Raw genomic sequence first — 54,940 nt, forward strand, 5'->3', positions numbered from 1 at the left:
GGGTTGAGGATTCCCCGGCGGGCGCGGTGCTCGGGCGCGTCGGTGAGGACGATGCCGCCCGCGAGGTGGGGCACCAGGCGAGGAAAGGTTCCCGCGCTGCGAAAGCTCGCCAGGTCGGTCAGCACCCGGCGGTTCCACTCCGGGCTGAAGCCCACGACGGCGGGCAGACCTAACCGCAACCGAAAGAGGCTGCCGCCGCCCTCGCGTGCCCGCCGCGCCCCCTCCTCCAGCAGCGGCAGCGGCGCCCGCGCCCAGTCTTGCAAGTGCCCGGAGCCGGGGCGGGGTGGGGGTTCGGGGAGGGCCGCGAGGGACTTCAAGGCACCCATGTCGCCCACGTCTCGTCATCCCCCGGCACGTCCCGGTCCCCCAGGTCGTCGTAGCCCAAGCCCAGCAACTGCCCGGCTCCGTTCCAGCCACTCAGGAGCGAGAGGGGCACCCCCCCGCCGGGGTGCACCGTGCCTCCCACCTGCACGAGGTTGCGGGCACCCGGCAGCCGCCAGCCGGGGCGCAAGCTGCCGCGCAGCCCGTGCGGGGCCTGGCCGTACAGCGCCCCCCCCACCCCGGTGCGGGCGTAGTCGGCGGGCGAGAGGGGCTGCCACTCGGACACCTCCAGCGGAAAGCGGGCTTGAAGCTGGCGCAGCAGGAACCCGCCGTACTCGCGGGGGTTCCCGGCAATCTCCGGGCGGGCCGGCGCGTTCACGAGCAGGAAGGCCCGGTCGCCGTCGAGGTGCAGGTAAAGGGTGGGGTCCCCCGGCAGCCGCCCGGCGCGGAGGTCGCGCCACTCGCGGGCATAGTCGGCAGGCCAGAAGATGTGGTGGGCGTGGCCCCGGTCTGCAGCGAGGCGCAGTTGCAGGGCGAACCCGCTCAGGCCGCGGGGGGCGCGGTCGGGGGGCAGCCCCAGCCAGCCGCGCGTGAGGGCGCGGTCGGCGGCGCTGACCCAGGCGTCGGCGGCAAAGGCCCCCCGGCTGGTGTGCGCCCCCAACACCCGCCCGCCGTGGGCGCTCAGGAGCTGCACCCGCGTGCCGAACTCGAAGCGCACCCCCAGCGCTGCGGCCCGCGCGTGCAGCCGCCCGGCGAGCGCCCCCAGCCCGCCCTCCAGGTGCCAGACCCCGTCGCCCAGCTCCACCCAGGAGATGTTGTGCAAGACGGCGGGGGCGCGGTAGGGGTCGGCCCCCAGATAGGTGGCGAAGCGCAGCCAGAAGGGGGTTAGGAAGGGGCCGCTGCGTACGAAACGGGCGAGGCTCTGCCAGGGGGCCGCCCGGTAGCCCCGCGTGAGGGCGTAGCGGGCGAGCTGGAGGCGACTCGGCGGCGGCCCGAAGAGAAAGGTGGGGGCAGCGTCCCGGTACATCCGCCGGGCGGCCCGCAGCAGCCGGGTATAGTCGCGGGCCTCCTGGCGGGAGAGTTGCGCGAGCGTTGGCTCCAGGCTTCCGGCGACGTGCAGCGCTTCGGGGGCGAAGGTGCGGCCCCCCGGCGCGTGGTAGGTGGTGGTGGGACGGGCGGCCTCCAGCGGGGGCAGCTCCAACCCCAGCCGGGCGTGCAGGCCGCGGAACACCTGCGGCATGGTGACCACGGTGGGGCCGCTGGAAAAGTCTTCGTAGCCCAGCGCCGCCTTGCCGCCGGGCCGCTCCAGGGCGTCGAGCACGGTGACCCTCGCTCCGGCCTGCGCCAGCCGCAGCGCCGCCGCGAGGCCCGCGAAGCCCGCCCCGATGACGGCGACATGGCGGGTGCGGGGACTCATCTGGGGCCCCTCACTGCTGGTACTCCCGGCCCTTCCAGGCCACCTTGCGCCGCATGGCCCGACGATACACGGGGAGCGCGAGCAGGGGCGTGACCGGCGCGAGCAGCCCCTCGGCGAGGTCGGCGGGGCGGCGGCGTCCGGTGAGGAGGTTGACCGCTGGGCGCTCGGCCAGCCCCGCGAAGCGCAGCAGCCACACCCCCGGCGTGCGCCCCGGCAGCAGCCAGGGCAGCGTGTACGCCGCGAGGTGCCATCCCAGCGAGGCGGCGAGCAGCGCCCGCGAGCGCCCGTGAAAGGACCCCATATTCTTGCCGAAGCCCGCCACCGAGTCCGGGTACCCCCGGTACATCCGCACCGAGAGCGCCCCGCGCCCCAGCGCCAGCCCCAGGCGCCCCCCCCGCGCCTTGACCCGGCGGGCAAAGGCCACATCTTCGAGCAGTTCCGAGCGCACCAGCGCGTGCCCCCCCACCCGGCGGTAGGTCTCGCGCCGCAGCACGATGAGTTGCCCATTGGCAGCGGCGGCGCTGGGGTGCGGCCAGCGCAGCAGCGGGTGCGGGAGCAGGGTCAGCAAGACCGCGTCCACCAGCGGGGTGAGCAGCCGCTCGCCGAGGGTCACGGGGCGCTGCTGCGGGTAGACGCTCAGGAGGTCGGCTCCAGAGCGGGCGAACTCGTGCAAGACGGCCCCCAGCGCACCGGGGTGCCATTCCACGTCCGCGTCGGTAAAGACGAGCAGCTCGCCCGTCGCTGCTTCCCCCAGTTGCTGACAGGCCCAGGGCTTGCCGTGCCAGCCGGGGGGGAGGGGCGCGCCCGTGAGGACCCGCCCCCCCAGCGCCCGCGCCACCTCGGCGGTGCCGTCCGTGCTGCCGTCGTCGAGCACGAGCACCTCGTCAGCGCCCTGCGCGAGCAGCCCCGGCAGGGTGCGCGGGAGGTTATGGGCCTCGTTGCGGGCGGGTATGAGCAGCGACACGCGGGGCCGCCCCGGAGGGAGGGGCCGGGGCGAGAGCCGGGGGTAGGTCAGCACATTGACGAGGAGGGTCAGCGCCTTATATCCGAAAAAGCCCGCCGCCGTGACCCGGTAGGTGCGGGCGAGGCCAGGCCTCCCCCTCACTGCCCCTCCGTCAGCCGGGCGAGCAGGCGGCTGGCGAGGCCGGGCCGCGCCGGGTCGGGCAGCGGCGCCCCGCAGACCTGCAGGTAACCCGCCAGGGGCCGCTCCGGGTCGCCCAAGGCCAGGTCGGCGTCCAACGCGGCGAGTTCGCGGGCGAGCGCCCCGGCCAAGGCCCCGGCGGGCGTGGGGGCCCCGAAGCGCAGGTAGGCTTCCGGGCGGGGGCGTCCGCGCAGGTTCACCCGCAGGGCGACGGGCACGAGGGGGACCCCCGCTTGCCGCGCCAGCCAGCCCGCGCCGGGCCGCAGCTCGCGGGGGGGGCCAGCGGGTTGCAAGGCCCCTTCGGGAAACACCACCACCCACGCCCCCGCCCGCGCCGCCCGCATCGCCGCCCGCAGCTCGCCCGCACCCAGCGCCCCCACCCGCCGCAAGAAGGGGTAGTGAGCGAGTTGCCGGGGGGCCATCAGCACGCGGGCCTCGGTCCCGGTCTGCCACGCCAGCTCGCGCAGCACGTATCCGTCCCACCAGGAGTGGTGGTTGGGGGCGAGGACCGCTCCGCCCGTCGGCCACCCCCCGCGCACCCACACGCCCCCCAGCCCGCGGCGGAGGCTGCGGCGGATGGAGGCCTGCACCAGGGCTTCCACCGGGTCCGGCGTCACACGCCCCCCCGCTCAGACCGGCCCCGCACCGCCCGCGCCAGGAGGAGGGCGGCCAGCATTGCCCCCAGCGTGACCCCGGCTTCCAGAAAGCGCCCGACAAGGACGAGGCCCCCCGGCAGGAAGAAGAGTTCAATCGGGTAGGCGGTGGTAAAGGAGAGGCGCGAGAGGTCGGGGCGGGGGGAGGGCGTCCCCGCCGGACGCCGGAACAACCCCGGCGCAATGCGCGTAAAGGCCCAGCTCAGCCCGGTCCCGACCCCCCACCAGCCCACGAAGTTCTGGAGGGGCGCGCCCGCCCACAGCGGCGCGGGGTCCTGCCACAGCCAGTAGCGCTCGGCGGTCATCAGCGGCTCTAGGCCCACGTCCCACGCGACCATCAGCAGCCCCGCGAGCCACGCTCGCCCCCCGGCGAGGAGGCTGGCCGCCAGCGTCAGGGCGAACCAGCCCAGCGGCACGAGGAGGGGCACCGTCAGGAGGGTGGGCGGCGGCGCTGTCCCGTAGGAATAGACCCCGAAGGGAACCCCGGTGCGGCTGCCCAGCAGCTCCACCCCCCAGCCGACCGCGAACGACAGCGCGGCCATCGCCCACGCCCGCCGCGCTCCCACCCGCTCGGCGGCGTAGAGCCACCCCGCCACACACAGCGCCGCCGTACTGAGCAGCCCCAGCAGTGGGAACCCCTGGGGCCAGAGGGGGACCGGAATCTTGAGCGCCACGTAGGCCACCATCCACCACATCCAGGGCCGCATCTGCGCCGCAAGCGCCCCCCAGCGCGTCCGCAGCGTGCTCGCAAAGCCGCCCCCCAGCGCGTCTCCGGCCAGCGCCAGCCCCAGCGAGGCGGGAAAGGCCACGGCGATGAGGCCCCACCCCACCGCCGCGCCCCGCAGCACGAGGAGCGCCCCCAGGAAGGCCACGCCGAGGGCGGCGAAGGCGAGGCCGAAGCGCAGGAGGGTGGGGGAGGGGGTCATGCGGGGCACCTGCGAGGGGGGAGCAAGGGCGGGGCAAGCGGCGTCCGGGGGGGATGCCCTACACCCCGCCCCGCCCCCCAGGTCACTTCCACCCCCGCCGGGTCAGGTCCCGCAGCAGTACCCGCGCCGCATTCCGCCCCGACGCCCCCATGATGCCGCCGCCGGGGTGGGTGCTCGCGCCCGTCAGGTACAGGCCCCCCACGCCCGGCCAGCGGTACCCGCTCGCGGCCATCCAGGGCCGGAAGGCGAACATCTGGTCAAAGCTCATCTCCAGGTGCATCACGTTGCCCCGGTGCAGGCCGAGGTTCGTCTCCAACCACTGCGGCGTCTGCACGAGTTCTCCCACGATGGTATCCCGCGTGCCCGGTGCGTAGTGCTCGAACGAGCGCAGGATGTTCTCCCGCGCTTCCGCCGTGCGCGTCTCCCAACTGCCGGAGGCCAGCTCGTAGGGGTAGTACTGCGCCCACAGCCACAGCACCTCGCCGCCGGGGGGCGCAAGGCTGTCGTCGACCGCCGAAAAGCTCATGGCGATGAGGGGCGGGTCACGGGTCGGCTCACCCGCGAGGTACTCGCCGTACGCCTGCGCGAGTTGCCGCTCGTCCTTGATGAGGAGGCCCAGCCCCACCCTCGACTCCGGCTCGTGGTGCTGGCGGTAGCGCACCTTCTCGCTCAGGGCCAGCCGCAGAATCATGCCGAAGCCGTTGCCCACCCGCACCCGCCGCGCCGCCTCCGGGACGTGCTCGTCGGGCAGCGCCCCCGCCGTCGTCAGGATGTGGGCACCGGAGACGACCGCGCGGGCGGTGTAGCGCTCGCCCCCCTCCAGCTCGACGCCCTGCGCCCTGCCCCCTCGCACCAGAATCCGCCGCACCGGGGCATTGACGTGGACCTCGCCGCCGTAATCCTCGATCGCCCGCCGCAGCGCCCGCGTCAGGCCGCCGCTGCCGCCCTTGGGCCGCGCCACCCCGCCCTCGTGGTAGAGGGGGTGCCACAGCAAAAAAGGCGCACTCAGGGGGTCCGACGGCGGCGGGCCGCTTTGCGCCGCCATCCAGGTCAGCGGTGCCCGCACCCGCTCTTCCGAGAAGTATTCCCGCGCCACGTCCCCGTAAGGCCGCAGGATGCGCGAGAGCTGGGTCTGCCACTCGCGGCCCCGGCCACTGCCCAGCACCATCTTGCCCATCTCCAGCGGCCCCGGTGCCGAGTTAAAGAGGTCGGCCACCGAGCGGGCAAAGGGGGTCCAGTCGTTCAAGAAGCGCTGGTACGCCTCCCCCTGACCGGGAAAGAGGGCCTCCAGCTCGCGGGCGGTGCGCTCAGCGTCACGCCAGACAAACCATGGCGTCTCGCCGTCCGAGGCGTGGAACATGGGGTCCACTTCGAGGTAATGCAGGCCGTGGCGGGTCAGCTCCAGCTCGCGCACCACCGGGGTCATCCGAATCAGGATGTGGGCGCTGCCCCCGTAGTCGAAGCGGTAGCCGGGCACCAGTTCTTCGGTGCTCACCGCCCCCCCGACGATATGGCGGCGCTCGAAGACCCCCACCTTCAGCCCGGCCCTGGCCGCGTAGGCCGCCGTCACCAGGGCGTTGTGGCCCGCTCCCATCACGAGTACGTCGTAGTCTGGCATCCGTGCCTCCGAGTCTGGCATGCCGGGCCACTGGGGACGGTCAGGAATCCGCCAGAGGCCGCCCGCTACCCTGTCCCCATGTTCGGTCGCCGCGTGCCCCCCCACATCGTCTTCGCCCTCAGCGTGCTGCTGGCTGTGCTGTGCGGGGTACCCGCCGTGCGCTATGGCCTCGCCGAGAACTGGCTCCCCGCCCTGATTTGGGGCGCGGTGGCCGTGTGGTTCGCGGTGGATGCCGTGCGGTCCTACGGGTGGAAGCAGCAGAAGAAGTCGTAGGCGCTGCGTGGGAGGTCAGTCCAGCCGCTTGACCCAAAAGCGCATGGGCTTGGGTGTTTCCTGCGTCTCGCCCACGTCGGGCCAGCTCAGCGTGGTTTCGAGGTCGGGGCGCTCGACGTACCCCCGCCCTTCCCAAAAGGCGTTCAGCGGGCGGTAATCGGCGGGGCGGGCAGGATGGTTCGCCGGGCGCTGCACCGCGCAAAAGGCGGTGACGGAAAGCCCCAGCCGCCGGGCGTGGGCCTCCCGCTCGTCGAAAAAGCGGTGGCCCAGGCCCCGGCCCCGGTAGGCAGCACGCAGGACGCTTTCGCCCAGATACAGCACCTCGCCGGGGTCAAGCTCGGACCCCCGGAAGGGACGCTGAAGCGCCTCGGTTTCGGCGGCGAGGGGGAGGGCCGTGCTCGCCCCCACCACCTCGGACCCGTCACGCACCAGGACCACGAGGGCACCGGGTGCCTCCAGATAGGTCTGGAGATACCGCTCCTCGTAGGCGGGCGTGCCGCTATACAGGTAGGGAAACTCGCGAAAGACCTCGGTCCGCAGCCGGGCGAGGTCGGGCAGGGCCGAGCGCAGCGCCTCGCCGCTGACGGGCGTGACCGTGAGGCTCAAGCGTGCTCCGCCCCCACGCTGACCTGCCGGGTCCACTCGGCGAGGTTGTAATAGTTCGTCACGCGGGCAATCTTGTCGCCGCGCAGCTCGAAAAAAGCGCCGACGGGAAGAACGTAGGTCTGGCCCCGCGCGTCGGGGAGGCCGGGGTCGGTCTGAAGGTACTCGCCGTGAATCACGAACTCGGCGGCGGCGCGGGTGCCGTCCGGCGTCGCCATGACGACCAGGTCGCTGGCCCGCTCGCGGTAGTGGGCGTCCATCTTCGCCAGAAAAGCGCGAAAAGGCTCCAGGCCGCGCTGGGTTTCGCCCTCGTTGACGTCGTGCTGCACGTCGTCGGTGAGCAAGCCGAGCATCCCGGCGGCATCTCCCGCGTTAAAGGCCGCGTAGTACCGGGTCACGAGGTCGAGGGCCTGCGCCTGCGGGGTCCGGGCCGGGTCACTGCTGGTCATGCTGCGAGTGTAGCGGCTTCCCCCAGTGGGGGAGGAGAGATAAAACATTTCACATCGCTCAAGATTTTCGCGTTCTGGTCGCAGAGTTCACTCTTGTGGGTGGGGCCGCCTCTGCTATGGTTGGGGAGAAGCAGTGTCCACGATTCACAGTTCAGGCCGTTCAGTTTGTGTCCTGTGCGTGTCCGGCGGTGCCCGGACCGCTGTCAAGGGAAGGAACCTACGGAAGGAGTCCCCCGCATGAAGCAGATGCGTTACATCCTGACCCGCCCCTGCCTCCAAGAAGGCACCCTGCGGCTTCAGAAGTATTTGGAAACCGCCTTTCCGGAGAGTGGTCCGGCGGTCTTCGTGGACGACCGGGGCCGCGAGCACCGGGTCGAGGTCGACCGTGCAGCGGGCGTCGTGCGCGGCTTGCAGCCCCTCTACCACGACGCCAACCTCGGCGTGAACGACGTACTGATGCTCACCCCGCTGGAGCCGGGCCGCTACAGCGTCGAAGCCATCGTCAAACCCCACGCGCCCATCACCATTCCACGCCCAGAGCACCAGCGGCCCCTCGAACCGCGCCGGGTGGTCGTGACCGCCACCCCGCACGTGCGCGAGGTGCGGACCCAGTACCCGCAGCCCCAGCCCCAGGCCGCGCCCGCCCAGCCGGGGCCGCCCAGCGCCAGAGCGGAGCGCCCGGCCAGCCCGCCGCCCCCCCTCCCGGACGCCCCCGCCCGCGAGCCGCTCGTGCCCGTGACGGAGCAGGCCGGGCCGACCCGCCCCGCCCCCCGCGGGGCTACCCCCGGCCCGCTGCCCGAAACGCCCGAAGCGCAACTCGCCGAACTCGCCTCGCTCACGGGCTACCGCTTGAGCTACGCCGCGCCGGGGGTGGCGCGCCTGGCCGCCGAGCTGGGCGAGTTTGGGTACGTGGTGCATGTCGCCCTGAGCGAGGCGGCGTGCCGCCCCGGTTGGGACCGCGGGGCCGACTGCCGCGCCGTGCTGACGGCTGAGGGCCAACAGGTGGGAACCCCGCAGCTGACCCGCGAGGCCCTGAGTGCCCTGCTGGAGCACGCCCGGCTCGCGCCCCTCTCGCCCCTTGACCTGCGGCCCTACTGGGAGGCGGGCAACCTCGACCTCAAGGCGGCGGCGGGCGTCTCCGAGCTGGTGGGGGCACACCTCGCCCAGCGCGGGGCCTTTTCCTTCGTGCTGCTGACCCTGGCGGCGCAGCCCGCGCACAGCATCATTGGGCTGCCCCGACTCGCCGAGCGCCTGGGCAGCGGCGTGAACCCCGCCGAGCTGCGCAGCATCCTCGATACCCTCAGCCGCGCTCCCTTCCTGGCGCTGGCCCCGCTGCCGGACGGCCAGTACCTGCTGCGCTCAGGCATCTCCGAGATGCTGCGTGACCTGGCCGAGTACGCCGACGGGGTGCGCCGCCGCATCCGCCCGGCGACCCCTGCCCAGGCCGAGCCGGACCGCACGCCCGTCCTGGTCTAAGCGGCCCATGCCCCCTGGATCAGCCCAACCGCAGTTGCCACTCGGTGAAGCTGGCCCAGGGCCGAAACCCCAGTGCCACGTTGATCCTCAGCATCGCCGCGTTTTCCTCGGCGTTGTTCGTCCGCACCCAGCGGGCACCGGGGCACTCGGCAAGCACGTGCCGCAGCATCTGCGCCTTGAGCCATTGGCCCAGGCCCTGTCCCCGCGCCCCCGGACGCACGGCGGTGGCGCCTTGGTAGACCAGCGCGGCCCGTGTGGGGTGCCAGAAGGTCTCGGTGTAGCCGACCAGCTCGCCCGTGCGGGTGTCCTCGGCGGCGAGCAGCCAGCGCACCTCGCCGGCCTCCTGGGTCATCTCTTCCCAGGCGCGGACCATCTCCGGGGTGATGCGCCAGTCGTCCACCTCCAGGTCCCCCTTGGGCGCGGTGTTCATGACCTCCATCAGGTTCACCATGCGGGGCAAGAACCCGTCGGGAATGCGCCGCCACCGGTGCAGACGATAGGGGTCCCCCGCCGGGCGGGTGCTCCAGCGGGCCAGCAAACCGTCTTCCAGCCCGGCGAGGTCGAGCTGGCTTTGGCGCATGGGCAGCGCGGGTTCGGCCCCCAGAAAGCGGGCAAAAGCTTCCCCGGCGGGCACCCGGCTGGTGGTGCTAAAGGTGACGAGGCGGCGGCCCTCCTCGCGGGCGGCGCCCCGCAAGGCCTCCGCGACGGCGCGGCCCAGCCCCCGCCGCCGGGCGTCGGGGTGCACGACGAGGCGGGCGTGCGCCGCGTGCAGGTTCTGGGTGTGGCTGTAGTCCAAGCGGCCCCAGGCCAGCGCCCGTTCGCCGCTCCAGACGGCCACCTGCCGGGACGCCTCGCCGGGCGTGACGTGGCGCAGCGCGAGGGCTTCCAGCTCCGGCTCTAGGGGTGGGTCAGTCGGCAGCGCGGAGGCATGGCTCTCGGCGAGAAGCTGCCCCACCGCCCGCCGCTGGGCTGGGGACGCCTCCTGCGGGTCAAAAGGAAATGCGGTCAGGGCTGAGGGGGTCATGGCACCAGTGTGCTCCCCGCCCGTCAGCCAGGCATGGGCCAAACGGCGCAGGTCGGGCTAGGCCAGAAGTTGGGGGCGAGGGGGCTGGCCCTCAGCTTTCTTTCGCCAGCCGCTCCCGCAAGAAGGCCATCAGGTCCTGGAGGTGCGCCCGGTCAAAGCGGAACTCAACCCCGGCGGCGCGGTACAGCTCCGGCACGGGTACGGTGCTGCCCAGGCGCAAGCTGGCCTTGTAGCGCTCCAGCGCCCCCGCCGGGTCTTGCCGCGCCTGCCGCCAGACCCCAACCGCCGCGAGGGAACACATCGCGTACTCGATGTAGTAAAAGGGTGCTCGGAAGATGTGAAAGTACTGCCAGCCCTTCGCGCGCAGGCCCTCGTCTAGCCCCTCCCAGTTCACGAACGGGTGGAAGGTCTTATCCAGCTCCAGCCACTTGGCGTCGAGGTCGGCGACCGTCACGCCGTCCCCCGCCTCGGCATAAAGCCAGTGTTGAAAGGCGTCCATCTGCGCCGCCCAGGGCAGAAAGGCCACGACGCCCTGAAGCTGCTTTTCGCGGTAGCGGGCGAGTTCGTCCGGCGAGAAGACGTGCCCCAGGTGCTCCAGCGTCAGGAACTCCATCGCCATGGAGGGAATCTCCACGAACTCGATGGGACTCCAGCGGTTCCACACCAGCGGCTGCGCGGCCCCGCTGAGAAAGCCGTGAAAGGCGTGCCCGACCTCGTGGAAGAGGACCCGCACGTCCTCGGCGGTGCCCACCACGTTCATCAGGACGAAGGGGCGGTTGTCCACCGGAAAGTACTGGCAGTAGGCGTGCGGCATCTTGCCGGGGCGCGATTCGAGGTCAAGGAGACCCCCTGCCCGCATCTCGGCAAACCGCTCCGCGAGTTCGGGGTCAAGGCCGTCAAAGGCCCGCCCCGCGAGCGCTTCTAGCTCGGCCCCCGTTGTAAAGGGCTTCAGCGCTTCGCGGCCTTCCGGGTCGAGGAGATTGTTGCGGTTGTAGTCCCAGGGCCGCACCGCCTCCAGCCCCAGCCGGGCCGCGATGTCCCCCATCAGCTCGGCGGCGAGGGGCACGACCTCCTCGCGCACCGCCTCATGAAAGGCGCGGCAATCGTCCGGCGTATAGTCCACCCGGTCGAGCTTGCGCCACATGTAGTCGCGGAAAGACGGCAGGTCCGCATTCGCCGCGAGCTGACGGCGGGTCACGAGCAGCTCGGCCATCAGCGCGTCGAGCGCCGGGGCCACCTCCGCCCCGCTCGCGGCGAGCGCCCGCCACGCGGCCTCGCGCACCGCGCGGTCGGGGTGGTCGAGGCGCTGGCGCGCCTGTGGCACCGTCAGGGATTCGCCCTCCAAGAAAACCCGTTGGTTGCCCGTCAGCACCCCGTGGCGGTTCATCTGCGCCTCGTGCGTCACGGCGAGGTCCACGTTCGCCTCGCGGAAGAGGGCTGCCGCGTCCCGCATTCGGCGGTAGGTCAGGGCGAAGTCGGGGGCGGGGTGGTAGCCGGGCAGGGCGAGCAGCTTCTGGGTGAGGGCCTGCTCGGTGCGCTGCGCCTGGGGGGAGACGTCCTCCAGAAAGCGGGCGTAGCGGGCCTGGGCCGCCTCGTCGTCCGTATGCAGATCGGCAAAGGTGGCGAGCTTGCTGCCCGCTTCTGCCAGCTCGGCCTCCAGGGCGCTCCACTCGGCCAGCCAGCCGGGGACCGCCGCGGCGGTGAGGTCAGCGGCGAGCAGCGCCTCAAAGCGCCCCGCATAGGTCTCCCAGCGGGCCGCCTCTTCGGGAACGGCGAGCACGCGCTCGGCTGGATTCAGGGTTGTGGTCATGAGCGGAGTGTAGAGCAGGAGCACAACGGGCGCAGGAGCTTTTGCTTTTGCTGGGGGGGGGTGCCCGCCAGCCCTCTAGACTGAGCGGGTGACCGTGCCCGCCCCGTTTGCCTCGGCACTGCCCCCCGCTTCTGGCCCCCGCGTGCTTGTCATCGTGGGGGGCAGCGTCGCTGCCATCAAAGCGCCCGCCGTGCTGCGGCGACTGCGCGAGGGTGGGGCGCAGGTGCGGGTGATTGCGACCTCAGCGGCCCTCGCCTTTGTCACTGAACTCAGCCTCGCCACGGCCGCCGCGGGCGAGGTCGCCACCGACCGGACCTGGTTCGCCCCGCGCCCCGACGCCCAGCACCTCACGCTCGCGCGGGTCGACGCTGCCGTCGTGGTGGGGGCCTCTGCCGACCTGCTCGCGCGGGCCGCGGGGGGCCACGCGTCTGACCTCGCCTCGGCCACCTTGCTCAGCGTCCGCGCGCCCGTGCTGTGGGTGCCCGCCATGAACGAGCAGATGTGGACCCATCCGGCGGTGCAGGCCAATGCCGAGCGGCTGCGCGGCTGGGGCCACCGCTTTCTGGGACCGGTGGTGGGGGCCTTTGGCACGGCGGGAGAGGGGGCGGGCCTGGGCCGCATGGCCGAGCCAGAGGAGATTGCGGGGGCGGTGCTCGCGCTGCTGGACCCCCCGACCTCCCCGCAAGACCTCGCGGGCCTGCACGTCGTCGTGTCTGCCGGACCCACCCGCGAGTACCTTGACCCGGTGCGCTTTATCAGCAACCCCAGCAGCGGCAAGATGGGCTTTGCGGTGGCCGAGGAAGCGCGGGACCGGGGTGCTCGCGTCACCCTGGTGACGGGGCCAGTGAGCCTCCCCGACCCGCCCGGCCTGACGGTCCGGCGCATCGAGACGGCGCTGGAGCTGCGGGACGCGGTGAAAGAAGCCGCGAGGGACGCCGACATCGTCGTCATGACGGCGGCGGTGGCCGACTACCGGGCCGCCGCAGCGCAGACCGAGAAACAGGCCAAGGTCGCGGGCGACGTGACCCTGCGCCTTACCCCCAACCCCGACATTCTGGCGGAGCTGGGCCAGGAGAAGGGGAAGCGCGTGCTGGTGGGCTTTGCGATGGAGACGCACGCGGGCATCGAGCGGGCCGCCGCCAAAGCGCGGCGCAAGAACGCCGACTTCATCCTCCTGAACTACCCCACGCGGGAGGGCACGGCGTTTGGCAGCGACGACAACGAGGTCACCCTGGTGCGACCCGACGGCTCGCACGAGGCCTGGCCGCGCCTGAGCAAGCGTGAGGTGGCCCGGCGCTTGCTCGACGGGGCGCGGCGGCTGCGCCGAGGGCAGGAGGCCGCGGGCTAAAGGCTGACGGCTCGCCGCTTGATTGCCTTATTCACGCCCGCTGCATAGCATGGGCGGGATGCTCAGCAAGGACCAGCGCCAGAAGCTCATTCAGGACATCGTCGCCCGCGAGAGCGTTTCCACCCAGGCCGAACTTGTTGAGCGTTTGCGCTCGGAAGGCGTGCAGGTGACCCAGGCCACCGTCAGCCGCGACATCAACGAGCTGCGGCTGGTGCGGGTGCCCGTCGGCAAGGGCCGCCACCGCTACGCCCTCGCGCAGATGGCGGGCCATCAGGGGGTCGAGGAAGAACTTGGTCGCCTCTTTCAGAACTTCGTCAAGGACGTCGACCGCGGCGAGAATATCCTGGTGATTCGCACCGCCGACGGCCACGCCACCGGAGTGGCCCTCTTGCTCGACCAGTTGCGCCGCGACGACATCGTCGGCACCATCGCGGGCGAGGACACCATCTTCCTGGTCGCTCGCACGACCGCCGAGGGCGAGGCGCTGATGGAGGAGCTGCACGCGCTGATGCTGGGGTAGGTGACCACTCCCCGCACTGAAGGGTGGGGCTTCTCAGACCACGGCATGCGATACCCCGCTACCGTTAAGGGCTGAAGGGACGGCCCGTCCCAGGATGTTCTTTGCCGCATTGTGGTCGGCATTCGCCGTATGGCCGCATTGCACGCACCGGAAGGTCGCTTGGTTCACGCGGTTTTCCTTCCCCGTATGCCCGCAGGCATGGCAGCGCTGCGACGTGTCGCGGGGGTCTACGGCGATGACTCTCCGGCCAGCACTTTCAGCCTTGCTGGAGAGTTGAAACAGGAACCCGGCCCGCTTTGCGCCCTTCTTGACCTGGCTGAAAAACGCCTTGTACGCCTTGTCCAGCCGGTCGAACACGTCCTGCAAGACGTGAGAATAGACCCCGCTGAACTCCGGGCAGGCTTCCTTCAGCGCGGTGAGTTCCTTTTGCTGGTCGTAGGCGCTGAGGGTCTTGCCGTGCTTGCGGTACGCTTCCCGGCGCTGTTCCAGTCCCGCGTTGTACAGCGTGCGGGTGAGGCGCAATGTCTCAAACATGGCGGCCTCTTGGGGCTTGGTGGGGTACAGGCGGTATCGAAATACGCGCACGATGGTAGTCTCTGACATGCGAAGCGGTCTCCAGCCGCTTTGCCACGCTCCCAGCCGTTAGCGCGGCGTGGGGGCATTGCCCTTTTAGCCTGCCACAGAACCGGGGGCCTTCGGCTTCGCCGCCCTACCGGGCGGGTGCCGCTAGACCCCGGTTTGCAAACCGGGGCATGCGCGTCACTTTCTGTCAGCGGTCAGCGGGAAGGGGGCGGCGGGGGCCTCCCTCGGCCCGCCCGCTGGACCCTCACGGCACGTCGCCTTCCTCCAGCCCCGGCCCGTCCCCCACCGGAAGCTGCACGTGGGCGACCGTCCCCCGCCCGACCTCGCTCTCCAGCCAGATGCGCCCGCCGTGGGCGTCCACGATGCCTTTGGCGATGCTCAGGCCCAGGCCAGCCCCGCCCGCGTCGCGGCTGCGGCTGTCTTCCACCCGGTAGAAGCGGTCAAAGAGGCGAGAAAGATGCTCCGGCGGGATGCCGGGGCCATCGTCGGCCACGCTCAGGCGCACCTCGCGGCCCCCGTCTTGCGCGGTGCTCGTCAGGGTGACGGTGCTGGCCCCGGCCTTGAGCGCGTTGCCCACCAGGTTGATCAGGACTTGCTTGAGGCGGTCGGGGTCGCCCTCAAAGGGGACTTCCTCGCCCGTGACGCGCAGCTCGGTGCCCTGGGCCTGGGCGAGGGGCGCGAGTTCGCGGGCCACCTCGCCCAGAAAGAGGGTCGAGAGGATGGGTTGGCGGGTGAGGGTGAGTGCTCCGCTGTCCGAGCGGGCGAGTTCCAGCAAGCTCGCAATCAGGTTGGTGAGGCGCTCGGACTCGGACCGAATGATGTTGAGGCTCTCGCGCTGCTGCCCGGTGGGGTTGGTGCGCCGCAGCAGGTAGCCCGCGTGCCCGCTGATCGCCGTGACGGGGGTGCGCAGCTCGTGGCTGGCGTCCGAGGTAAAGCGGCGCTGCGCCTCGAAGCTGGCTTGCAGCCGCGCCAGCATGGCATTGAGGGCCTGCGCGAGGGCTTCGACCTCGTCGCCGGTGGGCGGCACGGGTACCCGCTCATCCAGGTTCTGCCCGCCGATGCCCTCTGCCGCTTGGCGCACCTCCCGCAGGGGACGCAGCGCTCGGCCCGCCAGCACGTAAGCGCCCAGCGCCGCCGCGAGCAGCCCCAGCAGGCTGAGGGCCAACACCCCCCGCTGCAACTGCGCCAGGGTCCGCAGGGCCGGGTCGAGCCGCCGCCCGATGTAGGCAATGGCGAGATTGGGCGGCGCACCGGGGTCGAGTTGCAGCGGTCCCAACACCACCAAAAAGCGGTGGGGGCGGCTCACCTCGGTGTAGGGGTCACGCACCTCCCGGTCGACCAGGAGGCGCCCGTTCGGGGACCCGATGAGGCGGGCAAGTTCCTCGTCGGAAAGCCGCACGGCGTTGTCTTCGCTCATGCGGATGAACTGACGGCGGCTGCTCGCCTGGCTGCGGACGAAGTTCAGGAGTTGCCGCCGCGCCTGAGGGCTTTGCGCTTGGGCAAACGCCTCTTGCAGCGAGGTCAGGTCGTAGGTGGGGAGTTCCTCGACCTGAATGGCGTCGTCCGGAAAGAGGTAGACCGCCCGTGGCAAAATCCCCGCCGCGTCCCGTTCCTCGGAGGTCGAGGGGTCTTTGAGGTTGAGGCCCGGCACCACGTCCCGCAGCAGCAGGTACGAGTTGTTGAGTTCCCGCGCCAGGTTGCCCAGCAGGCTGCCCCGGATGGTGAGAAACCCCGCGACCGACACCGCCGCGAGCACCAGGGCCACCAGGGCGGTATAGAACACGGTCAGCCGCCAACGCAGGCTCATGACTGCACCTCCAGGGGGCAGAACGGAAGCGGGCCGGGCGCGTCAGGCCTTCCTGACGTGCCCGGCAGTGTCGGTGCGCCACGCCCGCGCCGCTTACTCCTCGCGCAGGACGTACCCCACCCCGCGCACCGTGTGAATAAGCCGCCGTTCACCGCCCTCTTCGAGCTTGCGGCGCAGGTAACCGATGTACACGTCGACGACGTTGCTGCCCCCGGTGTATTCGGGCCAGACTTTCTCCTCGATTTCGAAGCGGGAAAAGACCTTGCCGGGGTTGCGGGCGAGCAGCTCCAGCAGCTCAAACTCTTTGGCCGAGAGTTCGACCCGCCGCCCTCCCCGGAAGATTTCGCGCCCGTCGAGGTTCATCACCAGGTCGGCGACCCGCACTTCGCCGGTGACGGCAGGGTTGACTCGGCGCAGGTGAGCGCGGACACGGGCCAGCAGTTCCTCGATGGAAAAGGGCTTGATAAGGTAGTCGTCGGCTCCCGAATCCAGGCCTTCGACCTTGTCCTGAATGCCGTCTTTGGCCGTCAGAATGATGATGGGCGTGTTGCTGGTTTTGCGGATGCGCCGAGCAACTTCCAGGCCGTCAAGGACAGGGAGCATCAGGTCGAGAATGACGAGGTCCGGGTTGACCTCCCGAAACTTGCTCAGGCCGGTCACGCCGTCGAACGCCACTTCGGTGGCGTACCCTTCGGCGGCCAGCTCCAGTTCGATGAAGCGGGCGATGTCTTTTTCGTCCTCAATGACGAGGACCAGGGGCTTGCGTTCCATGCGGTCAGTCTATGAACCGTTCTCATGAGAAGACGGCCCGACCGCTTAACCAGTTTTCATGGGGGTGACGCGCGCGCTGGGGGCCAGGACCCGGTAAGCGCGACATTCGGGACCGAAGCCGCGCAGGGGAGGAAGAGTCCGGGGCACGCAGGGGAGGGCCGCGCTCAGCAGCCCTACGGCGTCGGCACAGATGAGGGTTTCACCCGGCTCTGCCACGTCGCATAGCCGCCGGGCGTAGTTGACGGGGAGGCCGTAGGCGCTGGGTTGCCCGCCCACCACGCCCGTGATGACCTCGCCAACCGCTATGCCCAACCGCAACTGAAGCTGCAGCCCCAGCGACGCGGCGAGGCCCAGGCTTCCGGCCCGCTCATGGGCCTCGCCCGCTGCACAAAGGGCCTGCGCGGTCGCCTCGGCAGGCCAGAGGGCCAGCACCGCGTCCCCCTGGTGCTGCAAGACCCGCCCGCCGCGCAGCTCAAAACTCAGCATCAGCACCTGCACCAGCTCGGCCATCAGCGCGGTGTAGGTGCCCAGCGGCAGGGCGTGGGCGATGGCCGTGCTGCCCACCAGGTCTGCAAGCACCAAGCACGCCTGCTCCGGCACGGCAGGCTCGGCAGGCAACGGCAGCAGCAGGTGCGTCATGGCTCGCTTCCCACTATGCCCCAGCCCTCCGCTTTGGGTAAAGACCCACCCCCCTCACATGGCTTTCTCACCCCCTTTGGGGTGAGGTCAGGGCAAGGGAGGCAGGAAGCCGTGGAGGGGAGGCAGCGTGCGAAAAGCCACCCAGTCGCCCGGCTGGGCGGGGGGCAGGGGAATGAAGCTTCCCAGCACGAGGGGCACCCGCGCCCGCACCACCCAGTTGAGGCGCCCTACCTGCAGGAGCACGCCCTGTCCCGCGACAGCGGAGACTCCCACAACATCCAGCCGCTCGGCTGGCTCCTCGTGCTCTGTCAGGAGCTGGGTGCCGTCCGGGTCGAGCAGGCCGTGGATGATGAAGCGGGCCGGGCCGGGCCGGGCCGCGTAGGGACCGCTGCGGTCAAAGAGATAGAGCACCCGGCCCCCCGCCGCAAACTCCAGCAGCGGGCTGCCCTCGCGTCCAGGATAGAGCACGCCCTCGGCGGCGTAGGGCGCGTAGGTGGCTGCAAACTCAGTTTCTGAACTCTCCAGCGTCAAGCTTCGCCCCTCCCCCCACCCTTCACGAAGGGGATTCTAGGGCCTGGGCCGCTTCCGGAGGGCCGCTGTCTTGGCCTTCTGGGTCCGCGCCTTCGCTCAGCCACTCCAGGCCGGGGCGGGGGAGGCCCGCCGCGTCGAGCACGGGGTCGGCCCGCTCCAGCGCAAAGGTCCCCTCGACCTCCCGCAGCAGGTGAATGAGCACCAGCCCGCACAGCCGCTCCAGCACGGCCCAGCGCAGGCTTCCCGCTTCTTCCCGCGCTTGAGCACGGCGCAACTCGGTGAGAGCACGGCGCTCCTCGCCGTCCCGAAAGGCCTGGGCCGCGGCGGGCGGCACCGCCTCCCCCAGGGCGAGGCCCCTCAGGTCAGCGTGCGCCACGTCACGTCCAGGATGACCCCCGCCAGCATGGTGAGGGCCAGCCACATGTTGGCGTCAAAGAAAGCCACATTGACGCGGCTGAGGTCCTGGGGATCGACGATGCGGTGTTCGTAGAGCAGGATGCCCCCCATCACCAGGGCCGCGAGGAAGTACCAGAAGCTCGCGCCTGTCGCGACCCCCACCGCGAGCAGCAGCGCGAAGGTGAGGGCGTGGCTGAGGGCGGCAATTCGCAGGGCGCGGGGAATGCCGAAGCGGGCGGGAATGCTCTGGATGCCGTGGGCGCGGTCAAAGCGCTCGTCGAGGGTGGCATAGAGAACGTCCAGCCCGACCATCCAAAAGAGGACGACCGCCCACAGCAGCCACGCACCGGGCGCGAACTCGCCCGTCACTGCAATCCAGCCGCCTGCCGCCGCCGCTCCGTCGGTGACCCCTAGCCATACGTGACACAGCCAGGTGTAGCGCTTGGTGTACGGGTACCCAATCAGGAAGAGGACCGCCAGCGGCATCAGCGCGAGGCACAGGGGATTGAGCTGCGCCGCCGCGAAGGCCAGCACCGCGAGGCTGATGACCACCAGCCCCCAGGCCTGGGCCGGACTCACCTTGCCGCTCGGAATCTCACGGCCCGCCGTGCGCGGGTTGCGGGCGTCAATGAAGCGGTCAATGACCCGATTGGCCGCCATTGCCGCCGTGCGCGCTGCGGCCATCGCCACGGTGACCCACAGCAGCACGTCCCAGCCGGGCCAGCCCGTGCCCTGCTCCTGCATGCTCGCCAGCAGCATTCCCGCATAAGCGAAGGGCAGCGCGAACACGGTGTGCTCGAACTTCACGAGGTCGAGATAGGTTTTCAAGCGGGCCGCCGCGTTCACAGCCTCCCAGCATACTCCGCGGCGAGCCTTTCCCTCTGGACAGGGCCGCCCCCTTCTTTGCTATCATGCGGCCCGCGCAGGCGAAGCAGGACGAGGCGTAGCGCAGGCCGGTAGCGCACTTGGTTTGGGACCAAGGGGTCGCTGGTTCGAATCCAGTCGCCTCGACCATTTCTCCTCCGGGAGAGGCACGCACGCGCAAGCAGGTGAGCGGGATTGGTGTAGTGGTAGCACAGCAGCCTTCCAAGCTTCTGGCCTCGGTTCGAATCCGTGATCCCGCTCCAGATTTGAGCCTCCCCCGCGGAGGCTTTTTTTATCCCCACCCCAAGTCTGCACCCTTAGCTCAGTTGGATAGAGCAACCGCCTTCTAAGCGGTCGGTCGTAGGTTCGAGTCCTACAGGGTGCGCCACCGAATCCCCCGTCTCTGACGGGGCTTTTCTTTTGTCCATGGCCTACCGTCTGGGCCGCTGAGGATGGGGGGTCAACTCTCTGTCAAATGTCACACCCTCGCCCGCTCGGAGATTGGGGCAGCGCTGGGGTGGGTCTCGCCGCCCGGAACCCGTTTTCTCCTCCCCACTTTGCTCGGATGAGGGGCTTACCTGTCAACCTCTCCATCGGAGTCCGTCTAAGTCGGCTGGGGCGCGAAGACGATTCCCTCTCCCACAAAGGCCACGCCGCTCGGTTCCTGGGCGTCGGGCACGAAGGCGAGACGGCTCTCCAGGCCAAACTCGGCCCGGCCCACATTCAGACGCAGCAAGGCCATGAGGAGGTCAGCGTAAAAGGTCCCCTCGTCGCGTTCTTCTTCCAGCTTCGCCTCGGCAGGGAGGGCCGCCGCCCGCCGCAGCCGGGGCAGGTCGTCTGGGTGCGCCCAGGTCAGGTGGAGGGCGGTGGGGCGGGCCACGCCGCCCGCGCCCAGGGTCAGGGACCCCGTCTCTCCGGCGCGGGCGCGCAGGCTGAGGACGCCGTGCCGGGCCATCACGCCGCGCAGTTCGCGCAGCAGGGGTGCCGCCAGGGCGGAGGCCAGAGGCTGGAGGGATTCGGTGCTCACCCCCCGACTGTAACAAACGCGGGCACTCGTTCCCGGTCTGTCCTGCCAGCGCCGCAAAACGGTTGGGGACGCGCCCGCTATCCTGGCTCCCATGAACTGCACCCGCATCTGGACCGACCTTTACGGCTCGGCCTGCGCCCTGTTTGAGGGCCGGGCGGGGGGCCACCGCTGGCTGGTCGCCGCCCCCCCGGAGTCGGCCCGCGAGCTGCCCACCGCGCTGGGGGCCGTAGACGGTAAGGGTGAGGTCCGCCTGCTTGTGCACGAGGGCCTGACGCCCCTGCTCGCGGCTCTGGGGGAAGGGCGGGTGCGTGGGGCCGTGGTCGTCGGAGAGCGGGCGCTGTCCGCCGGGCCAGAGGTCATCCTGCCGGAGCGGACGGTGGAGGATGGGGGCGGCGTTGTCTACCGCGAGGGCGGTTCCTTCCCGGCCTGGACGGCGGCCCTGGACCTCGGCGGCGCGGCGGGCGAGTGTCCCGCCGCGAGCGCCGCTGCGTCGCTGGGTGTGCCCGTTGTGGTGGCTCCGCCGCAGGGGGTGCGGGCTGCCCTGGAAGCCTGGATGGACGCCACCCCGCACGGGCGGTAGGCCCCCAATCCGCCTCCCGCCCACCGCGTACCCTGCCCCTGTGCCCGCCCTCGACCCCACCGTTCGCCATCTCTACGTTCATGTCCCCTTCTGCCCCACCATCTGCCCCTACTGCGACTTTCACGTTTTGACGCGGCGGGCCGGACTGGTCGAGCGGTACCTGGAGCGGCTGGAGGAGGAATCGGCATGGTTGGCGGGCGCGTACGCGGTCGACCTCGATACCGTTTATATCGGCGGTGGCACCCCCAGCTTCCTGCGCGACGCGGAGTTGACGGGGCTGGTGGAGAGCGTGCGCCGTCACCTGGGCTGGGGACGTGCCGAGAACACCCTGGAGATCAACCCCGGCACGGTCAGCCCGGCGCGGGCGGCTCTGTGGCGTGACCTCGGCTTTGACCGCGCCTCGGTGGGCGTGCAGAGCCTCGATAACGCCACCCTGAAGTTTCTGGGCCGCCAGCACGATGCCCGGCAGGCGCGGGAGGCGGTCACGACCCTGGTGGGGGCGGGCTTTCGCGTCAGCGGCGACCTCATCACGGCGGTGCCGGGGCAACCGCTGGAGGCCGATATTCGCGGCCTCGTCGAGCTGGGGGTGGGGCACGTCAGCGCCTACACCCTGACGGTCGAGCCGGGCACCGAGTTCGCCCGCCGGGGCGTGACGGTGGAGGAGGAGGACGAGCGCCGGGGCTTCGAGGAGACGGAAGCCTGCCTGACGGCCCTCGGTTTTTCCCGCTACGAAATCAGCAACTACGCCCGCCCCGGCCAGGAGTCGCGCCACAACCTTGCTTACTGGGAGGGGCGCACCTACCTGGGGCTGGGGCCGGGGGCGGCGGGGCATTACCCGGCGGCTCCGGGAGAAGCCGCCCTCACCCTGCGCCGCACCAATCCCCATCTCCACGACTGGCTCGTGGGCGGGCAGGGCGAGGCGGAGGCGGTCTTGCCGGAGGATTACGTGACCGACGCCCTCTTTATGGGGCTGCGGCTGCGGGCGGGCCTCGACCTGGCCGACCTCTCGCGCCGCAGCGGGGTGGACGTGCGGACCCGCTACGCCGCTCCCATCGCCGCGAACGTGGCCCGTGGCCTGCTCGCCCTGGAAGGCGACCGGCTGCGGGCCACGCCGGGGGGCTGGTGGGTCCTCAACCGGGTGGTGACGGACTTCCTGGAGGCGGAGCGTCCCGCCTGCCCGGACTGACCAGCCGCGCTGATGGCTGCCCGCACTCTGACTTTCGGCGGCGGGGGCGGGCGTGCCTGCGGGGGGGCAGTAGACTACCCTCCATGACCAAGCAGATGGATTTTGATGTGCTCGTGATTGGGGCCGGGCCGGGCGGCTACCACGCGGCGATTCGGGCAGCGCAACTCGGCCTTAAGGTGGCCTGCGCCGAGCGCGACTCGGTGGGTGGGGTGTGCCTCAACGTGGGCTGCATCCCCACCAAGGCGCTGCTGCACGCGGGCGAGCAGATGGCGGCGGCCCGCCACGCCGCCGAGTTTGGCCTCTCCTTTGGCGAACAGACCCTCGATATTGCCAAGCTCAACGGCTGGAAAGACGGCATCGTCAAGAAGCTCACGGGCGGCGTGAGTAGCCTTTTTAAGGCCAATAGGGTGACGCACCTGAAGGGCCACGCTTCTTTCGTGGATGAGCATACCGTGAAGGTCGGCGACCAGACCTACACGGCGGCGAACATCATCATCGCCACCGGGTCGGAACCCGCCCGCTTGCCGGGCATCGAGGTCGACCAAGAGCGCATCGTGGACTCGACTGGGGCGCTCGTCGTGCCGGACCCCATCCCGGCGCGGATGCTGTGCGTGGGGGGCGGCGTCATCAGCTTCGAGTTCGCGCACGTCTACAACAACCTCGGCTCCAAGGTCCGCATCATCGAGTTCCTGCCCACCATCATCCCCGGCGCGGACGCCGACGCCGCCCGCGAGTTCGGCAAGGCGATGAAAAAGCAGGGCATCGAGTTCGAGACCGAAACGAAAGCCAACTCCGCCGTGAAAAAGGACGACGGCATTCACGTCGAAATCGAGAACGTCAAGACCGGAGAAAAGCGGGTGGAGGTCTTTGACCGGGTGCTCGTGGCGGTGGGCCGCCGTCCCCGCACCGACGGCCTGAACGCGCAGGCGGCGGGCGTGCACGTCACCGACCGAGGCTTTATCCCCGCCGACGCGCAGCAGCGCACCAACGTGGGGCACATCTACGCCATCGGCGACGTGGCGAGCAACCCCATGCTGGCCCACAAGGCAATGAAAGAAGGCCTCGTCGCCGCCGAGGTCATCGCCGGGAAGCCCGCCGCGCAGGATGCGGTCGCCATCCCCGGCGTGGTGTACACCTCGCCCGAACTCGCCTGGGTGGGCCTGACCGAGGCCGAAGCCAAGGAAAAGGGTTACGAGGTCAAGACCGGCGTCTTCCCCCTCTCGGCGTCGGGCCGGGCGATGACTTTGCAGCAGACCGACGGCTTCGTGAAGATGGTCGTCGAAAAGGACACCGACCTGCTCCTCGGCGTGCACATCGTGGGGCCGCACGCCTCCGACATGCTGGGCGAGGCCAGCCTCGCGCTGGAGATGGCTGCGACCGCCACCGACATCGCCCTCACCATCCACGCCCATCCCACCCTGGGCGAGACGGTGCTGGAGGCCGCCGAAGCCGTTCACAAACAGGCGATTCACATCATGAACCGCTAAGGCGGGCAGGAAGGGGGGGGAGGGCGTCTTCCGCGTCCGCCCCCCTGCTATACTCTGGCCCGCGCCGAGGCGCACGTTCTGCCGCTCCGCACTCGTAGCTCAGTTGGATAGAGCGGCCCCCTCCTAAGGGGCAGGCCACTGGTTCGAATCCAGTCGAGTGCACCACCCCGCCTGCCCCCCCGCTCCCCGCTCCCCAGGCCGGACCGGGGGGACGCGCATGAAGGCTCCCCCATGGCCGCCAAATCAGCTTCGCATCTGCCCCCCGCACACTGAGGGTGTCTCACAACACAACCCGACCGGGTGAAGTCGGGTCCTGCGCTCCCGACTCTGTGCGGGAGCTTTTTTCGGCAGCGGGGGGCGGCCTTCTCAGGGCAGGGCGATGCTGCTGGCGGGGAAGGGCTTGGCCTCCTCGCTAAAGAGGCGGTCCCAGGTGGCGCGGTCCACTGTGCCCGTGACTGGGAGGCCGTTGGCGGCTTGGAAGGCCCGCACCGTGGCCGCCGTGACCGGGCCGTACCAACCGTCGCCGCGCCCGCCACCACTGGGACGGGTGAGGGCAATCAAGCGGTCTTGGACGGCGCGGACATCTGCCCCGTTGAGGCGCTGGGCTTGCAGGCGCAGGCTGCGGGTGAAGGGGACTGGGGCGAGCGAACGGGGCGCGGGCGTCGCAGCCGGGGCCGGGCGGGGGGTTGGGGTGGGCTGCGCAGCGGGGGCGCTGCGGGCGCGGGCAGCCGGAGCTGGCGGGGGCGTCTGTGCCTGAGGCGTCACTGTCACGGCGGGCTTGGCAGGCTCGGCCTGGGGGGTGGCTTGGCCCCCCGCGCTCTGCGGCGGCAGGTCGAGATACAGCAGCGACCCGGCGCGGCCTTCGGGGTCAGGCTGCACGCGCAGATACACGTAGCCGCCGGGGGTGCGGACCCAGTTGTAGACGCTGCGCTGCCCGTCGCGGCTGCGCCACACCCCGTAGAGGTCGCCCCCCAGCGCCGCGCTGAGCTGGCCGCGCACCGCTTCGACGCTGCCCGCGGCCCCCACACATTGCTTGTCCGGGGTGCCCACCCGCGAGAAGCTGGCCGGACAGGTTCGCAACACGCCGCCCAGCGCTTCGGCGGCGCGGGTCGCGGCCCGGCTCACGTCCCGCCCGGTTGGGGCGGTGAGGGCAGCAGAGGTCAGCAGGGCGGCAAGCGGGAGGGCAACCTTCATACCCCCAGTGCTAGCACCCGCGAGCTGACCGGGCCTGAGGGCTGGGCCGCGGGGGGTTGAGCGGGGCTTGAGCACCGTGCGCTAGCCTCTGGCCCGATGACGCCCGAACGCTACCAAAAGATTCTGCGGGTGCTGCGGCGGCGCCAGCCCACGCTGACCGTGCTGATGGACGAGGTCCATAAGCCCCACAACCTCTCGGCCATCGTGCGGACCTGCGACGCGGTGGGCGTGCTTGAAGCCCACGCGGTGCCCCCCAAGGGCGGGCAGCTCGCCACCTTTGAGGGGCACACCTACGCCGCCACTTCCGGCAGCGCCCACAAGTGGGTGCCGGTGCGGTCTCACCCGGACGCGCTGGGGGCGGTGCGGGCCTTGCAGGGCCGGGGCTTTCAGGTCCTCGCCACCCACCTCTCACAGCGCAGCGTGGACTACCGCGACCCCGACTACACCCGCCCGACCTGCGTGCTGCTGGGGGCCGAGAAGTGGGGCGTTTCCGACGAGGCCGCCGACGCCGCCGACGCCAACATCGTCATTCCGATGTACGGGATGGTCCAGAGCCTCAACGTGTCGGTGGCCGCCGCGACCATCCTCTTCGAGGCCCAGCGTCAGCGCCTGCTGGCGGGCATGTACGACGCGCCGCAGCTTGCGCCGGAGGACCTGGCCCGTCTCGCCTTCGAGTGGGCCTACCCGGACCTCGCGCCGAGCTACCGCGAGCGGGGCGAACCCTACCCGGCGCTGGATGAGACGGGGCAAATCGTGGGCCAGCCCCCTTCTGCGGGCGGCCCTGCGGAACGCTAGACTGCCCTGTTTATGTTCAACCTCGAACTGCCGCCCTTTAACGCCGAGACCTGGGCGATTCTCGGCACCCTGCTGCTGCTCGAAGGCCTGCTCTCGGCGGACAACGCCCTTGTCTTGGCGGTCATGGTGCGGCACCTGGGGGGTGACCTCGCCCGCAAGGCCCTCGCCTACGGCATCGGCGGGGCGGTGGTGCTGCGCATTCTGGGGGTGCTGCTGGCCTCCTACGTGCTGGAGTACTGGTGGCTGCGGGCCTTTGGTGCCCTCTACCTCGCCTACCTCGCCATCAGCCACTTCACCAAGGGGGGCCACGGCGAAGACGAGGCCGCCGCCAATGCGAAGGGCCGGGGCTTTTGGGCCACCGTGGTGCTGCTCAACCTCACCGACCTCGCCTTCTCCGTGGATTCCATCTTGGCGGGGGTGGCGCTCATCCCGCGCGATATGCCGCGCGAGCAGGGCCTCACCATCGTGGTCATCGGCGGCGTGATGGGCCTCATCCTGATGCGGATTGCGGCAACCCTCTTTCTCAAGTTGCTCAATCGCTACCCGGCCCTCGACAACGTGGCCTACGCGCTGGTGGGCTGGATTGCCGTCAAGCTCGGCGTAGAGACGCTGGAGGCCGCCCACGAGCACTTTGCTTGGGTGCCCACCCTCCATATGCCCCAGCCCGTGTTCTGGGGGGTGATGGCCGTCATCGCGGGGATGGGAACCTACCTCGCCACCCGCCAGCCCGCTATGAGTGAGGCGCGGGCCGAGCGCAAGGCGGAGGCCATCGTGGGCGAACTCGACGCCACCGTCGCCGACGCCGCCGACGGGCGCATCGACGGGCGCTGACGCGCACACCTGCCGCCGGGGGGCCGCCTTCCCACCGGGGGGCGGCCCCCCGCACGTGCCCGGCGGTCTAGAGTGAGCGCTATGAGCGACCTGATGGAGACCATTCGCCACATCGCCAAGAAGACCGACAGCAAGATTCTGATGGTCGTGCTCGACGGGGTAGGGGGCCTGCCCCTGACTGTGAACGGAGACACCGAACTGGCCGCGGCCACCACGCCGAACCTCGACGCGCTGGCGCTGGAATCGCAACTCGGCCAGGTCGAACTGGTGGGGGCGGGCATCACGCCGGGGAGTGGTCCCGGCCACCTCAGCCTCTTCGGGTACGACCCGCTGCGCTATGTGGTGGGGCGCGGGGCGCTCTCGGCGGTGGGCATCGGCGTGCGCCTGCGGGCCGGGGACGTGGCCGTACGCGGCAACTTCGCCACCCTGGGGCCGGACCGGGTGATTGTGGACCGCCGCGCCGGACGCCCCAGCGACGAGAAGAATGCCGAGACCGTGGCGCGGCTGCGGGCGGCCATCCCGGAGATTGACGGCACTCCGGTCGAGATTTACACCGAGTCCGAACACCGCTTTGTGGTGGTCTTCCGCTCGCAGGGGGTGGACGAGGCCGGGCAGGGCCTGGGCGCGAACCTCAGCGACGTGGACCCGCAGGTCACGGGCGTGCCCCCGCAGGTTGCCGAGGCGGGCGACCCCACCAGCGAGCGCACGGCCTTCCTCGTCAACGAGTTTGTGGCCCGCGCTGAGACCGCCTTGCGGGGCGAGTCGCAGGTCAACGGGGTGCTCTTCCGGGGGTACAGCGACGTGCCGCACTTTCCGTCTTTCCCCGACACTTACGGGCTGCGGGCGGCCTGCATCGCCTCTTACCCGATGTACAAGGGGCTGGCCAGCCTCGTCGGGATGGACGTGCTGGAGGTGCAGGGTGAGGAAGATGCGCTGGAAGGCAAGGTTGCCGCGCTTGCCGCGCACTGGGCCGACTATGACTTCTTCTACTTCCACGTCAAGAAGACCGACTCGGCGGGAGAAGACGGCGACTTCGGGGCCAAGGTCAAAAAGATTGAGCTGTTTGACGCCCTGCTGCCCCGACTGCGCGAGCTGCGGCCCGACGTGCTGTGCATCGTGGGCGACCACTCCACCCCCAGCAAGCTGGGCAGCCACTCCTGGCACCCGGTGCCCCTGCTGATTCACAGCCCCTACGGACGTAAGGACCTGGCCGCCCGCTATACCGAAGAAGAAGCGGGGAGGGGCAGCCTGGGCCTGCGCCGGGGCACCGACGTGATGCCGCTCTTGATGGCCAACGCGCTGAAGCTCAACAAGTACGGGGCGTAGAGAAGCGGCCAGCAGCCAGCTTCCGGCTGCCAGCAACCTGCCAGCAACAAGGGTCGGGGCAGCCCCCTCGCTCGCCCCGACCAAAACAGAAAAAGCCGGGGCATGGTTTCCCCGGCTTCTGGCCGCTGGTCGCTGGCCACTGTCAGCTTGTTCTGTTAGAAATCCATCCCGCCCATGTCGCCGCCGCCCATGCCGCCCGCGGGAGCGGCCTTTTCCTTCTCCGGCTTGTCGGAGACGATGGCCTCGGTGGTCAGGATAAGCGCACCGATGGAAGCGGCGTTCTGCAGGGCCGTGCGGGTGACCTTGGCGGGGTCGACGATGCCCGCAGCGACCATGTCCTCGACGTACTCGCCCGTCGCGGCGTTGAAGCCGAAGCGGGGCTTGTCAGAGTTGATCACCGCGTTCACGATGACGCTGCCTTCCTCGCCCGCGTTGACAGCAATCTGGCGGGCAGGCTCTTCCAGGGCGCGCATCAGGATGCGGGCACCGGTCGCTTCGTCGCCTTCCAGCCCCTCGGCGACCTTGCGGACCGCGGGAATGATGCGCAGCAGGGTGGTGCCGCCCCCCGCGACGATGCCTTCCTCGACCGCCGAGCGGGCGGTGGAGAGGGCGTCCTCGTAGCGGTGCTTCTTCTCCTTGAGTTCGGTTTCGGTGGCCGCGCCGACGCGAATCACGGCCACGCCGCCCGCCAGCTTGGCGAGGCGCTCCTGGAGCTTCTCGCGGGCATAGTCGGAGTCGGTGCTTTCCAGCTCAGCCTTGATGGCGTTCACGCGGGCGTCAATGTCGGCCTGGTTGCCCATGCCGTCGATGATCGTCGTCTCATCCTTGGTGATGCGGATGCGCTTGGCGCGGCCCAGCATGTCCATCGTGACGTTTTCCAACTTGTGGCCGAGGTCCTCGGAGACGACCTGACCCCCGGTCACGGCGGCAATGTCGCGCAGCATCTCCTTGCGGCGGTCGCCGAAGCCCGGAGCCTTGACGGCGGCGATGTTCAGGGTGCCGCGCAGCTTGTTCACGACCAGCGTCGCGAGCGCTTCGCCCTCCACGTCCTCCGCGATGATGAGGAGGGGACGGCCCGTCTGGGCGACCTTCTCCAGCACGGGGAGCAGGTCCTTGAGGGCGCTAATCTTCTTCTCGTTGATCAGGATGTAGGCGTCTTCGAGGACGGCTTCCATCGTGTCGGGGCTGGTGATGAAGTAGGGGCTGATGTAGCCCTTGTCAAACTGCATCCCTTCCACGACATCAACTTCGGTGTCGAAGCCTTTGCTCTCTTCGATGGTGATGACGCCTTCCTTGCCGACCTTGTCCATCGCGCTCGCGATTTCCTGGCCGACCTGCTCGTCATTCGCCGAAATGCCCGCGACCTTCTTAATCGCGTCGCTGTCTTCGACGGGAACGGCGAGCTTCTTGATTTCCTCGATGGCAGCGGCGACGGCCTTGTCGATGCCGCGCTTCAGGGCGAGGGGGTTAGCGCCCGCCGCCACGTTGCGCAGACCTTCTTTCACGACGGCCTGGCCCAGCACGGTGGCGGTGGTGGTGCCGTCACCCGTAATGTCGTTCGTCTTGGAAGCGACTTCCTTCAGAAGCTGGGCACCGATGTTTTCGAGCTTGTCTTCCAGCTCGATTTCCTTGGCGACGGTCACGCCGTCTTTGGTAATCGTGGGCGAGCCAAACTTCTTCTCGATGACCACGTTGCGGCCACGCGGCCCCAGGGTCACCTTGACGGCGTTGGCGACGGCATTGACGCCGCGCTCCAGGCTACGACGGGCGGATTCATCGAACACGAGTTGTTTGGGCATGAGGGGTCTCCTTGGAAAGGGCAGCCAGCCGTCAGCGGCCAGCAGCCAGCTCAAAATGCAACGCTTTGGGCCTCCGCGACCGCGCTTCTAGCTGAAACCTGGAAGATGGCCGCTGGAAGCTTTACTCCACGATGGCCAGAATGTCGCGTTCGCTGAGGATGGAGTAGTTCTTGCCTTCGAGGCTGACTTCGGTGCCGCCGTACTTGGCGAAGTACACGGTGTCGCCTTCCTTGATGTCCAGCGGCACGCGGGTTCCGTTGTCGAGCAGCTTGCCATTGCCGACGGCGATGACCTTCCCACGCTGGCTCTTTTCCTTAGCGGTATCGGGCACGTACAGGCCCCCGGCGGTCTTCTGCTCGGCTTCTTCAATGATTTCGACGAGGACACGGTCGCCTAATGGTTTGAGCATGAATGAACCTCCTGGAACTGAGATGGCGTTGGGGCGACGTCCGCCCAGAAGGGCGGTTTTCGCCGTTCCAGGCGGAATCCTAGTCGCCTACGCTCAACAATGTCAACACCCTGAGAACAACAATCTGAGTGAGGTCGGCTCAAGGTCGACCCAGAGGGCAGAAACGTGGCACGCTGTGTTAAGCTGGCAGAGCAACGTATATACATTATGGGTCTTTACGTTGCCCATGTTATCCCTGGAGCTTCGCCATGCCCCGCCCCGACATCCTGACCCGCTCCGCCTTCGAGGCTGCCTTTGAGGAGCTGCGCGGCGCTCCGGTCACCCTGGCCCTGCTTGACCTCGACCACTTCAAAACGCTCAACGACGCGCTGGGACACACCGAGGGCGACCGGGTGTTGCGCGGGGTTGAGCGGCTGCTCGCCGGGAGCCTCCCCACCGGGAGCGTCATCGGGCGGCTGGGGGGCGACGAATACGCGGTTCTCCTGCCCGAAACGGCTCCGGAAACAGCGCTGATTCTCTTTGACGAGGTGATTCGGCACTTCCACATCCACCGCGACCCCCACTGGCCGCGTACCTTGGGCCTGAGCGTGGGTCTGGCCGCCCGCCCGGCCCACGCCCACACCTTCGCCGACCTCTCTCGCGCCGCCGACGAGGCCCTGCTGCGGGCCAAGCGCGAGGGCCGGGGCCGGGCTTGCATTTACGTCGAGAGCAAGATGGTCCTCAAATCCAACTACTACCCCAAAAGCCAACTGGAACGCCTCTCCAAGCTGTCGGGCGCGCTGGGCCGCACCGAGGCCAGCCTCTTGCGGGAAGCGCTGGATGACCTCGTGGAGAAGTACCGGGGGGAGCTGTGAGAGGCGCGTGTGGCCTGTTGCTTGTGGCTGGTGGACGAGCGTCGGCGATGGCTTCTGCTGCGGCCTTTCTCCTCCAGGTTACAGGCCACGTGCCACAAGCCTGCGCGAGGCCTTCTTCGCCCACCCGCGCCTGCTCTGCACCGAGGTCCGCGTGAGCCGCCGCGAGAATGTCCTGCTGGTGACGAGGACCGCGTGACCTTCCGTCTCACCCTGTTGCGGCATGGCCGCAGCCGCGCCGACGACGAGGGGGTCCACGAGGGCCGCTACGATTCCCCGCTCACGGACGTGGGCCGTGCCCAGGCGAGGGCACTCGCGGCGCACTGGCAGGCCCACCCGCCCGGTTTCGACCGGGTATACGCTTCAACGCTGGTCCGGGCGCACGAGACGGCGAGCCTGGTAGCGGGGGCGCTAGGGCTGCCCGTCACCCCGGCCCCACTGCTGAGGGAATGGGACAACGGCCCACTGGCGGGCCTCCCGCGTGAGGAGGCGCAGGAACGCTTTCCCCTGCCCAGCTTCCGCCACGACCTCTCGCCCCTCACCCGTGAGGGCGGCGAGTCGCAGGCGGCCATCCGCGCCCGCGCCCTGCTCGCGCTGGAGCAGCTCTGGCAGGGCGGGGGAGAACACGCCCTCGTCGTGTCGCACGGGGGGTTCCTGAACTCCCTGCTGCGCGAGCTGACTGGCGGGCACCGGGCCTGGTTCCGCTTCGGGGACACGGCCTTCGCCACGGTCGAACTCTCGCGGGAGAGTCACACGGCGCTGGTGACGGGGGTGAACCTGACGCCGCACCTCTGACTGCTGGCCGCTACTCCTGGCGCAGCAGCGGATACGGGTTGATTGCGCCGCCTGGCCCGTAAATCCCGTAATGCAGGTGCGGTGGCGTGCCCTGCGCGTTGCCGCTGTCGCCCACGTAGCCCACCACGTCCCCGGCCTCGACCCAGTCGCCTTCCCCCAGGTCCTCGCGGTAACGCTCCAGGTGGGCGTAGTAGTGCCGCTGTCCGCCCGGCCCCAGAATCATCACCGTGCGCCCGCCCAGGCGGTTTTCGCCCACGTTGACGACCACGCCCGGCGTCGTGGACCGAATGGGGGTGCCGCGGGGGGCGAAGATGTCGACCCCCTCGTGCCGCCGCCCCTCCGAGCGGGCCGCGCCCCAGGTGTCCACCAAGGACTGGCCGGGCAGCGGGTTGGGCAGGCTGCCCTCGGTCGGCGTGGGGGCGGCGAGCAGGGCCGAGTAGCGCCGGGCGTTTTCCAAGTACGGCCACAGCAGGGAAGCGGCCCCGGCGAGCACAGCGAGCATCAGCAGGAAGCGGAGGACACGGCGCACGTCCCCAGCATGGCGGCCTGCTCCCGCCCGCAGAGCGCCCCAGGGCACGGTCGGGGGGTTACCCTTTCTCTCATGCCGCTCAACTCCGGCCACGTCCACCGCGAGCGCGTCCCCGCCTGGGCGCGGGGCCTGAGCGTGCTGGCTTACCTCGTGCGGGCACACGGGCACTCAGACGAGGCGACGTGGCGTTCCCGGCTGGCGGCGGGCGAGGTGCGGCTGGACGGGAAAACAGCCCACGGCGGGGAGGAACTGCGCCCTGGCGGGCACCTCGACTGGCACCGCCCCCCCTGGGAGGAGGAGGCCGTGCCCCTCGACTTCGCGGTCGTCCACGAGGATGCGGCCCTCCTCGCGGTCGCCAAGCCCTCTGGCCTGCCTACCCTGCCGGGCGGCGGCTTTCTGGAGGGCACCCTGCTGACCGGGGTGCGGCGGCGCTGGCCGGGGGCGCGGCCCCTGCACCGGCTGGGGCGCGGCACGTCGGGATTGGTGCTGTTCGCCCTCACCCCTGAAGCCGCGGCGGCCCTCGCGCGGGCGTGGCGGGCGGGCGAGGTGGGCAAGGGTTACCGGGCGCTGGGCGCGGGCCACCCCGACTGGGAGGAACGGGCGCTCACGACGCCGGTCGGCCCGGTGCCCCACCCCCGGCTGGGCACGGTGTACGCGGCGAGCGCGTTCGGCAAACCGTCCCTCAGCGTGGCGCGGGTGCTGGAGCGGCGCTCCGGGGCCACCCTCTTCGAGGTCGACCTGCACACCGGGCGGCCCCACCAGATTCGCATTCACCTCGCGGCGGCGGGGCATCCCCTCCTGGGCGACCCCCTCTACGCCCCCGGCGGCCTGCCCCGCGCGGACAACCCCGGCCTCCCCGGCGACCTCGGCTACCTCCTGCACGCCGAGCGGCTGACCCTGGCCCACCCGCTGACGGGCGAGCGCTTGACCCTGCGGGCGGGGCCTCCGGCGGCGCTGCGGCGGGCGGGAGAGGAAGACTGCGACCCTGGCTCCTAGCCTCCCCCGGCCCAGCCGCTACACTCCCCCGGTGAGTTCTTCCGCCGCCCCTTCCACCCACGTCTGGACCCTGGATTCCGGCCTGACGGTCGCCTTCGAGCGCCGCCGGGGGCCGGGCTTTGCCTTCGACCTGCGGATTCCGGTGGGGAGCGCTCACGACCCGCGCGGGAGGGAGGGGGCGGCGGGCGTGCTCGAAGAGTGGCTCTCCAAGGGGGCCGGGGGCCGGGACGCCCGCGCCCTGGGGGACGCCTTCGATGACCTTGGCGTGCGCCGGGGCGGGGGGGTAGGGCCGGAGGCGACCCGCGTAAGCCTGAGCGGGCTGCTGGGCGACCTGCCCGCCGCGCTGGGCCTCGCCGCCGACCTCGTGCTGCGGCCCCACCTGCCGCCGGAGGAACTCCCCACCCTGACCGACCTCGCCCGGCAGGACCTCGAAGCGCTGGAGGAAAGCCCCCCCGACCGCCTCGCGGTGGAAGCGCGGCGGGTGGCCTTTGCGCCCGACCCCGCCTCGCCCTACGCGGGCTACGTCCACCCCGCGAGCGGCACGCGGGAGGGCCTCGCGCGGCTGACGGTGGAGGGCTTGCGTGCCTTTCATGCCGGGTATCCGGCGCGGGGCAGCGTGCTGGGAGTTGTGGCGGACGCCGAGCCGGAGGAGGTGCGCCGCCTCGCGCAGGGGGCCTTCGCGGGCTGGGAGGGGGGGGAAGCGCGGGTCGTCCCCGCCCGCTTTGTGCCCGGTGCCCGCGCCCACGTCCTGCACCCGGAGGCCGAGCAGACCCACCTCAGTGTGACGGCCCCCGGCGCAGCGCCCCTCAGCCCCGACTGGCTGCGCTGGCAGCTCGCGCTGACGGCGCTGTCGGGCGGGAGCGCGAGCCGCCTCTTTCACGCGGTGCGCGAGGAACGGGGGCTGGCCTACAGCGTGGGGGCCTCGCCCGTGGTGCTGGGGGGCGGGGGCTTCCTGAGCGTCTATGCGGGCAGCACGCCCGACCGCGCCCCGGAGACGCTGGCGGTCCTCCTCGCGGAGCTGGGCCGCCTGCGGGCCGGGCTGGAGGGGGCCGAGTTCGGGCGGGCACGCCGGGGCCTCCTCGCCGGGGTGGTCTTCGGGGCCGAAAGCCTGCGCTCGCGGGCGGCGGGCCTCACCCGCGACCTCGCTCTCTTTGGCCGGGTGCGGCCTCCCGCCGAGCTGCGGGCGGCGCTGCTTGCCCTCACCCTGGAGGAGGTCAACTCTTTCCTCGCCGGATACGACCCCCTCGCCGGGGCGACGGTGGTCACCCTGGGGCCGGGGGCAGCGGACCAGGGCACCGGGGAGGCCGCGTGACCCGGCGTGAGCGGCTGCCGAACGGCCTGACCCTCCTCCTCGACCCCGATGAGGCCGCCGAGACGGTCGCGGCGGGCTATTTCGTGGCGACCGGGGCGCGGGAGGAACGCCCCACCGAACTCGGCGCGTCGCACTTCCTCGAACACCTGATGTTCAAGGGGTCCGAATCCGTCCCCGCCGCCGAGCTGAACGCCCGCCTCGACGACCTCGGCGGGCACGCCAACGCCTTTACCGGAGAAGAAGCGACCGTCTACCACGCCGCGACCCTGCCGGAGCAGGGGCCGGAGCTGCTGGGGACCCTGACCGAGCTGCTGCGCCCCGCCCTGCGCCCGGCGGACATCGAGGCCGAGCGCGGGGTCATCCTGGAAGAAATCGCCATGTACGCCGAGCAGCCCGCCGTGCGGGTGGCCGACGCGCTGCGGGCCGACTACTGGGGGGGGCACGGGCTGGGCCACCCCATCCTGGGCACGCCGGAGACGGTGGGCGGGCTGACGCGCGAGGTGCTCGTTCGTAACTGGCAGGAGCGCTACGGGGCGGGGCGGGTCACCCTGGTCGTGACCGGAGCCTTTGACCCGGACGCGGTGGCGGCCTGGGCGGGGCGGGAACTCGCGAGCTGGCCGGGCGGCCCCCCGGCTCCGGCCCCCGCCCCCGCCGCGCCGCGTCACCCCGGCACCTTCCGCTTTCTGCCCGATGAGAACCTCAGCCGGGTGCAGGCGGCCTTTGCCCTCCCTGGCCTGCCCGCCCGTCACCCCCTGCGGGAGGCGGCGGCGGTGCTCGCCGAGCTGGTGGGCGGCGAGAACGGCGACCTGTACTGGGCGCTGCTGGACAGCGGCCTCTGTGACAGCGCGGACCTCGCGCACCTCGATTACACCGACGCGGGCGTGTTCGAGGGCGGCTTCTCCTGCGACCCGGAGCGCTTCGCGCAGGCGCACGCCACCTTCCTGGAGGTGCTGCGCCGCGCCGGGGAGGGCCTGACGCCAGAGCGGGTGCGCCGCGCCGCCCGCAAGCTGGCGGTGTCCACCCTGCTGCGGGCCGAGACGCCGGGGGGCCGCCTCTTTGCGCTGGGGATGGACTGGCTCGCGCTGGGCGAGGCCCTGACGACGGATGAGCAGGTGGCTCGCTTCGGGCGCGTGACCCTGGAGGACGTGCGGGCAGTTTTGCGGCTGTGCCCGCTTGCCGGGGCAACGGGGGTGGGCCTGGGACCGGGGGGCCACCCCGCCCCCCGGCGGTGAGGGTGACATGAGTAACATTTGTGCGACGCTCAGGCAGGTCTTATAGTGCGGTCACCGACGGAACGATGAACGTGGAAGCGAACGGGGTTCGCGCTCTCTGGGCAGGCCTCCATCCTCCCGCTCTCCATTCACGTTTCTGAAGACGTGACCCACTGGGACCCCGATGAACCGATTTCTGCCCCTGACCCTGCTGACGAGCCTGCTGTGTGCTTGTGGTCCCGGCGCTGCGCCTGGAAGCCCGTCCCTGCCCGGCTCTGCTGACACGGTGGTGCCTACCGTGCGCTTGTCGGCGTCGCCCCAGGTGCTCGCGGCTCCTGGTCCGGTGGACCTGACAGCCACCGCGGTGGATGAGCGGGGCATCGCGGGTGTGACGTTCTACCGGGGCACGACGCGCCTCGGTGAGGATACTTCCGAGCCCTACACTTTCCGAGACGACCTGACTTCCCTGGGGGCGGGCGAGTGGGTCTACCGGGCGGTGGCTGCCGATACTTCCGGCAATGTGGCCGAGGCGACGACCACGGTCACCGTGGCCGGACCGGTCGCGGGGTCTCCAAGGGCCGAGGTGACTGTCCAACGCAACAGCCCCACGAGCTACACCGTGATGGTCCGGCCTGCTGCGGGACAGTCGCTCGCGAAAATCGAGGTCTACGACAATGGCCGTCCGGTCGCGACCGACGAGCAGGCCCCCTTCTCCGTGGACCTGACCTATACAGCAGCGGACAATGGGCCGCACACCCTGCGGATTCGCCTGTTTGATGGGGCTGGGGGGGTATCCGAGGTGCTTCGCCAGGTGGAGGTCGCTGTGCTGCCCACCGCGGACACGCCTCCCACGGTGCGTCTCACGCCGGAGGTCTTGACGGTGGCCACCGAAAGTCCGGTCACGCTGACGGCTACCGCTCAGGACGACCAGGGCATTGACCGGGTGGAGTTTTGGTTGGACGGAGAACGCGTCGGTCTCCGCCAGGAGGCTCCCTATGCCGTCACCCTCACCTTTGGAGCGGCGCAAGGGGGCCAAAGAACGCTGACGGCGCGGGCCTACGACACCGCTGGGCAGACCAGCGAAGCCAGAGCGACGCTGAATGTAGACATCGACGCGGGTGATTCCGTAGACCGTGCAGCCCCCATCCAGATTGGTCAGAGCGTGGACGGTGTGATTGCCGGGAAGCCGCGGGACATCGATGTCTACCGGTTTACGGGAGCGGCGGATGACCGTTTGCGCCTCACCGTCAGCGGCCAGAGCGGCCCTTTTCCCCACAGCACCCTTGACCCCTATGTTCAGGTTTTGCTTCCTGACGGCAAGACCGTGTTCGAGCAGGACGACGACAGCGGCCCCGGCTATGACGCCGAGCTGCTGTTCAATCTCCCGCAGGAAGGAACGTACTACATTGTGGTGACCAGTTTCCGCATCTTCGACGACCCACGCGCGACCGACGACCGACCGACCAACCTTTACCGTCTGTCTCTCAGCCGCCGCTAGGCGTTCGCCTCTCGCCCGGCTTCCTGCCGGAGTACAGGAGACTTCCCTTGAACACTCCCCGTCATGCCCTGCTGCTTCTGACTGCCGCCATTGCCCTCGCGAGCTGCGGCAGCACCCCCAACACGCCGAACGGTCAAGCTCCTGCGCGTCAGGGAACCTCGGCGTCTATCCGCGCCGCCGACGTGCCGGTCAGCGAGACGGGCCGCTACTTCGTGGAACTTGCGGGCGATCCCACGGCTTTGGGTGCCCAGAGCATTCGCAGCCAGCAGGCTGAGTTCCGGCTCCGGGCCGCTCAAGCGGGCCTCAAGCTTCAGGAGTTTGCCAGCTACCAGCGCCTCTTTAACGGCTTGAGCGTCACTGCGAGCGCTGAGGAAGCGAACCGCTTGGCCCGGTTGCCTGGCGTTGTCAACATTTTCCCCGTTGTGAAGATTGAGCGACCGGTCACTGAAGTCAGTGGTGAGCCGTCCGTTCCGCAAGTGCAAACGGCTGCCACCATGACTGGGGCCTCCATTCTGCGTGATGAGCTGGGGATTACGGGGAAGAACGTCAAGGTGGCCATCATGGACACCGGCATCGATTATGATCACCCGGCGTTTCAGGGCCGCATCATCACCGGCTTTGACTTCGTGGGGGACGCGTTCGGTGCGAACGGTAACTTTACCCCTGCGCCCGATGAAAATGCCGATGACTGCGGCGGCCACGGCACGCACGTGGCAGGCATCGTGGGGGCCAATGACCCGACCAATGGCTTTAAGGGTGTCGCTCCTGACGTGATGTTTGGGGCCTACAAGGTGTTTGGCTGTGAAGGCTCGACCAGCGCCGACATCATGTTGCAGGCGATGGAGCGGGCTGAAGCTGACGGCATGCAGGTCCTGAACATGAGCATTGGCGCAAGCTTCCAGTGGCCTGACTACCCTACCGCGAAGGCGGCCAGCGCCCTCTCTAAGCGCGGCGTCATCGTGACTGTCTCGGCGGGAAATAGCGGCGCCGATGGACAGTATGCGACCGGAGCGCCCAGTCTCGGCGCGAACGTGATTGCGGTGGCTTCGGTGGACAATGCCAAGCTGGAGATGGATTACCTGACCGTCAGCACGGACGGTGCCCGCGTGCCCTACACGGTGGCGACGGGTGCGCCCAGCCCCAGCACGGGCCTGAACTTGGAAGTCACCCGTGGCCCCGGCGTTACGAATGCGGCGACGGCAGACGGCTGCTTCGTCAGTGGGGCCAACCCCTTTGCGCCCGGCAGCCTGACGGGCAAAGCCGTCCTGATTCGGCGTGGAGGCTGCACCTTCCGTGAGAAGGCGCTCAACGCGCAGGCCGCGGGTGCCCGCGCGGTGCTGATTTTCAACAACGCTCCTGGTGTTCTCTCGCCGACGGTCGCGCCCAGCACGGCCAGCGACAACCAGGTCATCGAGATTCCAGTCGTCGGTCTGTCCGATGTGGACGGCGCTCGGATGGGCAATCAGGTCAGCTCTGGTGCCGCCCCCCGCGTAACCTTTACGGGGCAGCGTGATCTGTTTGCTAACCCCACCGGCGGAACCCTCAGCAGCTTCACGAGCTACGGCTCTTCGCCTGACCTCGACCTCAAGCCGGACCTCTCGGCACCGGGCGGTCTCATCAAGAGCACCTACCCCCTGACGAAAGAGCCGACCGGCTACGCGGTCCTCAGCGGCACCAGCATGGCGGCCCCGCACGTCGCGGGAGTGGCGGCGCTGCTGCTCGAACGTTATCCGCAGCTGGGCAAGATTGACGGTGAGGCCCGCCGCCTCCTGCAAAACACGGCCAAGCCGAGTAACTATTTCCTGAGCGGCAATGTGTCCTCTTTTGTGGACTATGTGCAGCGTCAGGGTGCGGGTGTGGTGAACGCTCCGGCGGCCCTCGCAGCGCTCCAGAGCGGCGTGAGTGTATCGCCCAGCAAGATTGCCCTCGGCGAGAGCGACGGCATGCCCACCCGCACCAAAGTGCTCACCATTCGCAACAACGGGAACACCCCCCAGACCTATCAGGTGACCCACGTGGCAGCCCTGACCATCAGCGGCACCACGTTCGTGCCCGCTCCGAGCGCAGCGGCAGCGACGGTGACCATCAACGGTCAGGCCAGCACCACCGTGACTGTTCCGGCGGGTGGCACCGCCGAGCTGAATGTGAGCATCACCGCCCCCGCCGGGGCTGCCGACCGCTCGCAGTACGGTGGATACATTCGCCTGACGAACACGAACGCCAGCGGCGTCAGCCTCAGCGTGCCCTACGGCGGCTTTAAGGGTGACTACCAGAGCATCCGTGTGCTGGGTGACATCTCGCTGCCGGGCTATGGTCTGGGCAATACGCCCTTCCCCTTCCCCGCCTTCTATGACGCGGTGCGGGGCAACCTGTACTTCCGGGGCGGCACCCCGGCCACCAAGCCCGTCTTCACGCTGGGCCAGGTCGGTACCACGCTTGATATCCCCCGCATCTGGGTGCACCTCGCGCACCAGTCGCGCTGGCTGGCGATGGACGTGCTAGACGCGAACGGCAACCTCGTCGATACGGTGTCGTACGACGAGTACCTGCCCCGCAACGCCAGCAACAGCTACAGCGGCCCGACCAGCAACGCCTATTACACCTGGAGCTGGAACGGCACTCTCGCCAACGGCAACCCGGCCCCTAACGGCGACTACCGCCTGCGCCTGCGCGTCCTCAAGGCCCTGGGTGACGAGAGCAACCCCAACCACATCGAGACGTACGTCAGCCCGGTGTTCAGCATCCAGCGCTGAGCCAGCGGGAGCAGCACGAAGGGGGGCCTGGTCCGCGTGACCAGGCCCCCCTCTTTTCCCTTGGCTCAAGCTCTCTGGGCGGACAGTCCCGCGAGGACCGCCGCAATCACTCCTTCCAGCGTCAGCGCTCCGGTGTCAATCACCCGCGCGTCCGGGGCGGGGGCGCTCTGCGCGGCGTCCAGGAGGTCACGCTCGGTCAGGGCCGCTTCGATGGCGGGCACGTCTTCGGGGCGCTCCTTCGCCCGGCGCTCGGCGCGGACGCGGGGGCTGGCGGTGAGGTAGAACTTGGCCTCTGCGTGCGGAAAGACGTTGGTCCCCATGTCGCGCCCCTCGGCGACAAAGGGTTCGGGGAGGGCGCGGAGCTGAGCGTCCACCCAGGCCCGGACCTCCGGCAGGGCGGCGACCCGGCTGACCCCCGCGTCGACCCGCGAGGAGTGCAGCTCGGCGGTCAGCTCGCGCCCCCCCACCCAGACCCGGTTGCCCTCGGCGCGGGGTTCGAGGCGCACCCGGTTGGCCCGCAGGTGCGTGAGCAGGGCCGCCGCGTCGCCGAGGTCTAGCCCCCGCTCTAGCCCCAGCAGCGTCGCGGCGCGGTAGAGCAGGCCGCTGCTGACATAGGGGATGCCCAGCGCCCGCGCCACCCCCGACGCCACACTCGATTTGCCGCTGGCCGCCACGCCGTCTATCGTCACAATCACCCGCTCAGTGTAGAGGGCGCTCCGGGCCTGCTTCTCAGGTCGCTTCCCGCTAGACTGCCCCTGTGAAACGCGCCCTGCTCATCCTCACGGCCCTGCTGACCCTGACCGCCTGTCAGGACCGCGAGGCCGACACCACCGACACCGCCGCCAATCAGACTGAAGAAGCCCAGACCGATACCCCGGCCACGGACGCGGAGAAGGAGGCCGCCGACACCGCCCAGGTCACCGAACCCGGCCCGGTCCCGGCGGGCTACACGCTCGTTCCGGCGCTCTCGGAGAAGCCCGTGCGCGAGTACAAGTCGGAGCCTGAGTTCGCGCTCGAAGATGGCAAGGACTACTACGCCCTCATCGACACGACGAAGGGCCAGATTCTCGCCGACCTCTACGAGCAGGAAACGCCCGTCACGGTAAACAACTTCGTGACCCTGGCCCGCAACCATTACTACGACGGCATCAAGTTCCACCGGGTCATCGACGGCTTCATGGCGCAGACGGGCGACCCGACCGGCACCGGGAGCGGCGGCCCCGGCTACCAGTTCGCCGACGAGTTCCGCACCGACCTCACCTTCGATGCGGCGGGTATCTTGGCGATGGCGAACAGCGGCCCGGCCACCAACGGCTCGCAGTTTTTCATTACCTTCGCGCCCACCGACTTCCTCAATGGCCGTCACACCATCTTCGGCAAGGTCGTGCAGGGAGAAGATGTCCTGAAGAAGCTGACCCGCACCGCCGATACCACCTCCGGTCAGGAGCAGCCCATCGAGGGGGCGACCCCCGACGAGATGCTCACCGTGCGGATTCTGACCAAGGGCTGAGCGGAAGCAAAAAGGACGGGAGCAAAAGAAGGGGCCTCGCCTGTGCGTCATGCAGGCGAGGCCCTCTTCCTTAGAGGCTACTCGTCGTCCTCGAAGTACTCGAAGCGGAAGGGGCCGATTTCCACGGTATCGCCCTCCCGCGCCCCGGCCCGCTTGAGTTCGCGGTAGAGGCCCTGGCGCTTGAAGAGGTTCGAGAGGTACTCGGCGGCGTCCTCCATGTGGCGGGAGAAGCGCTCTAGCCGCGCCTCAAAGCCGCCGCCGTGCACCTCCCATACCCGCTCTGGGGCGCTTTCGCCGCGCTCTGGCGCGTCCTCACGGAAGGTGATGGTGAGGGGGTCTTCGCGCACCTCGTCCGGCTCGACCTCCAGCGCCCGCGTTTGCGCCCACAGCTCGCGGTCGGGCAGCAGTTGGAAGAGGGCTTCGCGCAACTCTGGCAGTCCCACGCCCGTCTGCGCGCTGACCGGCAGCACCGGGAGGCCGAACTCGGCCAGCTCGTCCTCCACCATCGCCACGAGGTCTTCTTCAACGAGTTCCACCTTGTTCAGCGCAATGGCCGCCGCGTTCTCCAGCAAGCTGGGGTCGTAGGCCCGCAGCTCGGCTTGCAAGGCCCGCAGCTCTTCTACCGGGTTGCGGGTCACGTCCAGCACGTACACCAGGAGCCGGGTGCGGCTGATGTGCCGCAAGAACTCTAGCCCCAGCCCCTTGCCCTCGGACGCGCCCTCGATGATGCCGGGGATGTCGGCCATCGTGAAGCGCTCGTCGCCCTGGGCGCGCTCCACCACGCCCAGGATGGGGGAGAGGGTCGTAAAGGGGTAGTCCGCGATGGCCGGATTGGCCCGCGAGAGGCCCGCGAGCAGGCTGCTCTTGCCCGCGTTGGGGTAGCCCACCAACCCTACGTCCGCAATCAGGCGCAGTTCCAGCCGCACCCGCCGCTTTTGCCCCGGCGTGCCGAGTTCGGCAAAGCGGGGCGCTTGCCGGGTGCTGCTCACGAAGGTCGAGTTGCCCCGGCCCCCCAGCCCGCCCCGCGCGATGACCTGCTCTTGGCCCACCCGCACGAGGTCGGCAATCACCTTGCCCGTGTCGCGGTCAAAGGCGGTGGTGCCGACCGGAACGTCGATATAGAGGTCTGCGCCGTCGGCCCCCTGGCGCAACCGCCCCTCCCCGTAGGCCCCGTTTTCGGCCTTGAACTTGCGCCGCCCGACGAGGCGCTCCAGGCTCTCGACGCCCTGAATCGCCCGCAGGATGACGCTTCCTCCGCGCCCGCCGTGGCCGCCGTCCGGGCCGCCCTTTTCCAGGTACTTGGCCCGGTGAAAACTCATGCTGCCGTCGCCGCCATTGCCCGCCGCGACTTCGATGTCCAGCACGTCACGAAATGCCATGGGGCACCTCCTTTGCCGTTATGTTCTCTGTTCTGATGTTCTCAGGTCAAAACGGCACGCCCCGCCGCGTCGCCGGGCAGGGCGTGCCGTGGGGCCGTGTTCAGTCGGCGGCGACGGAGGCTTGCACCGTCTCGACGCTGACAAAGCGGCCCTTTTCGCCGCGGTTGGTAAAGACGACCTTGCCGTCGACCAGCGCGAAGAGGGTGTGGTCGCGGCCCATGCCGACGCCCTGGCCCGCCTTGAACTTGGTGCCGCGCTGCCGCACGAGGATGTTCCCGGCGACGACCACTTCGCCGCCAAACTTCTTCACGCCCAGGTACTTGGGATTGCTGTCGCGCCCGTTCTTGGACGAACCCACGCCTTTCTTGTGTGCCATTTCAGTTCACCCCTTGCCTGGGACTTAGCCCTTGATGCCCGTAATGCGGATGGCCGTGTAGTTCTGGCGGTGTCCGTTGCGGCGGCGGTACTGAATGCCGCTCTTGTACTTGCGGACGTAAATCTTGGGGCCGCGCCCGTGCTCGACGACCTCGGCCTCCACGCTGAAGCGCCCGGCACCTTCACCGAAGATGGCCTGCTCGCCGCCCACGAAAAGGGGCTTGAGGGTCAGGGTCTGCCCCGCTTCGCCCGCGATGGATTCCACCCGCACGACGTCGCCTTCCTGCACGCGGTACTGCTTGCCGCCGCTCTGAATGATCGCAAACATCTCTACCTTCCTCCCGCCGCCCCGGGAACGCTGCCCCGGTGTCCGGCTTCTTCGTTCGCCCGGCCCGCCTGGGGGCGGGGGGCGAGTCACCAGTGGAAAATCCTAGCACACCCCCCGCGCCGGGGCTACATGCCGGAAGTGCCCGAACCGGACGGAGTCCCCTTTCTGGGGAGAGCGCCGGAACGAGCCAATCCTCACCCGCCCCCACTGCGGGGGCATAGGTCGGGTGATGGGCCGTTGCGGTGTCTCTCGCGTGTCCTCGCGGTACACGCTGGCTCGGCGGTGGGCCGAGTCTTCTGCCTGGGGAAAACCTCCGGGGGTGGGCGGCGGGGGCCGCGTGCGCCTGCGGGAGAGGATAGCAGAGGCCGCGCCCCCCCCGCCGGGCAGGGCTACCGCGCTCGGTAGAGGGTCCGGCCCTGCGCGTCCGTTTCCCGCGTGACCTCCAGGGGCCTGCTCAGCCCTGGGTGGGTGACGACCAGCTTGCCCCCCTGGGTGCTGACCCACTCCGGCTGGACCACGAAGGTCAGGGACAGCTCCCCCTTTCGCTCCAGCCAGACCGCGTTCTCGACCGTCACCGGGCCACCTTCCGTCTGCACGGTCCCCCGCACCAGGGGGATGAGGGTGTAGTCCGGAAAAGCGGCGGCCTGGTAAAACCCCTGCGGCGAGAAAGAACCTTGCAGGGGGCCGTTCAGCACCAGCAGCGGAGCGCCCGCCCGCAGGTGGGTTAGCACCGGCTCCAGCTGTGGCGCTAGGGCCGCGTTGAGACGGTCGGCGGCGGCCTGGGCCTCCCCCAGCGCCGCCGCCGACGGTGCCGTCTCCTTGGGGGTGCGGCTCCCCAGCAGCAGTTCGAGGGGCGTCATGCCCGCCATCACCCGCCGTTTCCATTGCAACGGGTCTCCCTCCTGGTCGAGGAGCAGGCCCGCGAGTGCGCCCAGACGGTACGCCTCAGTGGTGAGGTCAGGCTGCGCCGGGGGGAGATGTTGGGGCAGATAGGTTGCCAGCACCGAGGTGTTTCCGTCGGCCCCCTGGGTCATCAACCCCACCCGCGTCTCGAAGTAGGTCGCCGTGCCCTCGATGATGTCGGTCCACCGGCTGAGGCGTGCTTCCTCCGGAAACCGGGTTTTCCAGCCCTGGTACAGCCCGGCGGCCTCGGCCAGCAGGCGGGTGCGTCGGGCTGGGTCCGGAGTGGTCAGGGCCGCCAGCAGCCGCTCTGTCAGTGCGCTGCGGTAGGCACGTGGTTCGGCCACGATGGGATAAGGCTGCACCCGGCGGCTGCCCGCAGCCAGGAGCCGCGACACCTCCGGCCAGTTGTCCCCCTGCACGAAGCCGTGAAAGTTCTCGTGCACGACGAGCTGAATCACTGTGCCCTTCGCTGGTTCGGCGATCAGGCTCAAGAAAGCCGCGTCAAGACGGTAGTACGCTCGCCGCCCTGCCCGGTCAAGCTTGAAGCTCAAGCCCGTAGCCTGGCGGATGGAAGCGGGCAGCTCGGCCAGCGGGAAGCTCGACACCTGCCCGGACTTCAGCCGGTAGGCCGCCGCACCGTCCGTGACGATGGTTTCCACCGCCGCCTGTTCACCGCCCGGCCACGCCGCCCCATAGAAGCGCTCGCGGGCGGCCAGTTGCCGCGCCAATGGGCGAATGTGCCACTCCAGGGGGGAGGAGGTGGCTGGGGCGTCAGCTGGAGCGGGTGGGCTGACCTGAGCAGAGCAAGCTGGGCCGAAGGTAAGAAGGGCACAGAAGAGAAGTCTTAGCTGGCCTGATGAAATGTATCGCATGTAACCTCAAGAGTTCAAAAAGTATAGAATGAGTACACCCTGATAATAACCAAATTATCGTCTAGCTTTAATATCAAATAATTTAATAAATACGCCACCCATAGCGAAATTAACTCCAACCGCTAGGGCAAGGAAATCATCAATTATAACCGCCACAGTGAGAGATGTAGATAGCGACATTACGAAGAAAACCCTTTCTATAGTGTGATAATTTAACTCACTATACTCATACAATAAATATTCCAAGACAGATAGAGTTAGGTAGCCAAATAAAGGTATAAATAATAGATCTACGAATTTTCTGGAAGACTCCGCATTTGGGATGTTGCTAACGGACACAAGGTGTGTAATTACAAAGTATGATACAACGAGTAGTAAGGCTTTGAGGGCCAAATCAGTCGCGCTTATCCTTGTAGCTCTGGACACTTTTACCCTCCCAAAATATATAACACATCGAAGGTCATATGCAGGTGTCTGCATATGACCTTCAGATTTATTTCCACATTCCGCAAACAACAGTGCACTTTTTTGAGTAATTATCAAAGCTCCTGGTGCATGTCCTCGTGTCAAACCCCGTAACATACGTCTCTATAAGTGTTTCACAGGTCCCTTGCGCGACAACCGCCCCAACTTTGGCCAAATCTCCTGATTTCGTCGTAACGGTAGTAATAATTTTTTGACCTACGGTAGTTTTAGCCACTCTAATACCTATCCAAGTACAAGCAGCCAATGCCGAAAGGCTCTCAACAGTCCCCCAGTTAACCTCTCTGGATTCTGCCCATTGTGAGTAGTTGCAGGTACTACCGCCGGGGTCATAAATTGGATCGTTGTACATTGGCTCAATGGACTCATTCTGGACGTCGTCCCAGCTTGATGGAGCGAGGCTCACGTTGCCCCAGGCATTTTGGGCACTTGCGCCTCCGTGCAACCCCAAAGCCAGAAAAAGAACGAAATTAGTGAAATGCTTCATACACCCTCCTTTTGAGGACACCATCAGGTGTTTACTCCAACGGTAGTTTTCCTGCCTGAAACGGATTGGCCCGCACGGCATCAAATCCCTCACCGCGCCATTTGATCGTTCCTGCGCTGCTGACCAGAAATTGAATGGGCGTTCCCTGGGCACGGTAGGCGCTCGCCAACTTCACGCCCGCGTTTACGTTGCTCTGGTCCTCAACGATTCGCACGTTTCTTGGAGCACCCGCAAACTGCTTCTTCACCACCTCCAGTTCGCCCAGCGCGACAATCCACACCGCCACCTTCGGATTCTCGCGGGCGTACTTCAGCAGGTGCGGCAGTTGGTCAGTGCAAAAGCGGCAACTGGCTGAGTGGAAAATCACCAGGTGGTTGCGGCTGCTCGCCCAGTTCACACCGGGCAGGGCCGGGGCCGGGCTGCCCACGCCGCCGGGCACCGTCAGCCGGGGCACGGGTTTTCCGGCCAGCAGTGCCGTGCCCAGCTCGCGTGTCTCGGCGTTTGTCAGCGTGCCCTCGTAAAAGCCCTGGACGATGCCCGCCGCGTTGACGTACATCACCGCCGGGATGGTCTTCAGCCCCAGGGCCTGAATGCTCTGGCCCGCCGTATCCGCGTGAATGGTCGGCTGGAGGGTAAAGCCCGCGAGGTACTCGCGCAGGGCGGCGCTGTTCTGCTCGGTGACCAAAACAACCTGAAGCTTGGGATGGCTCTTTTGGAGGGCCGAGAGAGCGCCCAGTTGCAGGCTGCACGACGCGCAATCGGGCTGGGCGAACACGTACACCGTGGGCTGACCGCTGTGAGGCAGCGTGGCGCTCCGAACAGACTTTCCTATCCAATCGGGCCGGGGCGTCCCGTTCAAGGCCAGGGCCGAGCCACTGCTGAGGAGTGCCCCCAGGAGCAGGAGTTGTTGCATGGGCCTAGGCTAGCCCTGCCCTGTGATGGTCCGCATCCTCAGTCCTATGGATGCGGCATCCTCAGTTGTCTAGATGAGGGGGGGGGGAAGGGATGTCCCCAATACAGGGCGCGGGCCGCGTGGCGGCTGGGCACGTTCAGCTTGGCGAGGACGGCGGCGACCTGGCTGTTGACCGTGCTGAGGCGGATGCCGCTGCGGGCGGCAATCTGGGCATTGCTCAGGCCGAAGGCGAGCAGCCGCAGGGCGCGGCGCTCGCAGGTGCTCAGGGGCAGGTATTCCAGACGTGGCCCCAGGTACATGAACTCTTTGTCCAGGTGGAGGTGGGCCAGCAAAGGGGTGAGGTCGCCGGGGTCGTCGCGGACAATCAGCGCCAGGGGCCGGGCCTCCAGCACGTCCCAGAGGTAGGGCGTGCCCTGCGCCCCCGTCACGACCACCCGCCCAGACAGGTCCGTCCCCAGGGCGGTTCCCGGCGGGTCGTCGAGGAGGAGGGGCAGGGCGGCGGGCATGGGCCGATGGTACCCGGCGAGGTGTGATGGCGGGGGCGAAGTTGGGTGGACTGGCTCCAGAGAAACCCGCTGGCCGCCTGCCCCGTACTCTTTCCCGTGACCCACCGACTGCGCCGCATCTGGCGGGATGCCCTGACCCTGCTGCTCGCCCTGCGCGACCGCCGCACGCCCCTGCGGGCACGGCTGGCGGCCCTGGCCGCGCTCGCCTACGCCCTCAGCCCGGTGGACCTGCTGCCCGACGCGCTGCCCCTGCTGGGGGTCGGCGACGACCTGGTGGTGGTGCCGACCGTGCTCGCCCTCGCGGCGCGGGGGCTGCCCCCGGCGGTGCTTGCGGACGCGCGGGCACGGAGCGCGGCCCTGGGGCAGCGCCTGCCCTGGCTGCTGCCCGCGCTGGGGCTGCTCTTTCTGGCCGGGGTGGCAGGGCTGGGGTGGGCGCTGCTGCGGTTCCTGGCGGGTTAACGCCCCCTTCACCGCCGCCCCTAGACTGACCCCATGCGCCTGCTCTTCGTGGAGGACGACCCCCGCATCGCCGAGCCGACGCTGGGGGCGCTGCGCGAGGCGGGGTACGCGGCGACGTGGCGGCAGACCGGGCCGGAGGGCCTGGAGGAAGCGCTCGTCGGCGAGTACCCCCTCGTCGTGCTGGACGTGATGCTGCCGGGGCTGGACGGCTTCGAGGTGGCGCGGGCGCTGCGGGCGGCGGGGTCGGAGGCGGCCATCCTCTTTTTGACGGCGCGGGGCGAGCTGGAAGACCGGGTGCAGGGGCTGGACCTGGGGGGCGACGCCTACCTTGTCAAGCCCTTTGCGGTGCCGGAACTGCTCGCCACCCTGCGTGCCCTGTCGCGCCGCGAGCGCGGGGCACCGAGTCCGCGCGTGACCTTTGCGGGGGGGCGCGGGCGGCTGGACACCGTGGGCCGGGTGGTGACCTGGGACGGGGCAGAGGTCGCCGTGACCGGGCGCGAGTACGCCCTGCTCGAAGCCCTGGCGCTCGCTCCGGGCCGCTGGTTCACCCGCGAGGAACTGCTCGACCGGGTGTGGGGACCAGAGTTTGGCGGCGAGGCCCGCATCGTGGACGTGTACGTGCGCTACCTACGCCGCAAGCTCGCGCCGGAGGCCGTGGCGAGCGAGCGGGGGCGGGGCTACCGGGTGACGGGGTAGGGGGGGTGCCTCTTTGCGCCTGACCCTCCGCGCCCGGCTCGCGCTCACGGCGGGGCTGGCGACCGCGCTCGCCGCCGTCCTGGTGGCGGCAGGCCTCTTCATCGCGGTCAACCGCCTGCTGTGGCTCTCGCAGGTGGAGGGGCTGCAAAGCGGGGCGAGCGCGGTGGGGGCGCGGGTCGAGGCGGCGCTGGAGCGCTCGGCGCAGACCTTCGGGGTGGGGGTGCTGTCTGCCCCAGAGCTGAGGCGGCTCGCGGACGCCGACCCCCAGACCCGCCGCCTGGAGCTGCGCCTCAGCGGGCCGGGGGGCGAGGTCCAGACGCCGCGCTTTCCCGCCGAGCTGGACCCGGCCCTGCCGCCGGGAGTGTACTCGCTGGAAGACCGCCTCTTGACCGTGCGGCCCCTGCGCGGCGGGGCGCGGCTCGCGGTGCTCGCGGACGCGCCTGTTCTCGGCGAGGCGCGGCGGGCCTTTGGGCGGGCACTGCTGTGGCTGCTGCCGCTCGCGCTCGCGCTGGCGGCGGGGCTGGGGTACCTGGTGGCTGGGCGGCTGCTCGTGCCGCTGCGGCGGCTGGAGGGCGCGGCGCGGCGCATCGGGGCCGGGGGCGACCTGCGCTCGCCGCTGCCCGGCGCGGGCGAGGGCGACGAACTCGCCCGGCTCGCCCGCACGCTGGAGGGAGCCTTTCGGCGGGTGGCCGATGCCCGCGAGCGCGAGCAGGACTTTGTGCGGGCCGCCGCCCACGACCTGCGCTCGCCGCTGGCGGCGCTGCGGGCGCGGGTGGACGCGACGCTCTCGCGGGACCGCGACCCAGAGCGCTACCGGGCCGAGCTGCGCGAGCTGGGCACCGACCTCGCCCGGCTCTCGACCCTTACCGGGCACCTGCTGCTGCTCGCCCGCGACCCGGCGGCCCTCGCCCGCGAACCCGTGCCCCTGCGCGACCTCGCCGCCGAAGCGGTCGACCGCGCCCGCGAACTCGCCCCCGAAGCGGACGTGGACCTGGTGGCCCCGCAGGCCCTGACCGCCCACGGCGACCGGGTGCTGCTGGGCCAGGCGGTGTGGAACCTCACCGCGAATGCGCTGCTGCACGCGCCGGGTGCAGCGGTCACCGTGACCGTGCGCCCGGACCCGGCGGGCGGAGCCGAAGTCGAGGTCCGCGACAACGGCCCCGGCGTGGACGCCCCCACCCTGGCCCGACTGGGCGAGGCCTTTTACCGCCCGGACGCCAGCCGCACCGCCGGGGGGCATGGGCTGGGGCTGGCGCTGGCCCGGCGGGCGGCGGAGGTGCACGGGGGCGAGCTGCGGCTCTGGAGTGAGCCGGGCCGGGGCTTTGTGGCGACCCTACGCCTTCCGGCAACCCTGCCGCTCGGCGCGGGCGGGGTGGTACGCTCTCGCGCATGAGTTCTGAGCAGGTAGGCCCCGCCGGGGGATGGAGCGCCGTCGTGCTGGGCGGCGGCGACCCCGGCGACCCCTTCGCGGCGGCACACGAGGCGGCGGTCAAGGGGCTGATTCCGGTGGCGGGCGAGCCGATGGCGCTGCACGTGCTGCGGGCCTTGCGCGGCAGCGGGCGGGTGGGCCGGGTGGCCTACGTCGGCCCGACGACGCCCGCGATGGACCTCCTGATTGACGAGCGCGTCACCGACCACGGCACCCTGCTGAGCAACCTCGAAGCGGGGGTGGACGCCCTGGGTGGCCCCGGCCTCGCTCCCGGCGAGCGGGTGATCGTGGCGACCGCCGACATCCCGCTCGTGACCGCCGCGCAGCTCGCGGAGCTGCTGGACGCCGCCCCCGCGGACGCGGCCCTCATTTACCCGGTCGTTCCCCGCGCGGTGTGCGAGGCCACTTTTCCCGGCGTGCAGCGCACCTACGCCCGGTTGCGCGAGGGGAGCTTCACCGGGGGCAACGTCTTTTTGCTGGACCCCCGCTTGATAGGCGAGTTCCTGCCCCGGCTGCGCGAGGTCCTGGAAGCTCGCAAGGCCCCCCTGCGCCTCGCCGCGCGGATAGGCCCCGGCACGCTGCTGCGGCTGCTGACCCGTCGCCTGACGGTGCCGGAGCTGGAGGCAAAGGTGAGCGCCATTCTGGGAGTGCCCGCCCGCGCCCTGGTGACCCCGCACGCCGCCATCGGCACCGACGTGGATAAAGAAAGCGACCTGGCCCTTGCCGAGCGCGTGCTGGCGCAGCGCGGCCCAGCCCAGCGGACCTGAGCGGGCACTGCGGGCGGTTGGTGCCTTGCGGCCCCCCGAAGGGGTGGGCATACTGTCCCTATATGCCTCACGTGATTGTTAGCCCCTGCATCGGCGTCAAGGACCAGGCCTGCACCGAGGTCTGCCCGGTGGAATGCATCTATGACGGCGGTGACCAGTTCCTGATTCACCCCGACGAGTGCATCGATTGCGGCGCGTGCGTTCCTGCTTGCCCGGTCAGTGCCATCTTCCCCGAAGAAGACGTGCCCGCCGGAGAAACCGAGTTCATCGTCAAGAACAAGGCTTTCTTCGGTCTGTAACCTGAGGGCCGCTTCTCTCTCGGCCCCCTTCGCGCCCTGGCCTCGCTGCCGGGGCGTCATGCTGGCCCCGCGCTGCGCTGCTAGCATGACGCCCGGTGCTGCCCCCCCCCGGCGCTCTCCGCACAAAGGAGGTGATGATGTGACGCCTGACCCCCAGACCGACCAAGACCCGCCCAGTCCCGCACGGACAGATTCCGAGCTGGCCGGTCCCAGCGGTCTTTCGCTCCGGCCTCACGCATCCCACCCCCGGAGGACGCGCCATGGATTGCCCCCTCATACGGATTCCCGATTCCTTTCCTGTTAGAAGCGCGCCAGCAGGAAATCTACCTCCCGGAACCCGTCCTTTTTCCCCCTCGCCTTCGCCCGGATGGCATCCCTTCGTTGGCGATTCCACCGGAGGCCGGAGCGCTGACCTCTGCGGCAGGCTGCCATGCTGACCTATTACCGCAGCGTCGGCGGCAAGTTGCAGGTGCTCGACGCCTACACGGACGGCTGCTGGATTCATGCCACGGCCCCCACCGCCGAGGAACTCGCCCGCGTGAGCCGCGAGACGGGCCTCGACCTTGACTATCTCAGCTATCCCCTCGACCCCGACGAGCGCAGCCGCTTTGAGCGGGAAGATGGCCAGCTCCTCATCATCATGCAGACGAGCTACCGCCTCGGCGAGGACAGCGACATCCCCTACGACACGGTGCCGTTGGGCATCCTGCATACCGACCACTGCATCGTCACCGTGTGTGCGACCGACAACCCGGTCGTCAACGACGTGGTGGGCGGGCTGGTGCGCCGGGTCAGCACCGCCAAAAAAAATCGGCTCACCCTACAACTCTTCTTGCGCAACGCCCAACGCTTCTTGATTGATGTGCGGCAAATCAACAAGCGGGTGGACACCATCGAAGACCGCATGGAGACGGCGACCCGCAACAAGGAGCTGATGGACCTCCTCAAGCTCGAAAAGAGCTTGGTGTACTTCATCACTGGCCTCAAGGCGAATGAGGCCATGATGGAGCGGGTCAAGCGCGACCGCATCTTTGAGATGTACGAGGAAGATTCCGAACTCCTCGACGACGTGCTCATCGAAAACCTGCAAGCCATCGAGATGGCGACCATTGCGAGCAACATCCTGACCAGTATGGCCGGAGCTTTCGCCTCGGTGATCAACAACAATGTCAATCAGGTCGTCAAGACGCTGACGGTGGTCTCCGCTATTTTTCTGCCGCTTACTTTTATGGCGGGCATCTGGGGGATGAACTTCGAGTACATGCCTGAACTCTCCTGGCGCTACGGCTACGCTCTGGCCCTGGGCAGCATGGCCCTCGTTGCCGGAACGATGATTTGGCTCTTTCGCCGCCGCGACCTGTGGTAAGGGCCGCGCCCTAGCTGGATTCTGCCCACAGGTCAACCCCCCACTCCACCCCTGCTCCGGGTTCCCGTGCCCGTTTGGCCTGGTAAAGCCGGGCGTCGGCCCGCGAGAGCCATTCGCGCACGGTGAGGTCTGAGGTGACTGCGGAGGCTCCCGCTTGGAGCCGCACCCCCTCCACCCCCGGTGGCCAAGACGCCGCCCGCAGCGCCGCGCCCACCTCCCGCGCCCACGCCCCCAGGGCCGCTGCGGGCAGCCGCAGCAGCAGGGCGAACTCGTCGCCGCCCAGGCGGTAGGCCGCGCCCCGGTGCTCGGCGGACCTCCGCAGCACTTCTCCCACCTGGCACAGCACGTCGTCCCCGGCGGCGTGGCCAAGCGTGTCGTTGTAGTGCTTGAAGTGGTGGATATCCAAGACCACCAGGCTGAGCGGGCCTTCCTCGCCCGCCGCTGATGCCGCCAGCGCCCGCGCCGCCGCCTCCCCAAAGGCGCGGCGGTTGGGCAGCCCGGTCAGGGGGTCGGTGTGGCTGGCCCGCTCCAGCTCCTCACGCAGGGCGGCATTTTCCAGCGCGATGGAGACGTGCTGGGCGAGCAGTTCGAGGAACTGAAGGTCGGTGTCGTCAAAGGCGTGCGGGGCATAGCTCTGGATGGACAGCACCCCGGCGGGCCGCCCCCGCACCTCCAGCGGCACGAACAGCATGGAGCGGGTGGGCGGTGAATCCGGCGGCGGGACTGGCTCTCCCGTGCCCCGCAGGTCGAGGAGGACCACCTCTTCGGAAACGAGGCGGCGTGCTCGCTGGGGATGCGCCGCGAGATAGGCCTCGATGTCCCCGATGTGCAGCGGCCCCTCATGCAGGGCGGTCTCCATCACCCCGTCGGGGGAGTAGGGCAGATGTTGGCGGTAGCGCCGCTCGCCCTCGTACAGGTCCCAGCGCCATTCGCCGGAGGGCGTCAGCAGCGCGAGGAGGGTCACCTGCGCCGCGAAGAGGGAGCTGGCCTGTTGGTGCACGGTCTCTACGACCGCCCCCACCGCGTGGCTGCTGCGGGCGAGTGCCGCGAGCGTCCCGACGAGGTGCCGGTAGCGGGTCAGCAGGTGCTCTGGCGTCATGGGGACCCCCAGTGTGCTCCCCCGCCTCTGACGGGGACCTTTCTGGCTTGCTCCCCCTCGTGTCCGGCGGGCGCGTCCTCTAGACTCGGCGGGTGACGAGAGACGCGGCAGCGACGGAGCAGGGCATGCGGGTGGTGGTAGCGACCGGAAACGCGGGCAAGGTGCGCGAGATTGCGGCGGCTCTGTCGCCACTGGGGTGGTCGCTGGAGGGTCTCGGCGAGCGGCCCCTCCCCGAAGAGACGGGCGCCACCTACGAGGAAAACGCGGCCCTCAAGGCCTGTGCCGCCGCGCTCGCCACGGGCTTGCCCGCCCTGGCCGATGACTCCGGGCTGGAGGTCGAAGCTCTGGGGGGGCAGCCCGGCGTCTATTCCGCCCGCTTCGGGGGACGGCGCAGCGACCTGGAGCGCAATCTCTACCTGCTGGAGCAGTTGCGCCGCGCCCCCAGTCGCCGGGCGAAGTTTGTCTCGGTGGTCGTGCTGGCCTATCCCGACGGCCACGTCGAGCACTACCGGGGCGAGCTGCCCGGCACCCTCCTCGAAGGGCCGCGTGGCGAGGGCGGCTTTGGCTACGACCCGCTCTTTGTGCCCGACGGCGACACCCGCACCCTGGCCGAGATGACTCTGGAAGAAAAGCAGGCAGTCAGCCACCGGGGCCGGGCGCTCGCGGCCCTGCGAGAAGCGCACCGCGCCGGGCCGCCGCCCCGCGAGGTGGTGAGGGCAGAGTAGGGCTGGGGGCGGGTGGAGCAAGAAAAGAATGGAGGTGGGCGACGCATCGCAACGTCGCCCGCCTTTCCTCGCTGACTCGCTTTCCGCGCCGCCAGCCACGCGCTACGCGCTTTCCCGCACCTCATTCTTGAGCCGCATCAGGATGGCCCCCATCCCGCGCAGGCGCATCGGCGTGATGAGGTCGGTGAGGCCCATGTCCATATAGAACTGGTCCGGAACGCTGAGGATGGTTTCGGGGGCCTCGCCGCTGAGGGCCTCGTGCAAGATGCCCGCATAGCCGCGCACGGTGGGGGCCTCTTCGGGCACCTTGAAGTACAGGTTCACGCCGCCCCGCTCGTCCCGCTCGGTCACGAGAAAAAAGGGACTGGCACACTCCGGTACGGGCTTAAGAAACTCTGGGTGCAGGGCGTACTTTTCCGGCAGGGGCGGAAGCTTTTTGCTGTATTCCAGCAGGGCCTGAAGGCGCAACGGTTTGGGCGCGGTCCTAAACAGGTTCACAATCTGCTGCAACTTTTCGGGAAGGGGGGCCGCGTCGGTCATGCGGCCACTGTATCCCCCCAGCCCGGCGCGATATGGTGAGGGCCGCCCAGTTGACT

The 54,940-nt window shown here is 69.5% G+C and carries 56 protein-coding genes and 4 tRNA genes (1 of these 60 only partly in view); 29 read left to right on the forward strand and 31 right to left on the reverse strand.

Annotated elements, in window-relative coordinates; all coding sequences use genetic code 11:
- The 6 genes from H565_RS0105925 to H565_RS0105950 all read right to left on the reverse strand — a co-directional run.
- Window positions 1–326: the 5' portion of a cytochrome P450 gene (locus H565_RS0105925; RefSeq protein WP_034408570.1), read on the reverse strand. 853 nt of this gene lie to the left of the window's left edge; the window shows 326 of its 1,179 coding nt (coding positions 1–326); its start codon is at window positions 324–326; its stop codon lies beyond the left edge, outside the window.
- Entirely contained in the window at window positions 314–1,738 is a 1,425-nt protein-coding gene (locus H565_RS0105930) for a phytoene desaturase family protein (protein WP_027460233.1), read from the reverse strand. The genes H565_RS0105925 and H565_RS0105930 overlap by 13 nt, the downstream gene beginning before the upstream one ends.
- Window positions 1,739–1,748: 10 nt before the next feature.
- Window positions 1,749–2,843 carry a glycosyltransferase family 2 protein gene (locus H565_RS0105935; RefSeq protein ID WP_027460234.1) on the reverse strand — a complete coding sequence of 365 codons (1,095 nt, stop codon included), beginning with the start codon at window positions 2,841–2,843 and terminating at the stop codon, window positions 1,749–1,751.
- The gene (locus H565_RS0105940) at window positions 2,840–3,496 is read right to left on the reverse strand and encodes a lysophospholipid acyltransferase family protein (RefSeq protein WP_245576171.1); all 657 of its coding nucleotides are present in this window, start codon (window positions 3,494–3,496) and stop codon (window positions 2,840–2,842) included. Before H565_RS0105940 ends, H565_RS0105935 begins: the two co-directional genes overlap by 4 nt.
- A complete protein-coding gene (locus H565_RS0105945) occupies window positions 3,493–4,458 on the reverse strand; it encodes a carotenoid biosynthesis protein (RefSeq protein WP_027460236.1) in 966 nt (321 codons plus the stop codon). Before H565_RS0105945 ends, H565_RS0105940 begins: the two co-directional genes overlap by 4 nt.
- A gap of 82 nt (window positions 4,459–4,540) precedes the next feature.
- The gene (locus tag H565_RS0105950) at window positions 4,541–6,076 is read right to left on the reverse strand and encodes a phytoene desaturase family protein (protein WP_027460237.1); all 1,536 of its coding nucleotides are present in this window, start codon (window positions 6,074–6,076) and stop codon (window positions 4,541–4,543) included.
- 78 nt (window positions 6,077–6,154) lie between these two features.
- On the opposite strand from H565_RS0105950, the gene H565_RS0105955 reads away from it, so the two are divergent.
- On the forward strand, window positions 6,155–6,349 hold the full coding sequence (locus tag H565_RS0105955) for a hypothetical protein (protein ID WP_027460238.1): 195 nt from the start codon (window positions 6,155–6,157) through the stop codon (window positions 6,347–6,349).
- Window positions 6,350–6,364: 15 nt separating this feature from the next.
- Here the strand turns inward: H565_RS0105955 and H565_RS0105960 are convergent, their stop codons facing one another.
- Window positions 6,365–6,955 carry a GNAT family N-acetyltransferase gene (locus tag H565_RS0105960; RefSeq protein ID WP_027460239.1) on the reverse strand — a complete coding sequence of 197 codons (591 nt, stop codon included), beginning with the start codon at window positions 6,953–6,955 and terminating at the stop codon, window positions 6,365–6,367.
- Entirely contained in the window at window positions 6,952–7,401 is a 450-nt protein-coding gene (locus H565_RS0105965) for a ketosteroid isomerase-related protein (RefSeq protein WP_051363443.1), read from the reverse strand. The genes H565_RS0105960 and H565_RS0105965 overlap by 4 nt, the downstream gene beginning before the upstream one ends.
- A gap of 237 nt (window positions 7,402–7,638) precedes the next feature.
- Here H565_RS0105965 and H565_RS14480 point away from each other — a divergent pair, with 237 nt between their 5' ends.
- Window positions 7,639–8,877 (forward strand): hypothetical protein, encoded by a 1,239-nt coding sequence (locus H565_RS14480; protein ID WP_245576172.1) that lies wholly within the window; start codon window positions 7,639–7,641, stop codon window positions 8,875–8,877.
- Window positions 8,878–8,896: 19 nt separating this feature from the next.
- Here the strand turns inward: H565_RS14480 and H565_RS0105975 are convergent, their stop codons facing one another.
- Both H565_RS0105975 and H565_RS0105980 read right to left on the reverse strand, forming a co-directional pair.
- Entirely contained in the window at window positions 8,897–9,901 is a 1,005-nt protein-coding gene (locus H565_RS0105975) for a GNAT family N-acetyltransferase (protein ID WP_027460241.1), read from the reverse strand.
- Window positions 9,902–9,992: 91 nt separating this feature from the next.
- Window positions 9,993–11,711, reverse strand: a complete 1,719-nt coding sequence (locus H565_RS0105980; RefSeq protein ID WP_027460242.1) for a M3 family oligoendopeptidase — start codon at window positions 11,709–11,711, stop codon at window positions 9,993–9,995.
- Window positions 11,712–11,799: 88 nt separating this feature from the next.
- Between H565_RS0105980 and coaBC the strand changes: the two genes are divergently transcribed.
- Together coaBC and argR are read left to right on the forward strand one after the other, a co-directional pair.
- Window positions 11,800–13,059 (forward strand): bifunctional phosphopantothenoylcysteine decarboxylase/phosphopantothenate--cysteine ligase CoaBC, encoded by a 1,260-nt coding sequence (gene coaBC / locus H565_RS0105985; protein ID WP_425387389.1) that lies wholly within the window; start codon window positions 11,800–11,802, stop codon window positions 13,057–13,059.
- Window positions 13,060–13,117: 58 nt separating this feature from the next.
- A complete protein-coding gene (gene argR, locus H565_RS0105990; RefSeq protein WP_027460244.1) occupies window positions 13,118–13,579 on the forward strand; it encodes an arginine repressor in 462 nt (153 codons plus the stop codon).
- Between the two features lie 33 nt (window positions 13,580–13,612).
- Here argR and H565_RS0105995 read toward each other — a convergent pair whose 3' ends face one another.
- The 7 genes from H565_RS0105995 to mqnP all read right to left on the reverse strand — a co-directional run bounded on the left by H565_RS0105995 (window position 13,613) and on the right by mqnP (window position 19,151).
- On the reverse strand, window positions 13,613–14,182 hold the full coding sequence (locus H565_RS0105995) for an RNA-guided endonuclease InsQ/TnpB family protein (protein WP_027460245.1): 570 nt from the start codon (window positions 14,180–14,182) through the stop codon (window positions 13,613–13,615).
- 223 nt (window positions 14,183–14,405) lie between these two features.
- Window positions 14,406–15,968, reverse strand: coding sequence for a sensor histidine kinase (locus H565_RS0106000; RefSeq protein WP_027460246.1), 1,563 nt, complete (start codon window positions 15,966–15,968; stop codon window positions 14,406–14,408).
- A gap of 93 nt (window positions 15,969–16,061) precedes the next feature.
- A complete protein-coding gene (locus H565_RS0106005; RefSeq protein ID WP_010887388.1) occupies window positions 16,062–16,739 on the reverse strand; it encodes a response regulator transcription factor in 678 nt (225 codons plus the stop codon).
- Between the two features lie 45 nt (window positions 16,740–16,784).
- Window positions 16,785–17,378 carry an adenylate/guanylate cyclase domain-containing protein gene (locus H565_RS0106010; RefSeq protein WP_027460247.1) on the reverse strand — a complete coding sequence of 198 codons (594 nt, stop codon included), beginning with the start codon at window positions 17,376–17,378 and terminating at the stop codon, window positions 16,785–16,787.
- Window positions 17,379–17,465: 87 nt separating this feature from the next.
- On the reverse strand, window positions 17,466–17,909 hold the full coding sequence (locus H565_RS0106015) for a hypothetical protein (RefSeq protein WP_027460248.1): 444 nt from the start codon (window positions 17,907–17,909) through the stop codon (window positions 17,466–17,468).
- 22 nt (window positions 17,910–17,931) lie between these two features.
- Window positions 17,932–18,285: a hypothetical protein gene (locus tag H565_RS0106020; RefSeq protein ID WP_027460249.1), complete on the reverse strand. Its 354-nt coding sequence runs from the start codon at window positions 18,283–18,285 to the stop codon at window positions 17,932–17,934.
- The gene (mqnP, locus tag H565_RS0106025) at window positions 18,267–19,151 is read right to left on the reverse strand and encodes a menaquinone biosynthesis prenyltransferase MqnP (RefSeq protein ID WP_027460250.1); all 885 of its coding nucleotides are present in this window, start codon (window positions 19,149–19,151) and stop codon (window positions 18,267–18,269) included. Before mqnP ends, H565_RS0106020 begins: the two co-directional genes overlap by 19 nt.
- 91 nt (window positions 19,152–19,242) lie before the next feature.
- Between mqnP and H565_RS0106030 the strand changes: the two genes are divergently transcribed.
- From H565_RS0106030 to H565_RS0106040, 3 genes are all read left to right on the forward strand, one after another.
- Window positions 19,243–19,319, forward strand: a tRNA-Pro gene (locus H565_RS0106030).
- A gap of 39 nt (window positions 19,320–19,358) precedes the next feature.
- A tRNA-Gly gene (locus H565_RS0106035) sits at window positions 19,359–19,432 on the forward strand.
- Between the two features lie 48 nt (window positions 19,433–19,480).
- Window positions 19,481–19,557: transfer RNA gene (locus H565_RS0106040), tRNA-Arg, on the forward strand.
- A gap of 216 nt (window positions 19,558–19,773) precedes the next feature.
- Here the strand turns inward: H565_RS0106040 and H565_RS0106045 are convergent.
- Window positions 19,774–20,196, reverse strand: a complete 423-nt coding sequence (locus H565_RS0106045; protein ID WP_027460251.1) for a hypothetical protein — start codon at window positions 20,194–20,196, stop codon at window positions 19,774–19,776.
- A gap of 91 nt (window positions 20,197–20,287) precedes the next feature.
- Here H565_RS0106045 and H565_RS0106050 point away from each other — a divergent pair, with 91 nt between their 5' ends.
- The 4 genes from H565_RS0106050 to H565_RS0106065 all read left to right on the forward strand — a co-directional run bounded on the left by H565_RS0106050 (window position 20,288) and on the right by H565_RS0106065 (window position 23,614).
- Window positions 20,288–20,776, forward strand: a complete 489-nt coding sequence (locus H565_RS0106050; protein WP_027460252.1) for a hypothetical protein — start codon at window positions 20,288–20,290, stop codon at window positions 20,774–20,776.
- A gap of 40 nt (window positions 20,777–20,816) precedes the next feature.
- Window positions 20,817–21,962, forward strand: coding sequence for a radical SAM family heme chaperone HemW (hemW, locus tag H565_RS14485; protein ID WP_034408564.1), 1,146 nt, complete (start codon window positions 20,817–20,819; stop codon window positions 21,960–21,962).
- 83 nt (window positions 21,963–22,045) lie between these two features.
- The gene (gene lpdA / locus H565_RS0106060) at window positions 22,046–23,449 is read left to right on the forward strand and encodes a dihydrolipoyl dehydrogenase (protein ID WP_027460253.1); all 1,404 of its coding nucleotides are present in this window, start codon (window positions 22,046–22,048) and stop codon (window positions 23,447–23,449) included.
- 88 nt (window positions 23,450–23,537) lie between these two features.
- Window positions 23,538–23,614, forward strand: a tRNA-Arg gene (locus H565_RS0106065).
- Between the two features lie 201 nt (window positions 23,615–23,815).
- Here the strand turns inward: H565_RS0106065 and H565_RS0106070 are convergent.
- The gene (locus tag H565_RS0106070) at window positions 23,816–24,643 is read right to left on the reverse strand and encodes a peptidoglycan-binding domain-containing protein (protein WP_027460254.1); all 828 of its coding nucleotides are present in this window, start codon (window positions 24,641–24,643) and stop codon (window positions 23,816–23,818) included.
- A 96-nt stretch (window positions 24,644–24,739) separates the two neighbouring features.
- Between H565_RS0106070 and trmH the strand changes: the two genes are divergently transcribed.
- The 3 genes from trmH to H565_RS0106085 all read left to right on the forward strand — a co-directional run bounded on the left by trmH (window position 24,740) and on the right by H565_RS0106085 (window position 27,595).
- Window positions 24,740–25,438, forward strand: coding sequence for a tRNA (guanosine(18)-2'-O)-methyltransferase TrmH (gene trmH / locus H565_RS0106075; protein ID WP_027460255.1), 699 nt, complete (start codon window positions 24,740–24,742; stop codon window positions 25,436–25,438).
- Window positions 25,439–25,450: 12 nt separating this feature from the next.
- Window positions 25,451–26,269, forward strand: coding sequence for a TerC family protein (locus tag H565_RS0106080; RefSeq protein ID WP_027460256.1), 819 nt, complete (start codon window positions 25,451–25,453; stop codon window positions 26,267–26,269).
- A gap of 81 nt (window positions 26,270–26,350) precedes the next feature.
- Window positions 26,351–27,595 carry a 2,3-bisphosphoglycerate-independent phosphoglycerate mutase gene (locus tag H565_RS0106085; RefSeq protein ID WP_027460257.1) on the forward strand — a complete coding sequence of 415 codons (1,245 nt, stop codon included), beginning with the start codon at window positions 26,351–26,353 and terminating at the stop codon, window positions 27,593–27,595.
- Between the two features lie 155 nt (window positions 27,596–27,750).
- Here H565_RS0106085 and groL read toward each other — a convergent pair whose 3' ends face one another.
- Both groL and groES read right to left on the reverse strand, forming a co-directional pair.
- A complete protein-coding gene (gene groL, locus H565_RS0106090; RefSeq protein ID WP_027460258.1) occupies window positions 27,751–29,394 on the reverse strand; it encodes a chaperonin GroEL in 1,644 nt (547 codons plus the stop codon).
- A gap of 121 nt (window positions 29,395–29,515) precedes the next feature.
- The gene (gene groES, locus H565_RS0106095) at window positions 29,516–29,803 is read right to left on the reverse strand and encodes a co-chaperone GroES (RefSeq protein WP_027460259.1); all 288 of its coding nucleotides are present in this window, start codon (window positions 29,801–29,803) and stop codon (window positions 29,516–29,518) included.
- Window positions 29,804–30,051: 248 nt separating this feature from the next.
- Between groES and H565_RS0106100 the strand changes: the two genes are divergently transcribed.
- On the forward strand, window positions 30,052–30,657 hold the full coding sequence (locus H565_RS0106100) for a diguanylate cyclase (protein ID WP_027460260.1): 606 nt from the start codon (window positions 30,052–30,054) through the stop codon (window positions 30,655–30,657).
- A gap of 192 nt (window positions 30,658–30,849) precedes the next feature.
- Window positions 30,850–31,449, forward strand: a complete 600-nt coding sequence (locus H565_RS0106105; protein WP_027460261.1) for a histidine phosphatase family protein — start codon at window positions 30,850–30,852, stop codon at window positions 31,447–31,449.
- Between the two features lie 10 nt (window positions 31,450–31,459).
- Here H565_RS0106105 and H565_RS0106110 read toward each other — a convergent pair whose 3' ends face one another.
- Window positions 31,460–31,978 (reverse strand): M23 family metallopeptidase, encoded by a 519-nt coding sequence (locus H565_RS0106110; RefSeq protein ID WP_027460262.1) that lies wholly within the window; start codon window positions 31,976–31,978, stop codon window positions 31,460–31,462.
- Window positions 31,979–32,050: 72 nt separating this feature from the next.
- Here H565_RS0106110 and H565_RS0106115 point away from each other — a divergent pair, with 72 nt between their 5' ends.
- From H565_RS0106115 to H565_RS16960, 5 genes are all read left to right on the forward strand, one after another.
- Window positions 32,051–32,974 (forward strand): RluA family pseudouridine synthase, encoded by a 924-nt coding sequence (locus H565_RS0106115; RefSeq protein WP_027460263.1) that lies wholly within the window; start codon window positions 32,051–32,053, stop codon window positions 32,972–32,974.
- Between the two features lie 31 nt (window positions 32,975–33,005).
- Window positions 33,006–34,286 (forward strand): M16 family metallopeptidase, encoded by a 1,281-nt coding sequence (locus tag H565_RS0106120; RefSeq protein WP_027460264.1) that lies wholly within the window; start codon window positions 33,006–33,008, stop codon window positions 34,284–34,286.
- Window positions 34,283–35,518, forward strand: a complete 1,236-nt coding sequence (locus H565_RS0106125) for a M16 family metallopeptidase (protein WP_027460265.1) — start codon at window positions 34,283–34,285, stop codon at window positions 35,516–35,518. The genes H565_RS0106120 and H565_RS0106125 overlap by 4 nt, the downstream gene beginning before the upstream one ends.
- Window positions 35,519–35,681: 163 nt before the next feature.
- Window positions 35,682–36,995, forward strand: coding sequence for an Ig-like domain-containing protein (locus H565_RS0106130; RefSeq protein ID WP_027460266.1), 1,314 nt, complete (start codon window positions 35,682–35,684; stop codon window positions 36,993–36,995).
- Window positions 36,996–37,042: 47 nt separating this feature from the next.
- A complete protein-coding gene (locus H565_RS16960) occupies window positions 37,043–39,748 on the forward strand; it encodes a S8 family serine peptidase (protein WP_027460267.1) in 2,706 nt (901 codons plus the stop codon).
- Between the two features lie 65 nt (window positions 39,749–39,813).
- Here H565_RS16960 and cmk read toward each other — a convergent pair whose 3' ends face one another.
- The gene (cmk, locus tag H565_RS0106140) at window positions 39,814–40,443 is read right to left on the reverse strand and encodes a (d)CMP kinase (RefSeq protein ID WP_027460268.1); all 630 of its coding nucleotides are present in this window, start codon (window positions 40,441–40,443) and stop codon (window positions 39,814–39,816) included.
- 62 nt (window positions 40,444–40,505) lie between these two features.
- Here cmk and H565_RS0106145 point away from each other — a divergent pair, with 62 nt between their 5' ends.
- A complete protein-coding gene (locus H565_RS0106145; protein ID WP_027460269.1) occupies window positions 40,506–41,258 on the forward strand; it encodes a peptidylprolyl isomerase in 753 nt (250 codons plus the stop codon).
- A 77-nt stretch (window positions 41,259–41,335) separates the two neighbouring features.
- Here the strand turns inward: H565_RS0106145 and obgE are convergent, their stop codons facing one another.
- The 6 genes from obgE to H565_RS14490 all read right to left on the reverse strand — a co-directional run bounded on the left by obgE (window position 41,336) and on the right by H565_RS14490 (window position 47,504).
- Window positions 41,336–42,637, reverse strand: coding sequence for a GTPase ObgE (obgE, locus tag H565_RS0106150; RefSeq protein WP_027460270.1), 1,302 nt, complete (start codon window positions 42,635–42,637; stop codon window positions 41,336–41,338).
- Window positions 42,638–42,737: 100 nt separating this feature from the next.
- Entirely contained in the window at window positions 42,738–43,013 is a 276-nt protein-coding gene (rpmA, locus tag H565_RS0106155; RefSeq protein WP_027460271.1) for a 50S ribosomal protein L27, read from the reverse strand.
- A gap of 24 nt (window positions 43,014–43,037) precedes the next feature.
- Complete coding sequence (rplU, locus tag H565_RS0106160) at window positions 43,038–43,340, reverse strand: 50S ribosomal protein L21 (RefSeq protein WP_027460272.1); 303 nt, start codon at window positions 43,338–43,340, stop codon at window positions 43,038–43,040.
- A 389-nt stretch (window positions 43,341–43,729) separates the two neighbouring features.
- Complete coding sequence (locus tag H565_RS0106165) at window positions 43,730–44,971, reverse strand: hypothetical protein (RefSeq protein ID WP_027460273.1); 1,242 nt, start codon at window positions 44,969–44,971, stop codon at window positions 43,730–43,732.
- Between the two features lie 1,145 nt (window positions 44,972–46,116).
- Window positions 46,117–46,998: a TlpA family protein disulfide reductase gene (locus H565_RS0106170; protein ID WP_027460274.1), complete on the reverse strand. Its 882-nt coding sequence runs from the start codon at window positions 46,996–46,998 to the stop codon at window positions 46,117–46,119.
- 44 nt (window positions 46,999–47,042) lie between these two features.
- Window positions 47,043–47,504, reverse strand: a complete 462-nt coding sequence (locus tag H565_RS14490; protein ID WP_051363446.1) for a helix-turn-helix transcriptional regulator — start codon at window positions 47,502–47,504, stop codon at window positions 47,043–47,045.
- Window positions 47,505–47,600: 96 nt separating this feature from the next.
- Between H565_RS14490 and H565_RS0106180 the strand changes: the two genes are divergently transcribed.
- From H565_RS0106180 to H565_RS0106205, 6 genes are all read left to right on the forward strand, one after another.
- Complete coding sequence (locus H565_RS0106180; protein ID WP_027460275.1) at window positions 47,601–47,963, forward strand: DUF1232 domain-containing protein; 363 nt, start codon at window positions 47,601–47,603, stop codon at window positions 47,961–47,963.
- A gap of 33 nt (window positions 47,964–47,996) precedes the next feature.
- Window positions 47,997–48,659, forward strand: coding sequence for a response regulator transcription factor (locus tag H565_RS0106185; RefSeq protein ID WP_027460276.1), 663 nt, complete (start codon window positions 47,997–47,999; stop codon window positions 48,657–48,659).
- 13 nt (window positions 48,660–48,672) lie between these two features.
- A complete protein-coding gene (locus tag H565_RS0106190) occupies window positions 48,673–50,052 on the forward strand; it encodes a sensor histidine kinase (protein WP_027460277.1) in 1,380 nt (459 codons plus the stop codon).
- Complete coding sequence (locus H565_RS0106195; RefSeq protein ID WP_027460278.1) at window positions 50,049–50,855, forward strand: NTP transferase domain-containing protein; 807 nt, start codon at window positions 50,049–50,051, stop codon at window positions 50,853–50,855. Before H565_RS0106190 ends, H565_RS0106195 begins: the two co-directional genes overlap by 4 nt.
- Before the next feature lie 62 nt (window positions 50,856–50,917).
- Window positions 50,918–51,154 carry a ferredoxin gene (locus tag H565_RS0106200; RefSeq protein ID WP_027460279.1) on the forward strand — a complete coding sequence of 79 codons (237 nt, stop codon included), beginning with the start codon at window positions 50,918–50,920 and terminating at the stop codon, window positions 51,152–51,154.
- Window positions 51,155–51,584: 430 nt separating this feature from the next.
- A complete protein-coding gene (locus H565_RS0106205) occupies window positions 51,585–52,520 on the forward strand; it encodes a magnesium transporter CorA family protein (RefSeq protein WP_027460280.1) in 936 nt (311 codons plus the stop codon).
- Between the two features lie 10 nt (window positions 52,521–52,530).
- Here H565_RS0106205 and H565_RS0106210 read toward each other — a convergent pair whose 3' ends face one another.
- Window positions 52,531–53,619, reverse strand: a complete 1,089-nt coding sequence (locus tag H565_RS0106210; protein ID WP_027460281.1) for a GGDEF domain-containing protein — start codon at window positions 53,617–53,619, stop codon at window positions 52,531–52,533.
- Between the two features lie 125 nt (window positions 53,620–53,744).
- Here H565_RS0106210 and rdgB point away from each other — a divergent pair, with 125 nt between their 5' ends.
- Entirely contained in the window at window positions 53,745–54,344 is a 600-nt protein-coding gene (gene rdgB / locus H565_RS0106215; protein ID WP_027460282.1) for an RdgB/HAM1 family non-canonical purine NTP pyrophosphatase, read from the forward strand.
- 102 nt (window positions 54,345–54,446) lie between these two features.
- Here the strand turns inward: rdgB and H565_RS0106220 are convergent, their stop codons facing one another.
- Entirely contained in the window at window positions 54,447–54,884 is a 438-nt protein-coding gene (locus tag H565_RS0106220) for a SufE family protein (protein WP_027460283.1), read from the reverse strand.
- Between the last annotated feature and the right edge of the window lie 56 nt (window positions 54,885–54,940).

It is taken from the genome of Deinococcus murrayi DSM 11303, assembly GCF_000482805.1.
In the GTDB taxonomy this organism is placed as follows: Bacteria; Deinococcota; Deinococci; order Deinococcales; family Deinococcaceae; genus Deinococcus; species Deinococcus murrayi.

Coding starts and splice junctions, on each gene's coding strand:
- H565_RS0105930 (WP_027460233.1), bottom strand. CDS start 1,738: ATGAGTCCCCGCACCCGCCATGTCGCCGTCATCGGGGCGGGCTTCGCG.
- H565_RS0105945 (WP_027460236.1), bottom strand. CDS start 4,458: ATGACCCCCTCCCCCACCCTCCTGCGCTTCGGCCTCGCCTTCGCCGCC.
- H565_RS0105950 (WP_027460237.1), bottom strand. CDS start 6,076: ATGCCAGACTACGACGTACTCGTGATGGGAGCGGGCCACAACGCCCTG.
- H565_RS0105955 (WP_027460238.1), top strand. CDS start 6,155: ATGTTCGGTCGCCGCGTGCCCCCCCACATCGTCTTCGCCCTCAGCGTG.
- H565_RS0105965 (WP_051363443.1), bottom strand. CDS start 7,401: ATGACCAGCAGTGACCCGGCCCGGACCCCGCAGGCGCAGGCCCTCGAC.
- H565_RS14480 (WP_245576172.1), top strand. CDS start 7,639: ATGAAGCAGATGCGTTACATCCTGACCCGCCCCTGCCTCCAAGAAGGC.
- H565_RS0105975 (WP_027460241.1), bottom strand. CDS start 9,901: ATGACCCCCTCAGCCCTGACCGCATTTCCTTTTGACCCGCAGGAGGCG.
- H565_RS0105980 (WP_027460242.1), bottom strand. CDS start 11,711: ATGACCACAACCCTGAATCCAGCCGAGCGCGTGCTCGCCGTTCCCGAA.
- argR (WP_027460244.1), top strand. CDS start 13,118: ATGCTCAGCAAGGACCAGCGCCAGAAGCTCATTCAGGACATCGTCGCC.
- H565_RS0105995 (WP_027460245.1), bottom strand. CDS start 14,182: ATGTCAGAGACTACCATCGTGCGCGTATTTCGATACCGCCTGTACCCC.
- H565_RS0106000 (WP_027460246.1), bottom strand. CDS start 15,968: ATGAGCCTGCGTTGGCGGCTGACCGTGTTCTATACCGCCCTGGTGGCC.
- H565_RS0106005 (WP_010887388.1), bottom strand. CDS start 16,739: ATGGAACGCAAGCCCCTGGTCCTCGTCATTGAGGACGAAAAAGACATC.
- H565_RS0106010 (WP_027460247.1), bottom strand. CDS start 17,378: ATGACGCACCTGCTGCTGCCGTTGCCTGCCGAGCCTGCCGTGCCGGAG.
- H565_RS0106050 (WP_027460252.1), top strand. CDS start 20,288: ATGAACTGCACCCGCATCTGGACCGACCTTTACGGCTCGGCCTGCGCC.
- lpdA (WP_027460253.1), top strand. CDS start 22,046: ATGACCAAGCAGATGGATTTTGATGTGCTCGTGATTGGGGCCGGGCCG.
- H565_RS0106070 (WP_027460254.1), bottom strand. CDS start 24,643: ATGAAGGTTGCCCTCCCGCTTGCCGCCCTGCTGACCTCTGCTGCCCTC.
- trmH (WP_027460255.1), top strand. CDS start 24,740: ATGACGCCCGAACGCTACCAAAAGATTCTGCGGGTGCTGCGGCGGCGC.
- H565_RS0106080 (WP_027460256.1), top strand. CDS start 25,451: ATGTTCAACCTCGAACTGCCGCCCTTTAACGCCGAGACCTGGGCGATT.
- H565_RS0106085 (WP_027460257.1), top strand. CDS start 26,351: ATGAGCGACCTGATGGAGACCATTCGCCACATCGCCAAGAAGACCGAC.
- groL (WP_027460258.1), bottom strand. CDS start 29,394: ATGCCCAAACAACTCGTGTTCGATGAATCCGCCCGTCGTAGCCTGGAG.
- groES (WP_027460259.1), bottom strand. CDS start 29,803: ATGCTCAAACCATTAGGCGACCGTGTCCTCGTCGAAATCATTGAAGAA.
- H565_RS0106100 (WP_027460260.1), top strand. CDS start 30,052: ATGCCCCGCCCCGACATCCTGACCCGCTCCGCCTTCGAGGCTGCCTTT.
- H565_RS0106115 (WP_027460263.1), top strand. CDS start 32,051: ATGCCGCTCAACTCCGGCCACGTCCACCGCGAGCGCGTCCCCGCCTGG.
- H565_RS0106130 (WP_027460266.1), top strand. CDS start 35,682: ATGAACCGATTTCTGCCCCTGACCCTGCTGACGAGCCTGCTGTGTGCT.
- obgE (WP_027460270.1), bottom strand. CDS start 42,637: ATGGCATTTCGTGACGTGCTGGACATCGAAGTCGCGGCGGGCAATGGC.
- rpmA (WP_027460271.1), bottom strand. CDS start 43,013: ATGGCACACAAGAAAGGCGTGGGTTCGTCCAAGAACGGGCGCGACAGC.
- rplU (WP_027460272.1), bottom strand. CDS start 43,340: ATGTTTGCGATCATTCAGAGCGGCGGCAAGCAGTACCGCGTGCAGGAA.
- H565_RS0106170 (WP_027460274.1), bottom strand. CDS start 46,998: ATGCAACAACTCCTGCTCCTGGGGGCACTCCTCAGCAGTGGCTCGGCC.
- H565_RS14490 (WP_051363446.1), bottom strand. CDS start 47,504: ATGCCCGCCGCCCTGCCCCTCCTCCTCGACGACCCGCCGGGAACCGCC.
- H565_RS0106185 (WP_027460276.1), top strand. CDS start 47,997: ATGCGCCTGCTCTTCGTGGAGGACGACCCCCGCATCGCCGAGCCGACG.
- H565_RS0106195 (WP_027460278.1), top strand. CDS start 50,049: ATGAGTTCTGAGCAGGTAGGCCCCGCCGGGGGATGGAGCGCCGTCGTG.
- H565_RS0106200 (WP_027460279.1), top strand. CDS start 50,918: ATGCCTCACGTGATTGTTAGCCCCTGCATCGGCGTCAAGGACCAGGCC.
- H565_RS0106205 (WP_027460280.1), top strand. CDS start 51,585: ATGCTGACCTATTACCGCAGCGTCGGCGGCAAGTTGCAGGTGCTCGAC.
- H565_RS0106210 (WP_027460281.1), bottom strand. CDS start 53,619: ATGACGCCAGAGCACCTGCTGACCCGCTACCGGCACCTCGTCGGGACG.
- rdgB (WP_027460282.1), top strand. CDS start 53,745: ATGCGGGTGGTGGTAGCGACCGGAAACGCGGGCAAGGTGCGCGAGATT.
- H565_RS0106220 (WP_027460283.1), bottom strand. CDS start 54,884: ATGACCGACGCGGCCCCCCTTCCCGAAAAGTTGCAGCAGATTGTGAAC.